51 protein-coding genes and 1 pseudogene (1 of these 52 only partly in view) are annotated in these 57671 nt (G+C 62.7%); 31 read left to right on the forward strand and 21 right to left on the reverse strand.

Features of this window, described 5'->3' with window-relative positions:
• Positions 1-65: 65 nt before the first annotated feature.
• Entirely contained in the window at positions 66-836 is a 771-nt protein-coding gene (locus tag GQ59_RS19735) for an SURF1 family protein (protein WP_051904077.1), read from the forward strand.
• Positions 837-929: 93 nt separating this feature from the next.
• Positions 930-2345, forward strand: a complete 1416-nt coding sequence (gene tldD, locus GQ59_RS19740) for a metalloprotease TldD (protein ID WP_037084268.1) — start codon at positions 930-932, stop codon at positions 2343-2345.
• Positions 2346-2431: 86 nt separating this feature from the next.
• Here tldD and GQ59_RS19745 read toward each other — a convergent pair whose 3' ends face one another.
• Positions 2432-2740, reverse strand: coding sequence for a pyrophosphohydrolase domain-containing protein (locus GQ59_RS19745; RefSeq protein ID WP_037084271.1), 309 nt, complete (start codon positions 2738-2740; stop codon positions 2432-2434).
• A gap of 186 nt (positions 2741-2926) precedes the next feature.
• Here GQ59_RS19745 and GQ59_RS19750 point away from each other — a divergent pair, with 186 nt between their 5' ends.
• From GQ59_RS19750 to GQ59_RS19760, 3 genes are all read left to right on the forward strand, one after another.
• Positions 2927-3535: a hypothetical protein gene (locus GQ59_RS19750; protein ID WP_152564397.1), complete on the forward strand. Its 609-nt coding sequence runs from the start codon at positions 2927-2929 to the stop codon at positions 3533-3535.
• A gap of 100 nt (positions 3536-3635) precedes the next feature.
• A complete protein-coding gene (locus tag GQ59_RS19755) occupies positions 3636-4427 on the forward strand; it encodes a sulfite exporter TauE/SafE family protein (RefSeq protein WP_037084276.1) in 792 nt (263 codons plus the stop codon).
• 164 nt (positions 4428-4591) lie between these two features.
• Positions 4592-5575, forward strand: a complete 984-nt coding sequence (locus GQ59_RS19760; protein WP_051904088.1) for a polysaccharide deacetylase family protein — start codon at positions 4592-4594, stop codon at positions 5573-5575.
• Between the two features lie 9 nt (positions 5576-5584).
• On the opposite strand, the gene pdxH is transcribed toward GQ59_RS19760, so the two are convergent.
• Positions 5585-6205 (reverse strand): pyridoxamine 5'-phosphate oxidase, encoded by a 621-nt coding sequence (gene pdxH, locus GQ59_RS19765; protein WP_037084279.1) that lies wholly within the window; start codon positions 6203-6205, stop codon positions 5585-5587.
• Between the two features lie 64 nt (positions 6206-6269).
• Here pdxH and GQ59_RS19770 point away from each other — a divergent pair, with 64 nt between their 5' ends.
• The 4 genes from GQ59_RS19770 (at position 6270) to GQ59_RS19785 (ending at position 9697) form a co-directional block, all read left to right on the forward strand.
• On the forward strand, positions 6270-6728 hold the full coding sequence (locus GQ59_RS19770; protein WP_037084280.1) for an RT0821/Lpp0805 family surface protein: 459 nt from the start codon (positions 6270-6272) through the stop codon (positions 6726-6728).
• 272 nt (positions 6729-7000) lie between these two features.
• On the forward strand, positions 7001-8119 hold the full coding sequence (locus tag GQ59_RS19775) for a DnaJ C-terminal domain-containing protein (protein WP_037084281.1): 1119 nt from the start codon (positions 7001-7003) through the stop codon (positions 8117-8119).
• Positions 8120-8268: 149 nt separating this feature from the next.
• Entirely contained in the window at positions 8269-9087 is an 819-nt protein-coding gene (fabI, locus tag GQ59_RS19780; RefSeq protein WP_037084282.1) for an enoyl-ACP reductase FabI, read from the forward strand.
• Positions 9088-9109: 22 nt separating this feature from the next.
• Complete coding sequence (locus tag GQ59_RS19785) at positions 9110-9697, forward strand: histidine phosphatase family protein (RefSeq protein WP_037084284.1); 588 nt, start codon at positions 9110-9112, stop codon at positions 9695-9697.
• 57 nt (positions 9698-9754) lie between these two features.
• On the opposite strand, the gene GQ59_RS19790 is transcribed toward GQ59_RS19785, so the two are convergent.
• Complete coding sequence (locus GQ59_RS19790) at positions 9755-10015, reverse strand: DUF1344 domain-containing protein (protein WP_037084286.1); 261 nt, start codon at positions 10013-10015, stop codon at positions 9755-9757.
• Positions 10016-10313: 298 nt separating this feature from the next.
• On the opposite strand from GQ59_RS19790, the gene GQ59_RS19795 reads away from it, so the two are divergent.
• The 5 genes and pseudogenes from GQ59_RS19795 to GQ59_RS19815 all read left to right on the forward strand — a co-directional run bounded on the left by GQ59_RS19795 (position 10314) and on the right by GQ59_RS19815 (position 16469).
• Complete coding sequence (locus tag GQ59_RS19795) at positions 10314-13472, forward strand: bifunctional diguanylate cyclase/phosphodiesterase (protein ID WP_051904078.1); 3159 nt, start codon at positions 10314-10316, stop codon at positions 13470-13472.
• 133 nt (positions 13473-13605) lie between these two features.
• The gene (aroC, locus tag GQ59_RS19800; RefSeq protein WP_037084288.1) at positions 13606-14703 is read left to right on the forward strand and encodes a chorismate synthase; all 1098 of its coding nucleotides are present in this window, start codon (positions 13606-13608) and stop codon (positions 14701-14703) included.
• Positions 14704-14715: 12 nt separating this feature from the next.
• Positions 14716-15816 (forward strand): 3,4-dihydroxy-2-butanone-4-phosphate synthase, encoded by a 1101-nt coding sequence (ribB, locus tag GQ59_RS19805; protein WP_037084290.1) that lies wholly within the window; start codon positions 14716-14718, stop codon positions 15814-15816.
• 89 nt (positions 15817-15905) lie between these two features.
• Positions 15906-16155: pseudogene (locus tag GQ59_RS33110) on the forward strand (BrnT family toxin).
• Positions 16152-16469, forward strand: coding sequence for a BrnA antitoxin family protein (locus GQ59_RS19815; protein ID WP_037084292.1), 318 nt, complete (start codon positions 16152-16154; stop codon positions 16467-16469). Before GQ59_RS33110 ends, GQ59_RS19815 begins: the two are co-directional and overlap by 4 nt.
• Before the next feature lie 6 nt (positions 16470-16475).
• On the opposite strand, the gene GQ59_RS19820 is transcribed toward GQ59_RS19815, so the two are convergent.
• The 11 genes from GQ59_RS19820 to GQ59_RS19870 form a co-directional block, all read right to left on the reverse strand.
• Positions 16476-17477 (reverse strand): Gfo/Idh/MocA family protein, encoded by a 1002-nt coding sequence (locus tag GQ59_RS19820; RefSeq protein WP_037084294.1) that lies wholly within the window; start codon positions 17475-17477, stop codon positions 16476-16478.
• Between the two features lie 25 nt (positions 17478-17502).
• Entirely contained in the window at positions 17503-18678 is a 1176-nt protein-coding gene (uxuA, locus tag GQ59_RS19825) for a mannonate dehydratase (RefSeq protein WP_037084297.1), read from the reverse strand.
• 21 nt (positions 18679-18699) lie between these two features.
• Positions 18700-19767 (reverse strand): ABC transporter ATP-binding protein, encoded by a 1068-nt coding sequence (locus GQ59_RS19830; protein WP_037084299.1) that lies wholly within the window; start codon positions 19765-19767, stop codon positions 18700-18702.
• Positions 19768-19771: 4 nt separating this feature from the next.
• Complete coding sequence (locus GQ59_RS19835; protein WP_244448009.1) at positions 19772-21004, reverse strand: AGE family epimerase/isomerase; 1233 nt, start codon at positions 21002-21004, stop codon at positions 19772-19774.
• Between the two features lie 2 nt (positions 21005-21006).
• Complete coding sequence (locus GQ59_RS19840) at positions 21007-21900, reverse strand: carbohydrate ABC transporter permease (RefSeq protein ID WP_174459623.1); 894 nt, start codon at positions 21898-21900, stop codon at positions 21007-21009.
• Positions 21897-22784, reverse strand: coding sequence for a carbohydrate ABC transporter permease (locus GQ59_RS19845; RefSeq protein ID WP_037084301.1), 888 nt, complete (start codon positions 22782-22784; stop codon positions 21897-21899). Before GQ59_RS19845 ends, GQ59_RS19840 begins: the two co-directional genes overlap by 4 nt.
• 120 nt (positions 22785-22904) lie before the next feature.
• Positions 22905-24212, reverse strand: a complete 1308-nt coding sequence (locus GQ59_RS19850) for an extracellular solute-binding protein (RefSeq protein ID WP_037084304.1) — start codon at positions 24210-24212, stop codon at positions 22905-22907.
• 88 nt (positions 24213-24300) lie between these two features.
• Positions 24301-25572, reverse strand: coding sequence for a neutral/alkaline non-lysosomal ceramidase N-terminal domain-containing protein (locus tag GQ59_RS19855; RefSeq protein ID WP_037084305.1), 1272 nt, complete (start codon positions 25570-25572; stop codon positions 24301-24303).
• Entirely contained in the window at positions 25569-26708 is a 1140-nt protein-coding gene (locus tag GQ59_RS19860; RefSeq protein ID WP_037084306.1) for an N-acetylglucosamine-6-phosphate deacetylase, read from the reverse strand. The genes GQ59_RS19855 and GQ59_RS19860 overlap by 4 nt, the downstream gene beginning before the upstream one ends.
• A gap of 2 nt (positions 26709-26710) precedes the next feature.
• Positions 26711-27490, reverse strand: a complete 780-nt coding sequence (locus tag GQ59_RS19865) for a sugar isomerase domain-containing protein (protein WP_037084307.1) — start codon at positions 27488-27490, stop codon at positions 26711-26713.
• Positions 27483-28271 carry a 6-phosphogluconolactonase gene (locus GQ59_RS19870; RefSeq protein WP_244448010.1) on the reverse strand — a complete coding sequence of 263 codons (789 nt, stop codon included), beginning with the start codon at positions 28269-28271 and terminating at the stop codon, positions 27483-27485. Before GQ59_RS19870 ends, GQ59_RS19865 begins: the two co-directional genes overlap by 8 nt.
• Before the next feature lie 201 nt (positions 28272-28472).
• Here GQ59_RS19870 and GQ59_RS19875 point away from each other — a divergent pair, with 201 nt between their 5' ends.
• The 7 genes from GQ59_RS19875 (at position 28473) to glgB (ending at position 40676) form a co-directional block, all read left to right on the forward strand.
• Positions 28473-29465 (forward strand): LacI family DNA-binding transcriptional regulator, encoded by a 993-nt coding sequence (locus GQ59_RS19875; protein ID WP_037084309.1) that lies wholly within the window; start codon positions 28473-28475, stop codon positions 29463-29465.
• A 63-nt stretch (positions 29466-29528) separates the two neighbouring features.
• The gene (locus tag GQ59_RS19880; protein WP_037084311.1) at positions 29529-29813 is read left to right on the forward strand and encodes a DUF3175 domain-containing protein; all 285 of its coding nucleotides are present in this window, start codon (positions 29529-29531) and stop codon (positions 29811-29813) included.
• A gap of 43 nt (positions 29814-29856) precedes the next feature.
• Complete coding sequence (locus GQ59_RS19885; RefSeq protein ID WP_037084436.1) at positions 29857-30363, forward strand: cupin; 507 nt, start codon at positions 29857-29859, stop codon at positions 30361-30363.
• A gap of 297 nt (positions 30364-30660) precedes the next feature.
• Positions 30661-31638, forward strand: coding sequence for a Bug family tripartite tricarboxylate transporter substrate binding protein (locus GQ59_RS19890; RefSeq protein ID WP_051904079.1), 978 nt, complete (start codon positions 30661-30663; stop codon positions 31636-31638).
• 251 nt (positions 31639-31889) lie between these two features.
• On the forward strand, positions 31890-35144 hold the full coding sequence (locus GQ59_RS19895) for a maltotransferase domain-containing protein (protein WP_051904080.1): 3255 nt from the start codon (positions 31890-31892) through the stop codon (positions 35142-35144).
• Between the two features lie 22 nt (positions 35145-35166).
• Complete coding sequence (gene treS / locus GQ59_RS19900; protein WP_432762600.1) at positions 35167-38472, forward strand: maltose alpha-D-glucosyltransferase; 3306 nt, start codon at positions 35167-35169, stop codon at positions 38470-38472.
• On the forward strand, positions 38469-40676 hold the full coding sequence (glgB, locus tag GQ59_RS19905; RefSeq protein WP_037084314.1) for a 1,4-alpha-glucan branching protein GlgB: 2208 nt from the start codon (positions 38469-38471) through the stop codon (positions 40674-40676). Before treS ends, glgB begins: the two co-directional genes overlap by 4 nt.
• A 294-nt stretch (positions 40677-40970) precedes the next feature.
• Here glgB and GQ59_RS19910 read toward each other — a convergent pair whose 3' ends face one another.
• The gene (locus tag GQ59_RS19910) at positions 40971-42164 is read right to left on the reverse strand and encodes a winged helix-turn-helix domain-containing protein (RefSeq protein ID WP_037084316.1); all 1194 of its coding nucleotides are present in this window, start codon (positions 42162-42164) and stop codon (positions 40971-40973) included.
• Positions 42165-42272: 108 nt separating this feature from the next.
• Between GQ59_RS19910 and GQ59_RS19915 the strand changes: the two genes are divergently transcribed.
• The 3 genes from GQ59_RS19915 to GQ59_RS19925 are packed head-to-tail and all read left to right on the forward strand — an operon-like array spanning position 42273 to position 44146.
• Positions 42273-42950 carry an energy-coupling factor ABC transporter ATP-binding protein gene (locus tag GQ59_RS19915; RefSeq protein ID WP_037084318.1) on the forward strand — a complete coding sequence of 226 codons (678 nt, stop codon included), beginning with the start codon at positions 42273-42275 and terminating at the stop codon, positions 42948-42950.
• On the forward strand, positions 42947-43552 hold the full coding sequence (locus GQ59_RS19920) for an energy-coupling factor transporter transmembrane component T family protein (protein ID WP_037084319.1): 606 nt from the start codon (positions 42947-42949) through the stop codon (positions 43550-43552). Before GQ59_RS19915 ends, GQ59_RS19920 begins: the two co-directional genes overlap by 4 nt.
• Positions 43553-43582: 30 nt before the next feature.
• Positions 43583-44146 carry a biotin transporter BioY gene (locus tag GQ59_RS19925; protein WP_037084320.1) on the forward strand — a complete coding sequence of 188 codons (564 nt, stop codon included), beginning with the start codon at positions 43583-43585 and terminating at the stop codon, positions 44144-44146.
• A gap of 13 nt (positions 44147-44159) precedes the next feature.
• Here GQ59_RS19925 and GQ59_RS32555 read toward each other — a convergent pair whose 3' ends face one another.
• The gene (locus tag GQ59_RS32555; RefSeq protein WP_037084322.1) at positions 44160-44558 is read right to left on the reverse strand and encodes an acyl-CoA thioesterase; all 399 of its coding nucleotides are present in this window, start codon (positions 44556-44558) and stop codon (positions 44160-44162) included.
• Between the two features lie 147 nt (positions 44559-44705).
• Here GQ59_RS32555 and GQ59_RS19935 point away from each other — a divergent pair, with 147 nt between their 5' ends.
• The 7 genes from GQ59_RS19935 to dxs all read left to right on the forward strand — a co-directional run bounded on the left by GQ59_RS19935 (position 44706) and on the right by dxs (position 52774).
• Positions 44706-45638: a histone deacetylase family protein gene (locus tag GQ59_RS19935; RefSeq protein WP_037084323.1), complete on the forward strand. Its 933-nt coding sequence runs from the start codon at positions 44706-44708 to the stop codon at positions 45636-45638.
• Positions 45639-45641: 3 nt separating this feature from the next.
• The gene (locus tag GQ59_RS19940; protein WP_037084325.1) at positions 45642-45896 is read left to right on the forward strand and encodes an exodeoxyribonuclease VII small subunit; all 255 of its coding nucleotides are present in this window, start codon (positions 45642-45644) and stop codon (positions 45894-45896) included.
• A gap of 161 nt (positions 45897-46057) precedes the next feature.
• Complete coding sequence (locus GQ59_RS19945; RefSeq protein ID WP_037084441.1) at positions 46058-46993, forward strand: TAXI family TRAP transporter solute-binding subunit; 936 nt, start codon at positions 46058-46060, stop codon at positions 46991-46993.
• A 151-nt stretch (positions 46994-47144) separates the two neighbouring features.
• Entirely contained in the window at positions 47145-49256 is a 2112-nt protein-coding gene (locus GQ59_RS19950) for a TRAP transporter permease (RefSeq protein ID WP_051904082.1), read from the forward strand.
• A gap of 10 nt (positions 49257-49266) precedes the next feature.
• Positions 49267-49626: a DUF1850 domain-containing protein gene (locus GQ59_RS19955; RefSeq protein ID WP_037084327.1), complete on the forward strand. Its 360-nt coding sequence runs from the start codon at positions 49267-49269 to the stop codon at positions 49624-49626.
• A 203-nt stretch (positions 49627-49829) separates the two neighbouring features.
• Positions 49830-50753, forward strand: coding sequence for a pirin family protein (locus GQ59_RS19960; protein WP_037084329.1), 924 nt, complete (start codon positions 49830-49832; stop codon positions 50751-50753).
• A gap of 101 nt (positions 50754-50854) precedes the next feature.
• The gene (gene dxs / locus GQ59_RS19965; RefSeq protein ID WP_037084330.1) at positions 50855-52774 is read left to right on the forward strand and encodes a 1-deoxy-D-xylulose-5-phosphate synthase; all 1920 of its coding nucleotides are present in this window, start codon (positions 50855-50857) and stop codon (positions 52772-52774) included.
• A 24-nt stretch (positions 52775-52798) separates the two neighbouring features.
• On the opposite strand, the gene GQ59_RS19970 is transcribed toward dxs, so the two are convergent.
• The 5 genes from GQ59_RS19970 to GQ59_RS19990 form a co-directional block, all read right to left on the reverse strand.
• Positions 52799-53572, reverse strand: a complete 774-nt coding sequence (locus GQ59_RS19970; RefSeq protein WP_244448011.1) for a 2OG-Fe(II) oxygenase — start codon at positions 53570-53572, stop codon at positions 52799-52801.
• A 324-nt stretch (positions 53573-53896) separates the two neighbouring features.
• Positions 53897-54484, reverse strand: coding sequence for a YceI family protein (locus GQ59_RS19975; protein WP_037084332.1), 588 nt, complete (start codon positions 54482-54484; stop codon positions 53897-53899).
• Positions 54481-55074, reverse strand: a complete 594-nt coding sequence (locus GQ59_RS19980; protein WP_037084334.1) for a cytochrome b — start codon at positions 55072-55074, stop codon at positions 54481-54483. Before GQ59_RS19980 ends, GQ59_RS19975 begins: the two co-directional genes overlap by 4 nt.
• 121 nt (positions 55075-55195) lie before the next feature.
• A complete protein-coding gene (locus GQ59_RS19985; protein ID WP_037084336.1) occupies positions 55196-56191 on the reverse strand; it encodes a DUF4424 domain-containing protein in 996 nt (331 codons plus the stop codon).
• A gap of 122 nt (positions 56192-56313) precedes the next feature.
• A protein-coding gene (locus tag GQ59_RS19990; protein WP_037084337.1) for a methyl-accepting chemotaxis protein crosses the window boundary here: on the reverse strand, positions 56314-57671 show its 3' portion. The gene runs 583 nt beyond the window's last position; 1358 of the gene's 1941 nt are visible here — the last part of the coding sequence; its start codon lies beyond the right edge, outside the window; the stop codon is at positions 56314-56316.

Here is a 57671-nt window from a genome sequence, read left to right on the forward strand (position 1 = left end):
CAGGGGACATGAATTCCGGGAGGGCGGCGACAAGCCGCCCTTCTGCTTTTTTAGGACTGGAACGAATGGCAACCAAGGCTCCCTCGCGAACCACATCGGATGAGACGCCCGCCCGCGGCCGTGGCCGGGTGATCGCGACCGCCGTCCTGGTGCTGGCGGCGCTCGCCATCCTGCTGTCGCTCGGCACCTGGCAGGTGGAGCGGCTGCATTGGAAGGAAGGGCTGCTTGCCGATATCGCCCAGCGGCGGGCGGCGGCACCCGTCCCGCTTTCCGATATCGAGGCGATCCGGAAATCCGGCGGCGATATCGAATACCGCCGGGTATCGATCACGGGCACGTTCGACCACGCCAGCGAGCGACATTTCTTCGCGACCTTCGCAGGCCAAACCGGTTTTTACGTGTACACCCCGATGACGCTTGCCGACGGCCGCATCCTGTTCGTCAACCGCGGTTTCGTGCCCTATGAAATGAAGGATCAGAAGACGCGCACGGTCGGGGAAGTTGCCGGCCCGCAGACCGTCAGCGGATATGCGCGGGTGCGGCTTGGGGAAAAGCCGTCCTCGATCGTTCCGGACAACGATCTCGCCAAGAACATCTTCTACTGGAAGGATCTCGATGCCATGGCCTCGACCACCGGTATCGAGGCGTCGAAGGTCGTGCAGTTCTTCGTGGATGCGGATGGATCGATCGTCAATCCTGGCGGCTGGCCCAAAGGCGGCGTCACCCAATTCGACCTGCCGAACAGCCATCTGCAATATGCCGTGACCTGGTACGGCCTTGCCGCGGCCCTCGTTGCCGTCGTCATCGGCATGATCTTCCGCCGCAAACGCGCCTGAGCCCGCATGATAGGCTTGCTTCGGTCCCTCCCCGGACCTACATCGGTTGGAACAGAGCGCGCGTCTTCATAGGGCAGCGCCGAAGGAGCACCCATGAACACCGACCTTCTCAACCTTTTCGACTGCGACGAGACCAAGCTGCGCTCACTCCTCGCCGAGGCGCTTACCGGTGCCGATGACGGCGAGCTTTTCGTGGAACATGCCCAGGCGGAATCGCTGACATTCGACAATGGCCGCCTGAAGGGTGGTTCGTTCAATACCGATCAGGGATTCGGACTGCGCTCGGTCGCCGGCGAAGCGGTCGGTTATGCCCATGCAGGCGAGCTTTCGGCGGCAGCGCTGTCCCGCGCCTCGGATGCGGTGCGGGCCGTCACCGCCGGATATTCCGGTTCCTACGCGGCCGCTCCCCAGCGCACCAACAAGAAATATTACGGCGACGAGAACCCGATCGGCAGCCCCAGCTTCGAGGAGAAGGTCAGGCTGCTCACCGAGATCGACGCCTATCTGCGCTCCAAGGACGACAAGGTACGGCAGGTGACGGCCACGGTTTCGGCAAGCTGGCAGGTGGTCGACATCCTGCGCGCCGACGGACACCGGGTGCAGGACATCCGCCCGATGACCCGCATCAACATTTCCGTCGTCGTCGGTGACGGCGACCGGCAGGAGAGCGGTTCGTTCGGCACCGGCGGCCGCATCGGCTTCGGCGATTTCGTAACCGAAGGCAACTGGCAGACCGGCGCCGACGAGGCGCTACGCCAGGCGCTCGTCAATCTCACCGCGATCGACGCGCCGGCCGGCACGATGGATGTGGTGCTCGGCTCCGGCTGGCCGGGCGTGATGCTGCACGAGGCGGTCGGCCACGGGCTGGAAGGGGATTTCAACCGCAAGAAGACCTCGGCCTTTGCCGGGCTTCTCGGCGAGATGGTCGCGGCGCCGGGCGTCACGGTCGTCGACGACGGCACGATCGACAACCGCCGCGGTTCGATCACAATAGACGACGAAGGCACGCCATCGGCCTACAACGTGCTGATCGAGAACGGCAAGCTCGTCGGTTACATGCAGGATCGCCAGAACGCCCGGCTGATGGGCGTCCAACCGACCGGCAACGGGCGCCGCCAAGGCTATGCCTATACGCCGATGCCGCGGATGACCAATACCTACATGCTCGGCGGCGACAAAACGCCGGAAGAAATCATCGCCTCGGTGAAGAAGGGCATCTATGCCGTTTCCTTCGGCGGCGGCCAGGTGGACATCACGTCGGGCAAGTTCGTGTTCGGCTGCACCGAGGCCTATATGATCGAGAACGGCAGGATCGGCCCGGCGATCAAGGGCGCCATGCTGATCGGCAACGGCCCGGATGCGATGCGCCGCGTCTCGATGGTCGGCAACGACATGAAGCTCGATACCGGCATCGGCAATTGCGGCAAGGGCGGCCAATGGGTCCCCGTCGGCGTCGGCCAGCCGCATCTGCGGATGGACCAGGTGACGGTGGGCGGGACAAAGGCTTGATGTTGGAGCAATTTGCTCGGCGATAGAAACGTCCATGGGGAGGTTTCTATCGCCAGAGCTCAGCTTGCTGGCATATAGCCTGAAACTTACCCCTCATCCGGCCTGAACAGCCATTTCCGCTCGATCGCCGATGCGAGATCGATCCGGTTGTTGTGGGCAAACAGCAGGACGTGGCCGAGTAGATCGGCCGTCTCGTCGGCGAGGTCGCGGCTGAGATCCTCGTCGCTCCTGCCCTTCTTCCGTCCACGGCCAGTCTTGCGATTCCAGGCCTGGGTCAGTTCGCCCACCTCCTCCTGCAACTTCAGGAGAAACCAGTCCGGATCACGGATCATTCCGTGGGCTTCGGCATAGGTTGCGGATACGGCCTCGAATTGTGCGACAAGCTTCTCCAGCATGATGTTCTCCTTTTGTATCTAGAGGAGAATCCCGATTCTCGTACCGTGTCCAGAGGATCCTGCCTTGCTCGCCTGTCTCGATGTCCATACGTCAAATTGATATCTAGCGAAGAGAGGTAACCAGTGGTTGACAACCCTATGGTAACTTTGGCCGTCCTTCTTGCTTAGATGGCCTGGGTAGAACAGATGATCGACAGCGCCAGCTCAGAGTATGCAGAGCTCAATTTCTTTCATTCGGTGAGCGTGTTTTATGTTCTCGCCGTCGCCTGCAGCATCACCTTGTCTTATTGTCTGGTTCAGTTGGTGGAGATCGTTTTTGCGGGCCAAGAAGGTCTCGCGCCGCTCACACGGGCCGTCATACTCATCCCACTTGTGGTCGGCAGCAGCAGCTTTGCGATATTCTGCACGTCCCGAATGAACCTCCAAAAGGCGGTCCTTATTATATCTCCTAATGGAATCAGGATGCCTGCCACGATGCCGCAATTATTGCCTTGGACATCGGTCTCGCAAATCACGCTTTTTGGGGAATATGGCTCGCTCAAAAATATCGCCGTGATTTTACGCGACAACCTCGACCCCGAAACAAGTTCCCGGCTCACAAAAGCAAGCCACGGACGCTCCGGCCCTCAGAGCTTGGTAATATCTCCCGCTCTACTGAGGAATATCAAGACCGACGATCTATTGGCGCTGATGAAACGCTACCACAAAAAGTTTGGTAGAACGCCGGATGAGGATTCAGGCGCCCCAAGCAAACCTACTTTTCATTCCTCAGCCTGGACCGGTATCGAGGAATAAGCTGAGCGGCGGGCCGTAGTCGCCGGACCCAGCCTTGACGCCCTCACCCAAATCCCGGCAAGTGCGGACCATCCCAAGCCCCTTGATCACGGCATTCTCCATGGCATCCGTAAACCCGATTTCCGCTTTCCTGGACGCCTGGATCCCGGGCCATGAGCCGGCACAGCTTGTCTTTCTTTTCCTCTCCGCGCTGCTCGCCGGGCTGGCGCGCGGGTTTTCCGGGTTTGGCGGAGCGCTGATCTTCGTTCCGCTCGCCGGTGCTGCCGTTGGGCCGAAGATCGCCCCTGCCCTGCTGCTCGTCATCGACGGGGTGACGACGCTCGGCATGGTGCCGGACGGCTGGAAGCGCGCCAACCGCCGCGAGGTGGGCACGATGCTGATCGGGACGCTGATCGGCGTGCCGGCCGGAACGACGCTGCTGGCGGTGATCGATCCGACGGCGCTGCGCTGGCTGATCTCGGTCGTCGTGCTCTGCCTGCTGATCTTCCTGATTTCCGGCTGGCGCTACCATGGCAAGCCGAAGACGCCGCTGACCATCGGTGTCGGGGCGCTTGCCGGCCTGTTCGGCGGCGCGGCGCAGCTTTCCGGTCCGCCGGTCGTCGCCTATTGGCTCGGCGGCGCCATCCCGCCGCTTACCGTGCGCGCCAACCTGATCCTCTATTTCGCGCTTGCGACGGTGATCTCGGCCACCGCCTATGTCGTCGGCGGTCTTTTGACATTCGACGTCCTTGCACTCGCGCTCATCGCCGGGCCGGGTTATGGCCTCGGCCTGATCGCGGGCTCGCGCCTGTTCGGCTTCGCGTCCGAGGGCACCTTCCGGCGCATCTGCTTCCTGCTGATCGCCATGGCGGCGATCGCCGGCCTGCCGCTTTTCGATGCGCTGCGGCCCTGAACAAGATAAAGCCTCTCCTTATTCAGCAAGGCTTAACCCGTCAGGGGTAGGGTCGCCCTCACCGAAGTAACGTGGGCGTGATCGCGGTGGGGAACACGAGGGACAGGTTTCAGGCGCTTTGGCGCCGGGATGTCAAACGCCGGCTTGTCGCCGGTGGCCTCGACATGGCCGCAGCACTTGCGCGTGCCGGGATGATGCCCAATGCGCGCGGCCACGGCGCCATATTCACGCTCCACCATGTGCGGCCGAAACAAAGCCGGCCACTGCAGCCGAGCGGCCATCTGGAAGTGACGCCGGATTTCCTCGGCGAAGCGATCGAACGGCTTTCGGCGGAAGGTTACGAGTTCATCCCCTTGAGCGACGTGCCGGCACGGCTTGCCGCCCCGAGCAAGCAGCCGTTCGCCGCCTTCACGCTCGATGACGGCTACCGCAACAATGCCGAATATGCCTTGCCGGTGTTTGCCCGCCACGGCGTGCCGTTCACCATCTTCGTCACCCGCGGGTTTGCAGAGCGCAGTCATTCTCTCTGGTGGGAAACGGTTGCCGAGCTGCTCGGCCGCGAACGGGAAGTGACGTTCGATTTCGGCGGCGGGTCTGAAGTCCTCGACCTCACCTCCGAGGCCCGAAAATTCGACGCCTTCGACCGGTTTTCCAGCTATGTCCTCGAAGTCGAGGAATCCACCGCCGTCTCGCGGATCGATGCCCTGGCGAGAAAACATGGCGTCGATCCGCTGAAGATCACCGCCGACCTGACCATGAATGCCGAGGAGCTCCGCTCGGTCGCCGCCCATCCGCTGGCATCGCTCGGCGCCCATACGACGAGCCACCGGGCCGTCGCCCGGCTTCCGGCAGAAGACGCCCGCGCGGAAATGGAGCAGTCGGCCGACTGGATCGAGGGCCTGACCGGCGAACGGCCGGCCACGATCGCTTATCCCTATGGCAACCGCGCCGCGGTTTCCGAGCGCGACTATGCGATCGCCAGGGAACTCGGCTTTTCCGTCGCGGTGACGACGCAGCCCGGCACGCTCTGCGCCAGATACGTGAACAGGCTCACCGGCCTGCCGCGCATCTCGCTCAACGGCTATTACCAGCAGCCGCGTTACGTCTCCGCACTCGCATCGGGCATCCCCTTCACGATCGGGCGGTGAGCCCTCCCCTCACGGATACATCCGCACCTTTTCCCACGGGCCGTCGGCGAGGGTGCGGCGAAATTCGATGCGGTCGTGCAGGCGGAACGGACGGTCGTGCCAGAACTCGATCGACACCGGCTTGATGCGGAAGCCGGACCAGTTGGGCGGGCGCGGAATGTCGCCGATCGCGTATCTCGCGGTATATTCGGCCACCGATTTTTCGAGCGCAAAACGCGTTTCGAGCGGGCGGGACTGTTTCGACGCCCAGGCGCCGATGCGGCTGCCGCGAGGGCGCGACGCGTAATAGGCATCCGCCTCCGCATCGCTCACCACCTCCACCTCGCCGCGCAGGCGAACCTGGCGACGCAGCGATTTCCAGTGGAAGCACATCGCCGCCTTTTTCTGGCCGAGGATCTCGTTGCCCTTCTGGCTTTCGAAATTGGTGTAGAAGACGAAACCGCTCTCGTCATACCCCTTCAAGAGGACCATGCGGACGTTCGGCATGCCATTTTCGTCGACGGTCGCAACCGCAACGGCGTTCGGATCGTTGGGTTCGGAGCTCTCGGCATCCTTCAGCCATGCTCCGAAAAGCGCGAAAGGCTCGTTCTCGGCGGTGAAGTCACCAGTTGTTAACTCGCTTTCAGACATATTGACTAAAATACTCCCAATCTCATGAAACATGCCCGAGTTTTTCAGTCGGACAGGACGAACGGTGGTAGTGATAGCAAAGTCGACGAGCCGCACAAAGAGGTCGTTTATCCTCGCCAGACGGGCAGCCGCCCTCTGCCTTGCAGGGCTTTCGCTTGCCGGCTGTACCAGCAGCCTCGATCTCTTCGGAAGCTCCCCGAAAGTCGACCGCTCGATCGCGACCGGCACGGTGCCCGGCGCGCCTCAGCATACCGGTGCGACGCTTTCCGACGAGGCGACGGTGCGTAACGCCGTCTCCTCGGCCGATCTTGCGAAGGTCGGCACAGCTTCGGTTCCGTGGGCGAATACCACGACCGGCAGCGCCGGCGTCGTCTCGCAGATTCGCGAGGCCCGCAACGGCGAGCAGATCTGCCGCGCCTTCACCACCACGCGCCATTCTTACGAGGGTATCGCCATGTTCTCCGGCCAGACCTGCCTGACCGGCAGCGGCGACTGGATGCTGACGGCCTTCGACCGCCAGTAGTCGCGGCCCATCCTTCCCCAAAACCGACGCGCTGCAAAATCCGTTTCTGGCGTTTGCGTGAAAACCGCCTGAAACCATTCGTTTACCTTACCGACCACGACTGGCGGCCGCGTAACCACTGATTCACAAGTCCTAACATAGGCTCTTCGGATGTAAGCAGTAATCTGCCCGGAACATGAGGAACCGGCGGATGGCTGTCGGAGTTGTGACGAGTATCGGGGGTCCAAGGATCAAGCGGGGGCCTGCCGTTTCAAGTAACCGGTGGTCCCACAATGCGTGATCCCTATTCTCTTCTTGGCGTGAAGCGCAACGCCGAGCCCGAAGAAATCAAGGCAGCCTGGCGCGCCAAGGCCAAGACCGTTCACCCCGACCAGAATCAGGACGATCCGTCTGCGACGAGCCGTTTCGCCGAGATCGGCCAGGCCTACGAGGTCCTCAAGGATCCCGAGCGCCGCAAGCGATACGACAGGGCCGCAGAGATGCACCAGACCATCATGCAGCAGCGAAATGCCGCCCGCGAAGCCGCCGAACGCGCCAAGGCCGCCAAGGCTAACGCCGAAAAGGTGATGGAAGAACTCGCCAAGGCCAATGCGCAGGCAGCCAAATCCCAGGCGCAAGCACAGACCCAATCTCAGGCTCATCCTCAGAACCAGTCCGGCCCGGCAGGCGAAACGCCCGAGGACATGATCGAGCGCATTTTCGGCGCTACAGCAACCGACCAGGCAAAATCTCACACCAGCGGCCCGGCGCCGGCGAACGGCGATTCGGCGGAAACGGCCAAGGCAGATGCATCCGGCGGCGAAAGACCGCCCCTGCCGGCCCTTGCCATCGACCTGATCGCCTCCATCGTGCGCCGCTTCCGCGGCACGACGCCGGCTCCCGAAAAGGCTCCGGATATTTCCGTCGAGGCAACGGTGACCGTGGAGGACCTCCTCAAGCTCAACGCTGTCACGCTGAAGATGGCCGACGACCGTGAAGTCCGCCTCGTGCTGGAAAGAGGCATGACGGAAGGCCATGTAGCGCGGCTCAAGGGCCAGGGCCTCAAGCTCGCCGGCATGAAATCCGGCGACCTTCTCGCCTCGATCAAAGTTTCCCGCGACAGTCGTTTCCGCGTCGAAGGTTTCGATCTTCACACGACCTTGTCGATTTCGCTCGAAGACGCGGTGCTTGGCGGCGACGCGTCGGTCGAGACGCCGGAAGGCAACCGCAACATCAGCATTCCGGCATGGTCCGGTTCCGACCAGACGGTCCGGCTGAACGGCCTTGGCCTTCACGACGATGCCGGAGGCCGCGGCGATCTCGTCGTCGAACTGCGCGTCGTCCTGTGGGAAAAACCGAACGAAAAGGTCACCGACCTGATGCGGCACATGCGTCACGGGCTGTATGTCTGAGGTACCGCCTAATATGACAGTTATGCGTCGGTATTCACCGCTAAGCACCCTTTGTTACGCCCACTAACACGAGATGATCCAAGTCTGCTTGAACCCTTGAGCCGCCTATGTCATAGGCAGCGTTCATCTAAGGTATCAGGGGACTATGTATGGTTCAGGCTTCCGGCCTCATGGCAGGCAAACGCGGTCTCATCATGGGCGTTGCCAATAACCGTTCGATCGCGTGGGGCATTGCCAAGGCTATCCACCAGCATGGGGGGGAAGTCGCGTTCACCTACCAGGGCGATGCACTCAAGAAGCGCGTTGAGCCGCTCGCCGCCGAACTGGGCGCCTACATGGCCGGCCATTGCGACGTCAGCGACGAATCGACCATAGACGAAGTCTTCGCCAATCTCGAAAAGCACTGGGGCAAGATCGACTTTCTGGTGCATGCGATCGGTTTTTCCGACAAGGACGAACTGACCGGCCGCTACGTCGACACCTCGGCGGACAATTTCGCCAAGACGATGCAGATCTCGGTCTATTCCTTTACGTCCGTCGCACGGCGGGCGGAAAAGCTGATGACCGACGGCGGCTCGATGCTGACCCTCACCTATTATGGCGCCGAAAAGGTCATGCCGAACTACAACGTCATGGGCGTCGCCAAGGCAGCACTCGAAGCCAGCGTCAAGTATCTCGCCGTCGATCTGGGTCCGAAGAACATCCGCGTCAACGCGATCTCGGCCGGGCCGATCAAGACGCTTGCCGCTTCCGGCATCGGCGACTTCCGCTACATCCTCAAGTGGAACGAGTACAATGCGCCGCTGCGCCGTACCGTCACAATCGAGGAAGTGGGCGATGTCGGCCTCTATATGCTCTCCGACTTGTCTCGCTCCGTCACCGGCGAAACCCATCATGCCGATAGCGGTTACCATGTCGTCGGCATGAAGGCCGTCGATGCGCCGGACATTTCGGTCATCAAGGACTGATGCTGTTCCAGGGACGTCTGCCGTGCTCATCTACATGATCCGCCACGGGCAGACGGACTGGAATGCCGAAGGCCGGCTCCAGGGCCAGCAGGATATTCCGCTCAATGCGCTCGGCCGTTCTCAGGCAACGCGGAACGGCGAGCGGCTGCGCGAGATGATCGGCGCGGCGGACGGTTTCCGCTTCATCGCCAGCCCTCTGTCGCGTACCCGCGAAACCATGGAACGGCTGCGCAGCGCCATGGGCCTCGATCCCCTCGCTTACGAAACCGACGAACGGCTGGTCGAAGTCTCCTTCGGCGACTGGGAAGGCCATACGCTCGAGGAGATCGGCCAGATTTCTCCAGATCGGCTCGCCGCCCGCGCCGAGCAGAAGTGGAGCTTCATCCCGCCGGGTATCTCTGCCGAGAGCTATGAGATTCTCTGCTGGCGCATCGGCGCCTGGTTGCAGTCCGTTGAAGGTCCGACCGTTTGCGTCAGCCATGGCGGGGTGATCCGTTCGCTCTTCCGGCTGATCGGCAACCTCGACGAGAACGAGGCCGCCACCGTTCCGACCCCGCAAGATCGCATCCTTGAGGTCGATACCCGCTACAACCGGATGCAATGGCTCTGATCTGCGCCGACACGACACAGCGGATATTCTAAATTATACTTCGCTAACTCTGGAATATTACTGAACGATCTGGAGATCATCGACGACGCGGTTGCCATCGACGACCGTGTAGAAGACCAGCACCTTGACGCCGGCCTTCAGGCCTTCGAAATTGAATTCCTCAGGCACCTTGTAGGTTTTTCCGTCGTCGAGCGTGAAGTTGAGCGCCTTCGCGTCCACGGCCTTGATCGTGGCTTCGACGTCGGCACTTTGCGCCCAGCTGTTGAGGGGCGAAAAGACGCTGGCCGTGGCAAGCAGAGCAGCAATCAGAATGCGCATGGTCGGAAGCCTTGCTGAGGTCGGTGATGTCTCGTTTCGATGCACAGATAGCCTGCTGATTGTGGCGAAAATCGCCCGGCACCATGACATTTTCCGTATAAGTAATGGGCTGATAGTTAACGCTTTTCGAGAACCGGACGCCGTCTTGCGGCCGAGCCGTTCCTGGCCGCGAAATTGTTCGAAGTATTCGTACAATAAATCGCGCCAAAGTTTGTAGGGTGGGGTGAAAGCGTAAATTAACCCCCGCCCCATAGGCTGTTCCGTCATGCCACAGGGGTTAATAAGAAGGTTTGCGCGCGTGAAATTCTGGCCGTCGTTCGGTTCCAAGTCACTACGCCTGGCGCGCAGCACCAAGACCCCGACCGCCGTCGCATTCGTTATCGCCCTTACGGTGATTTCCACCGGTGTGATCGTCGACCAGCGTTATACCGAGGGTTTTCGCAGCGAGCTTCGGGCGACGACGGAAAACGTTGCCGGCCTGTTGGCACGGCGCCTCATCGCACGCGTGGAAACGGACACCTCCGCCGCCGGCCATCTGGCTCACGCCCTGCGGGAAGACGCCGAAGGCTCGGCCGATGAGTTCAAGCGCTACGTCGACAAGGAACTTGGTGAGGTGGCGCATTTCTCCGGCGTCGCGATCGCGCCCGATTTCGAGCTTGCCCAGGTGATTACCCGCGACGGCATTGCCGGCGGCATGCAACGCAAGATCGGCAGGATCGATGTGCCCCGCCTTGCAGGCGACCTGAAATCCGTCAGCGGCCGGAACCGTGTATCACTGCTGAGCGGCAGCCAGGAGGAACACCTGACCCTGGTCGTGCCGGTACCAAAGGAAGAGGACGGCACCGACCTGTGGGGCGCCATCGCCGTCCTGATCGACAAGCAAGGCCTGATGGAGGCTTCCGGCGTCACCTTCTCTCCCGCCACGGCGAAGAAACCGAACCTGATCAATCTCGAGTGGCTGAACGTCGTTCTGCGGGACGCGGACAGGCCGGAATATTTCGCTTTCTTCGGCAATGATTCGATCGAGGACCAATCTCCGATGAAATGGGCGGTGCCTATCAGCGGTGCCAACTGGACGCTTCTCGCCGCCCCTCGTTCCGGCTGGGACATCGTGCCGCCCAACCAGCTCGGGATCCGCCTCGCTCTCGTGATTGCCGCACTCGCGGTGATCGTGCCGATCTTCATCGCCACCTCGCTGATCTCGGAGCGCAACCGTAACATCGACGCGCTGAAGGCGCGTGAACTCAATCTGATCGAGCTGTCGCAACGCTTCAACCTTGCCATGGAAGCCTCCAATATCGGCATCTGGGAAGTGACCGGCAACAGCAACAGTCTCTTCTGGGACAACCGAGCCGCCGGGTTGCACGACAAGCCCGCGGCCAGCGAGGGCAATCGTCTCTACGACTGGCTCGGATCGATCTATCCGCCCGATCGGACGGCGGCGGAGGCGCATTTCGTCGACTGCGCCTCCAGCAACACGCCTTGCAGCGAGACCTATCGGGTGCAGTTGCCGGACGGCACACTGCGATACCTGAGGTCGGCGGGTGCGAACTATCGCAATGCCGACGGTACGCTACGCACCACCGGGATTGTCTGGGACGTCACCGGCGACGTTGTGATGACGCAGACCCTGCGCAACGCCAAGGAAAATACCGACATCAAGAACGCCGAACTGGAGTTGGCGCTCGATGAACTGTCGAACCGCGAGCAGGACCTGGAAGAGCTGTCGACCAAGCTCGACCTTGCGCTCGACTCCTACAATTGCGGCATCTGGGAATCGAACCCGGAAACGCGGGTCGATACCTGGGATGCCCGCATGTGCCAGCTGCACGGCATCCCCTTTACCGACGGCTTCGTCCGGGTCGATGACTGGATCGAGCTTATCCATCCCGACGACCGGGAACTCGCCAAGCTCAGTTCCTATCATTTCACCGAAAACTTCCGGCCGGATCCGCTGGTCGTGCGCGTGCCCCAGCCGGATGGCTCGATCCGCTACATCCGCTCCATCGGCAAGATGCACAAGACGCGCGACGGATCCAAGAAAGTGGTGGGCATCGCCTTCGACGTCACCCAGGACGCCATCCTGACCAGAGAACTCAAGGCTGCCAAGGACGAGGCCGACGCGAAGAATGCGGAACTCGAACTCGCCAAAAGCCGGATCGAGCACAATTCCCTGCATGACCCCCTGACACTGCTGGCCAACCGCCGCAAGCTCGACATGGAACTCGACCGGCTGTCGCGCTCCAGCCATAACGAGCGCCAGAAATTCTCGATCCTGCATCTCGATCTCGACCGCTTCAAGCAGATCAACGACACGCTCGGCCATGCGGCCGGCGACGCGATGCTCGTGCACGCCTCGCGCATCCTGTCGCGCAACGTCCGCGGCAGCGATATCGTCGCACGTATCGGCGGCGACGAATTCGTGATCCTCGCCACCGGCAATTCCAGCGCCGAACAGATAGGCCAGCTCGCCCAGCGTATCATCGCGGAATTTCACCAGCCGATCGATTTCGAAGGTTTCGCCTGCCGCTGCGGCGTATCCATCGGCATCGCCCAGGCAAGCGGCATGAATGTCGATGCGCGCCGTACTCTCGTCAATGCCGATATCGCGCTCTACCGCGCCAAGGGCATGGGCCGCAACCGATACGAATTCTTTACGCAGAACCTGCAGGCCGAGATCGTCAGCCACAAGCGCACCGCCGACGAGGTGCTGGCCGGCATCGACAACGACGAATTCATCGCCTTCTACCAGCCGCAGTTCGATGCCCGCACCAACCAGCTCACCGGGGTCGAGGCGCTGATCCGCTGGAACCATCCGCATCACGGAATTCTTGCGCCCGACCGGTTCCTGAAGATTGCCGAGGACCTCAATGTGTCCGCCGCGCTCGACCACATCGTGCTCCAGACGGTTTTGAAAGACAAGATGCGCTGGGCAGCACTGGGCATCCGGATACCGAAGGTTTCCGTCAACGTCTCCTCAAAACGTCTCCATGACGAAGCGCTGATCGACACGCTGCAGACACTGGCGATCACGCCCGGCGAGATTTCCTTCGAACTGGTGGAATCGATCTTCCTCGACGAGAGCGAAGCGCAGGCGGCCGGCAATCTCCAGCGGATCAAGGAGCTTGGCATCGATATCGAGATCGACGATTTCGGCACCGGCCATACCTCGATCGTCAGCCTTCTGAAGCTGAAGCCGAAGCGGCTGAAGATCGACCGGCAGCTCGTCATGCCGATCCTGACCTCGCCGCAGGAACGGGCGCTGGTCCGCTCGATCATCGACATCGCCCGTTCGCTCGGCGTCGAAACGGTGGCGGAGGGGGTCGAGACCATGCAGCATGCGAGCCTGCTGCGCGAACTGGGCTGCGACCTGCTGCAGGGTTATGCCTTCGCCCGGCCGCTTTCGTTTGACGATTTCACCGCTGCCGCGCATGCAGGCTGGCGCAGGGCCGCCTAGAGCCGGCATCGTTCACCATTCCGGCGCGACCGTTCCGCCAAGAAAGACTTGTCGCCCGGCAACCTTTTCCATATGACAACCGCGTCAGAAGTTGGCGGAAGGCCAGCTCCGCCACAGCTGGTCCTGTAACGCCATGTCGCACAACACTTTCGGTCACCTTTTCCGCGTCACTACCTGGGGTGAAAGCCATGGCCCGGCACTCGGCTGCGTGGTCGATGGCTGCCCGCCCGGCATCCGTTTCACGCTTGCGGAAATTCAGGCCTGGATGGACAAGCGCAAGCCCGGCCAGTCGCGCTTCGTGACGCAGCGGCGCGAGGACGACATCGTCAAGGTGCTCTCCGGTGTGATGCTGGACGCCGACGGCGAGACGATGATCTCGACCGGCACGCCGATCTCCATGCTGATCGAAAATACCGACCAGCGCTCCAAGGATTACGGCGAGATCGCCCGCCGCTACCGCCCCGGCCATGCGGACTATACCTATGACGTGAAATACGGCATCCGCGACTATCGCGGCGGCGGCCGTTCCTCGGCCCGCGAGACGGCAGCCCGCGTCGCCGCCGGTGCGCTTGCCCGCAAGGTCGTGCCGAGCTTGAACGTCCGCGCCGCGCTGATCCAGATCGGCAAGCACAGAATAGACCGCGCCAACTGGGACTGGGATCAGGTCGGCCAGAACCCGTTCTTTTGCCCGGATGCGGCGATGGTGCCCGTCTGGGAAGACTATCTCGATGGCATCCGCAAGGCCGGTTCCTCGATCGGCGCCGTGGTCGAAGTTATCGCCGAAGGCGTGCCCGCCGGCCTCGGCGCGCCGGTCTATGGAAAGCTCGATCAGGATATCGCCGGTCTGCTGATGTCGATCAACGCCGTCAAGGGCGTCGAGATCGGCGACGGTTTCGGTGTCGCGGAACTTTCCGGCGAGGAAGACGCCGACGAGATGCGTATGGGCAATGACGGCAAGCCCATATTCCTTTCCAACCATGCAGGCGGCATTCTTGGCGGCATCTCGACCGGCGAGGCGGTGGTCGCCCGCTTTGCGATCAAGCCGACCTCCTCCATTCTCACCGAGCAGCGCTCGATCGACTCCGACGGCAACAATGTCGAGGTGCGCACCAAGGGCCGCCACGACCCCTGCGTCGGCATCCGCGCCGTGCCGATCGGCGAGGCGATGGTTGCATGCACAATTGCCGACCACTATCTCCGCGACCGGGCCCAGACGGGGCGAAATCTCTAGGAAACGACATCCATGGCCTATGATCAGAAGCGCGTCGCCGACGCCCTCCGCGCCTTCGAAGCCGGCGAAATCGTCGTCGTCACCGATGACGACGACCGCGAGAACGAAGGCGACCTGATCGTCGCCGCAGTCCACTGTACGCCTGACAAGATGGCCTTCATCGTCCGCCACACCTCCGGTATCGTCTGCGCGCCGATGCCGCGCGAGGAGGCGAAGCGCCTCAACCTCAATGCCATGGTGGCGGAAAACGACAGCGCACACACGACCGCCTTCACTGTCACCGTCGATTTCAAGCACGGCACCACGACCGGCATTTCCGCCGAGGACCGGACGCTTACCGTCCGGAATCTCGCCAATCCGAATGTAGGCCCGAGCGATTTCGTGCGGCCCGGCCATATCTTCCCGCTGATCGCCCGCGAAGGCGGCGTGCTGATGCGCTCCGGCCATACGGAAGCGGCCGTCGACCTCTGCAGGCTCGCCGGCCTTCCGCCGATCGGCGTCATCTGCGAACTGGTCAACGACGACGGCACGGTGACCCGCGGCCAGCAGGTTACCGATTTTGCCGCCAAACATGGCCTGAAGCAGGTTTCCGTCGCCGACCTGATCGCCTATCGCCAACGCAAGGAAACGCTGATCGAGCTGCAGACGGCGTTCGACGTCGAGACGCCGCACGGCAAGGCGAAGGCGCATGCCTATTCGCTCCCCTGGGACCCGATGCAGCATGTGGCCGTGATCTTCGGCGACATCCGTGATGGCGTCGATATTCCGGTCCGCCTGCACCTCGAAGACGTCACTCGCGACGTGTTCGGCACGCAGCGCTCGGTCGATCGCTACATGGCGAAGATCGAGGAAGAAGGCCGCGGCGTGATCATCTACCTGCGCGAGGGTTCGGTCGGCGTCGGCCAGAAGGATCATGGCCGCAAGCTGCGCCAGGACCAAGAGGGCCATGCCGAGGCCCAGGCCCGCGAGAGCGAATGGCTGGAAATCGGCCTTGGCGCGCAGATCCTCAAGGACCTCGGCGTCACCTCGATCAAGCTGCTCACCCGCAGCGAGCGCCACTATGTCGGCCTCGAAGGTTTCGGCATCAAGATCTCCGAGACGGTGATCTGCTGATCGCCCTCAATCCTTAGGGTTGCAAAAGGTTTCTGACCGTTTCATCGTCGCTCGTTGTCGGGCGGCGATTTTTCGTGTACGGATAATAATTGAAGATTATTTGGGACGAGACGAAACGGCTGGCGAATATCGAGAAGCATAATCTCGATTTCGCTGATATTTATTTCGAGGTTCTTTCTGACCTCAGCCATTGTGCCTGCAAGAAATGGCCGGATGAAAGCCATCGGACGCCTGAAAGACGGCGCGGTCGCGGCGATCTTCGTGAAACTCGGCTCGGAAGCGCTTTCTGTCATTTCGATGCGCCCCGCCCGAAAGGATGAGAGGAGGCTTCTCCAATGAACATCAAGGCCCAGAAACAGAAAGAATTCCGCCCTGACCGTGGTTACACCAAGGAGGACTGGGACGAAGTCTCGGACAATCCTCCCTGGACCGAGGAGGAGCTGAGAAGTGCGCGACCGTTCCGGGAAGTCTTCCCCGAGATCGCGGCGAAAATGGAACAGGCGATCGCTGCCCGTGGGCGCCCGAAGCTTGAGGCGCCCAAGGTGGCCGTAACCCTCCGGCTCGATCCGGACGTGCTCGAAAAATTCAAGGCGTCCGGCAAGGACTGGCGGGCCAGGATGGCCGAGGAACTGCGCAAGGCAGCGGGGCTCTGAGGCGGCCTACCGGCTGGCGGCGAGGATTTCCGCGATGAAGCGGTGAGCCTTGAGCGCATCCTCGCCAGTGACGCGCAGCGGCGCGTCGTTGCGGATCGCATCCACGAAGTTCTCCATCAAAGCGCGATGCATTTCGTGGCCGAAAGCCATCGGATTGGCCCCGGCCCCGCTGCCGGATTTTTCGCCGCCCTCGATAACGCTCGTTCCGTCCATGAAGGCTGCGTTGAGCGTGTCGCCGGTAAAGACCGCAGTGCCTTTGGTACCCAGCAGCTCGATGCGCTCCGGGAGGCCGGGATAGGCGCAGGTGGTGGCGTTCAGCGTGCCAATCGCGCCGTTTTCGTAGGCGAAGGTCGCGGTTACCAAGTCCTCGGTTTCCATCGAATGGATCGGGCTGGTGCGGACGAAGGCCGAAACGTCTTTCGGTGTGCCGGCGACGCTCAGCAGCAGGTCGATCGTATGGATGCCCTGGGTCAGCAGCACGCCGCCGCCGTCGCGTGCCATCGTGCCTCGGCCCTCGACGTCGTAATAGCTCTGCGGGCGCCAGTTGCGGATCGCGGCGGATGCCTCGATCAATTGCCCCAGCCGGCCGGATCTGACGATCTCGTCGAGTTTCAGGGCTGCCAAACGGAAGCGGTTCTGCAGCACCATGGCCAGCAGCACGCCCGCTTGCTTCGCGGCGCGGACGATGGCCTCGGAGCGCTCGAAGGAAATGTCGAGCGGCTTTTCCAATAGTATATGCTTTTTCGCCGTAGCACATCGCTGGACGAGTTCCAGATGGCTGCTCGGCGGGGTGAGGATCAGCACCGCCTCGATCGCCTTGTCCGCAAAGATCGCATCGAGATCGCCGGTCACGGGGATCGGGTATTCGGCCGCGAATGCCTCGCGCCGGGCGGCGGTCTGGCTGAAGGCCGCGACGCATTCGATCCGGTCGGAAAGGTCGAGAAGGGCGCGGGCATGGTGCCCTGCCGCCATGCCAAGCCCGATCATCGCCACTTTCAGTTTCGTCATCGTCCCCTCCCCTCAGGATCCGTTTTCAGCCGAGAACTTCGAGCGTACGCATGATACCGCGCAGTTCCGCCAGACCCTTCAGCCGTCCGATGCAGGAATAGCCGGGATTGACCCTCTTGCCTATGTCGTCGACGATCGCATGGCCGTGGTCGGGTCGCATCGGAATCTGCCAGTCCGCGCGGCCTTCCGCCTTGCGACGCTTTTCCTCGGCCATCAGCGCCATGGTGACCCGTACCATATCCGTGTCACCGCCCAGATGCTCGGCCTCGTGGAAGGAACCGTCACCTTCCTTGGTGACATTGCGCAGGTGGGCGAAATGGATATCGGAGGCGAATTCCTTCGCCATGGCGACGAGATCGTTCTCGGGATTGGCGCCGTAGGAACCGGTGCAGAGCGTGATGCCGTTCGAGGGCGACTTCACCGCCGCGAGCAGCGCGCGCGCATCGGAAGCCTTGCAGACGACGCGCGGCAGACCGAACAGCGGGAATGGCGGATCGTCCGGATGGATCGCCATCCTGACACCCGCCTCTTCGGCGACCGGGATGATCTCGTTCAGGAATGTGAAGAGGTTTTCGCGGAAGCCGCTCTCCGACAGTTCCTTGTAGATGTCCAGCATGCGGTTGAGGCTTTGCCGGTCGTACACGAATTCGCGGGCCGGCACCCATTCGATCAGGTTGCGTTCCAGCCGGGCGAGATCGCGCTCGCTCGCCGTCTTCAGCCACGCTTCGGCCCTGGCGATACGGTCGGCAGGATGATCGGCCTCGGCGCCGGGGCGCTTCAGGATGAAGACGTCATATGCGCAGAATTCGACGATATCGAAACGCAGCGCCGTGCCGCCATGCGGCATCTCGTATTCGAGATCGGTGCGCGTCCAATCGGTGATCGCCATGAAATTGTAGCAGACCGTTCTGATGCCGGCCTTGGCGACCGTGCGGATCGAGGCCTTGTAGTTGTCGATCAGTTCGCGGTAACGACCGGTGCGGGTCTTGATGTCCTCGTGGACGATGATGCTTTCCACCACCGACCAGGTGAGCCCGGCCTCCTCGATGATCGCCTTGCGCCTGGCGATCTCGTCATCGGGCCAGATGCGGCCGTCGTTCAGGTGATGCAGCGCGCTGACGATGCCCGTCGCGCCGGCCTGTTTCACATGCGAAAGCTTGACCGTGTCGTCCGGTCCGAACCAGCGCCAAGTCTGTTCCATCGTCTTGGTACCTTATGCTTGTCAGCCGAGCCGCATGCCGGTTGCGGCATCGAAGATATGGCTGTTGGTGGGCGCAAGCGCCAGATTGAGCACTTCGCCGGTTTTGATGAAAAGCCGCTCACGCAGCTGCGCCGAGAACTTCTGGCCGTCGACCGTGCCCTGCACGAAGGTTTCCGAGCCGGTCGGCTCGATATTGGTCACCGTTATCGGGATGCCCTCGTTGCCGGCGGCAATCGCCAGATGTTCGGGACGGATGCCGTAAGTGACAGCGGTGCCGGGGGAAGCGGAAGCCTCCGGGCCGAGCGGTAGGCGGACGCCATTTTCGGTCAGCACGGACTTACGATCCTCGGCCACCTTGCCGGAGAGGAAATTCATCGAAGGTGAACCTATGAAGCTGGCCACGAAGGTGTTGACCGGCTTGTCGTAAAGCTCCAGCGGAGCGCCGACCTGCTCGACGATGCCATCCCGCATCACCACGATCCGGTCGGCCATGGTCATCGCCTCGATCTGGTCGTGGGTGACGTAGACAGTGGTCGTCTTGATGCGGGCGTGGATGTCCTTCAGCTCGGCGCGCATCTGCACACGCAGCTTGGCGTCGAGGTTCGACAGCGGTTCGTCGAACAGGAAAACCTTCGGATTGCGGACGATGGCGCGGCCCATGGCGACGCGCTGGCGCTGGCCGCCGGAGAGCTGTTTCGGGTAGCGCTTGAGATAGTCGGTAAGCCCCAGGATACGCGCTGCGTCATTGACCCGCTCGGCAATCTCCTCCTTGGATTTCTTGGCGAGCCGCAAGGAAAAACCCATGTTCTCGGCGATCGTCATATGCGGGTAGAGCGCATAGTTCTGGAAGACCATGGCGATATCGCGGTTCTTCGGCTCGACCTCGTTGATGACGCGGCCATCGATGCGGATCGTGCCGCCGGAGATATCTTCGAGCCCCGCAATCATCCGCAGCAGCGTGGACTTGCCGCAGCCGGAGGGGCCGACTAGGACGACGAAAGCGCCATCCGGCACATCGACCGACACGCCCTTGATGGTCTCGACGTCGCCATAGGCCTTGCGGACGTTCTGGATTTCAACGGAAGCCATGTATTTATCCTGAAACTGTTCGGGTTTGGGGCTTCAGCCGGTCTGCGGCGTGAACGGCTGCGAGCAGGCTGAGGCCGGTGTGGTAGCCGGGATCGAGATCCGGCGTGGCGGGCACGAAATCGACGGGGCCGTCCTTCGTCATGGTCTGGTAGGCGATCGGCGGTGTGCCGCGCCAGTAGCGCTCGAAGAAGGCGGCGTGGGCGGTCTTCCAGACACGCAAACTCTCGGCGCTACCGGTGCGCTCGTGGGCAAGAGCCGCCGAGCGGATGGTTTCCGGCAGCGACCACCAAGGGCAATAGGGGCTCTGTGCCTTGCTGGTCTTGATGGACACGGTGAGCGTGATGCCCGGACCGACGAAGCCCTTGTCGAAGGATGAAACGAGGATGCGTTCCAGTTTGTCGATCAATGCCGGATCGGCGGTGTCGTCGAGATAGTCGAGCGCGAAGCCGACGAACTCGATGCCGTGGCCGACATTGCAGCTGTCCTCGCCGGGCACGTTGCGGAGCAGGCCAGTCGTAGCGTCGTAGTGCCGGTCGATGACATGGGCGATGAAGCGGTCGGCAAAGGCGAGATGCGTCGTGTGGCCGGCGCGTTTGAGCATGCCTGCGGCGCCGAGCAGGATCATCCGCGGGCCGAAATCATCGACTTGCTCGGCGAGGCTGTCGAGCGAGAGCGGGCGACGTTCGTCCATCTGGAAACGGCCGGTTTCGATCGCGGCGACCACCCGGTCGAAATAACCGAGATGGCCGGCGATATCCGGCAGGCCGTAGCGGCTCGCAGCGGCCACCAGCCCTTTGGCCACGAAGGCGTCGGAATAGGTGTAGATCAGTGCCGGCTTTTCCTGGATCCGGACCACGTTCGCCTGATCGGCATAAACGGCTCGCATGTCTCGGTCGTAGCAGAAATAGGCGTGGCCATCCGGCTTCTGGAGCGCCGCCAGAAGGGTATAGAGGCGGCGGCCGGCGGTATCGAGCTTTTCGGCCAAGGGCGGCAGTTCCGCGCCGAAGAACTCGGCATGGGTGACGATCGCTTCCAGTCCCCGCCCCTGAATCCAGCCATAGGTGTAATCCGGGCCGCGAACGCCGTCTTCGGCGCCATAGTCCTTGAGCGTCAGGCTGCTCTGCTTGGTATTCAAAAACCCGCCGCCGAGCATCGGCCGCTGCAGCATCCAGTAGAGCGTACCGGCATTGGCTGCGGCATAGGTGGTTCGGGCTTCTTCAAGGAAATCCATCGCCATCGTCACTCCTTGAGGCCGGTGCTGGCGACGCCCTGCACGAAGTTGCGGCGCAGGATCACGAAGAGCAGGATGGACGGAATGAGGACCGTGGCGGAGGCGGCGCTGAGGCGGCCGAGATCGACCGTGAAGCCGGTCTGGAACAGCGCTAGCCCGACCTCGATCGTATAGCTGGTACGGGTCGTCGCGACGATCATCGGCCAGGCGAAGGCGGTCCAGGCCTGGAAGAAGGCGAGCACGGCGAGCGCGCCGAGCGCACCGCGCAAGAGCGGCAGGACGATGTGCAGGAAGATCCAGAACTCGCCGGCGCCGTCGATGCGGGCGGCTTCCAGCAGTTCGTCGGGGATCGAGTGGATGACGTTCTGGCGGATCAGGAAGATGCCGAAACTCATCACCAGATAACCGAGCAGCAGGCCCCAGACGGAATTGAGGATGCCGAGGCTCTTTGCCTGGAAATAGAGCGGGATCATGTAGACCTCGAACGGCACGATGGCGGTTGCGAGGAAGAGCGCGAAGAGGATGTTCATCGTCCGGAAGCGGAATTTTCCGAAGATGTAACCGGCGACCGCCGAGGTGGCGACGATCGCGATCGTCGACATGACGGCAAAGGCGATGCTGTTGCCGATCCAGCGCAGCAGCGGCGTTTCGCCGAGCACGGCGGAGAAATTGGCGATCGTCGGGTCGCGCGGGATGATGGTCGGCGGCCAGCTCAGCATTTCCGCCGGCGTCTTGAAGGCGTTGGCGACCAGGAAGACCAGCGGCAGGAGCATCAGGATCGAAACGACGATCAGGAATACGTCGATCGCGAAGTTGATCGCGCGCTTCTTGCGGCGCAGGCGCACGCCCTCGGAAAGCTCTTCGGTGGTTGGCTCGATATAGTTCACGGAATTGGTCGTCATGCCTTGCCCCTTTCCCGCAGCATCGAGAACTGGATGAGCGTCAGCGCCAGAACGATGACCAAAAGGACGACGGCCTCGGAGGCCGCATAACCGACGCGATAATTGCGAAAGCTGTTTTCCAGCATGTCGAGAACCAGCACCCGCACCTGCCGTCCGGGCGCTCCTTGCGCATCGGATGCCAGGACGAAGGCCTGAGCGTAGACGTTGAAGCCGGAGACCAGAGTCACGACCGAGACGTAGAGGGTGATCGGCTTCAGCATCGGGATCGACAGGTACCAGAAGCTCTGCGGGCCGGAGGCGCCGTCGAGCTTGGCCGCTTCATACAGCGAGACCGGCAGGTTCTTGAAACCGACGATATAGATCAGCACCGCATAACCCAGCGCCTGCCAGGAGCAGAGTACGATGATGCAGATGACCGACAGAACCGGATCGAACAGCCAGGATTGCGCCGGGATGCCGAAAAAGGTCAGGAGCGCATTCAGCGGCCCGAGGCGGGCATCAAAGATCCATTTCCAGGCCATGGCGGCGGGAACCAGCGACACGACATGCGGAATAAAGATCGCGGTCTCGTAGAAACCGGCCATCCTCGAGCGGGTGCGATGGAAGATCAGCGCGGCGATGATCAGCGCCATCGGAATGGTGAGGACCAGCACGCCGAAGGCGATGATCGTGGTATTGACCAGCGCATCGAGGAACAGGTGGTCGCCCATCAGCTCGCGGAAATTGGCGAGGCCGACGAAGGGCTTGTTCTTCGACAGGATGTCCCACTTGAAAAGGCTGAGCCTCAGCGTGTCGGCGATCGGATAAAGCCGGACATAGGCAAAGATTGCCAGGGTCGGCAAAATCGCAAGGATCGCAAAAATCCATCTTTTGCGCTTCAGCATAAAGTTTGGCCTGTAGACAGCAGGGTTCGGCCGCGGCGCGGGTCGGACCCAGGATCCCCGTTTTAAGTGCCCGGAGCAATGATGCTCCGGGCCCATGCGAATGGCGAGTCGTGGCGGCGATTATTTCGCAGCCAGGCCTTCGCGGGCGAGGATGGTGTTCACTTCGTCGCTGGCCTTCTTGAGGAAAGCATCGATCTTGGCATCGTCGCCGGCAAGCGAGGCGTCACCGAAGGCGGCGACGAGCTGGGCGGCAACGCGGGTCAGGATCTCTTCGATCGGGCCGATCGACGGCAGCGTGAAGAACTCGTAGCCCTTCGGATAGTCGACGAAGGCGGCAAACGCCGGCTGCTTGGACGTGACGGCCGAATAATCGACACCCGAACGGTTCGGCAGCCAGCCGACGTTCTGGAGCAGCCAGACGAGATTTTCCGGCGAATTGGCAGCCTTGGCGAATTCCCAACCGACCTTGGTATCGGCCCCCTTGCCGGCGACATACAGGTTGGTGGGCAGGGCGATCGAACCCTTCGGCAGCGGCGCGGTTGCGTATTTCAGGTCCGGCGCCTTCTTGGCGATGTCGCCGATCACCCAGGATTCGCGGATGAACATGGCTGTCTGGCCGCGCTCGAAGGCATCGGCATCGGCCGGCATTTCCGGGGTGACCGTCTTGGTGATGAAGATGTTGGTAAGATATTGTTTCAGCGCCTTGCGGCCGGCTTCATTGGCGAAATTGGGCTTCCACTTGCCTTCACCTGCGGGAACGAGGATCGCGCCGCCATATTGATGCATGTTGATCCAGAATTTCTCCGCAATGCCCTGGCCGCCGCCCGAGAGACGCATGCTCCAGCCCGACACCGTCGCCTTGCCGGAGGCATCGCGCTTGGTCAGCTTCTCGGCATAGGTCGAATATTCCTCCATGGTCTTCGGCGCGGCCGTCAGCCCCGCAGCCTTGAACATGTCGGTGTTATAATAGAGAGCGCCCTGGCCGCGGAAGAGCGGCACGCCGTAGATCTTGCCGCCCTGGCCTGCGGTATCGCTGAAGAACTTGTCAAAGTTCTTCGGGTCCTTGACGAAGGTCGAGACATCGGCCGGGGCTTCCGGCAGAAGATCGTTTTCAAGGTAGCGGGTGGCGGTCGAACCGGAGAGCTCGATAACCGTCGTGCCGTCCTGGCCGCCGGTGAGGCCAAGCGCGACGCGCTTTTCGTGCTCGCGAAGGGCGATCGCCTCGACCTTCACTTCGAGCTTCGGATAGGCGGCCTTCATGCCCTGCGCGACATGTTCGTAGAACGGCGCCATTTCCGGATAACCGCTCCAGACCGTCAGCGTTTCAGCCGAAACGGCGGACGCGCCGGAGAGAAGGGCTGCGCCGAATGCCGCGCTCATAAGCAGCGCTCGGGTGGAAATCCTGGTCTTTGCTGATCTGTTTTTCATGTCCCTGTTCCCTTGTTGTTGTTAACAAAAAGCTCTCATGCAACCGGTTGCGTGTCAAGCATCGGATCGTTTGTGGTAGGCGGTCGGTTCATGCGGCCCCGCTTTCCCGGTAGGTGGCTTTCGCGAGTTCGATGGCGCAGGCCGCGAGCGCTTCGGCAGAGCCCGGCGCGAAGGTCGCTGCCAGGCCGTAATAGCGATGCGCTTCGTCGACTTCGTAACCGCCGAACTGGAATTCGCTGGCCGGCGGGATGTAGCCGGGGTTGTCGTCGGCAAAACCGATGACGAAGACCGGCTTGTCCGCGCCGAGGCTCGTACGGATCGTCAGCGCCGTCTCCGCAAAGATCTCGCCCGGCAGCGCGACGATCGGCACGCCGCCCCAATCGAGCACGGTGACGCGGGCTGCGAGCGGCTCCGGTTCAAGCGGTGCGATGTCACGCGCCCAATCGGCCCAATAGCCGAGCAGGTTTTTGCGGGCAGGTTCGGCGCCCAGGGCTTCTTCCCGCCAGCGCTTTTCGAGAATTTCGGGAGCTTCCGTCTCTCTGCGTTCGAACGAGAGGGTGACGGCGCCATTGCGGGCATTCACGGTGTCCGAAACGGGCTCTTCCGCAGCGCCAAGCGCAGCCTCGGCGATCTTGCGGCCGATCCGTTCGGCGGCAGCAAAACTGCGGTCCGGGTTTTCGGCAAGCGAGATCGACGCATGCGCCGAGTGGCCGGTATTGGCGTCGCCGACGCAGCCGGTCATGAACAGGGAGACCGCGCCGGGATGGGCTTCTTCCAGCGCCTGTCGCACGAAATGCGGATAGTCGGCCGTCCATAAAAGGTTGTCGGCCGCCAGCACCACCGGGTGGCAGGCATAGGCGGTGACGAGAGCGATCATGCTGCCATCCGCGGCGCGGATGCGAAGGAGCGGCAGGGAAGTGTCCACGGGTCCGCCCGGATGGCGCCGATTGCGCGCAATCCCCGGATCACTTCCCTGCCCCACAGTGATGGTTGCCGGCCGGCGCGCAGCGGCGGCCTTGTCGATGGCGGCGACGCAGGCATCTTCCAGCCGCTCCAGATAGGTCGGATCGGCGGCGATGCTGAGCCGTCCGGTCATTGAGACCGGGCCGCCGTGATTGTGGAGTGCTGCGACCACGACATTATCCGCCGTCAGGACGCAGCGCTTATGGATCCGCGCGATCGTCGCGGCATCGATGCCGATGACATCCGCGACGACGGCTGCCGTATCCCCGACTACCACGGCACGGACCGTCAGAGCATCATGCGCGCCCCTGGCCGGCAGCGTGCGAGCCGCAAAGCCGGACATTGCAAGGCCGGGCGGCGGGGTGATATCGACGATGGCGGCTCCGGCCCGGATCATGCGCAGGACGCCTTTTCACCGTGGACCCAGGTTTCGCGGATAGACAACTCCCGCTCGCCTTCCGACCATTCGAAACGGATGAGATCGGCCCGCGCGCCGACTTCCAGCAGGCCGCGACCGCCGACGAAGCGGCCGGGGTTTCGGGTTGCGAGCAGCAGCGCATCGGCAAGCGGAAGGCCTGCCATCTGCGACGCGATGGCGATATTGGCCGAAAGCGGCAAGCTGGCGCCGGCGAGATAGGGCGTGCCGGCGACGCTGATGCGGCCTTCGGCAGACACCTCAACGCGACCGCCGACCGGCTGGTCGTAGACGCCGGCGGGCATGCCGGCGAGCGCCACCATGTCGGACACGAGGATCGCCCGCTCCAAACCCTTGGCGCGCAGCATGGCCTTGAACGTATCGGCCGGCAGGTGCCAGCCGTCGGCGATAAAGCTCGCCGCCAGCCGGTCGTCGGCAAGCTGCGCCCAGATGAAATTCGGGTGACGCGGCAGCATGGCCGCCGCCCCATTGCCGAGATGGGTAGAGAGGACCGCACCGGCTTCCGCCGCCGCATGGATCTGCTCCGGCGTCGCGGCGGTGTGGCCAAGCGCCACGTGGACGCCTCTGGCCGTGAGCACGCGGATATACTCAATACTGCCCCCATGTTCCGGCGCAAGCGTCACCATCGAGACCAGATTGCCCGACGCCTGCTGCCAGCGATCGAATTCCTCGATCGACGGCGGGCGGACATGCGCCAGCGGATGGGCGCCGCGCGGACCGTCCTTGTCGGAGATCGACGGGCCTTCGACATGAATGCCCGGGACCATTTCGGCGATCAGCCGGTGGCCGGCGCGGATTCTTGCGATATCGGCAAGCGCCTGAAGGATGGAAGTCTCGGAGGCCGTGATGATGGTCGGCAGCCAGGTGGTGACACCGACGCTCAGCATCTCCTCACAGAGCGAAAGGAGGATGTTGGCGGTGACCCCGCCATTGTTCAGGTCGAAGCCGCGATAACCGTTGACCTGCAGGTCGATCAACCCGGCGGAGAGGTATAGTGGACTGGTATTTTCCGCCGGGCGGATGGCGGCAATCTTCCCCTTGGCGATGTCGATCGCAAAACCTTTGCCGGTGCGGGGATCGATACCGTCGACGACCATGGTCAGAGCGCCCTCACCCGGCCTTGGAAACTGGCGATGAAGCGGCCGTTCGCCTCGTCGCCGCCCGGCGCATTGCCGCTGCGCCAGACCGGCGGCTCGATGCCGCGCTCGACGAGTTTCGCGACCGTGCGGATGACCAGGCAATTCAGCGTGAACGCGTTGGCGAAAGTGGAGATCGCCGCGATGTTTTCGCCCATGCCCGGCACGGTCACGACTGCATCGCCGATCGGCACCTTGCAGTCGATGGCGATATCGACGATGTCGTGCAGGTTCTGTTTGGTCGGGTGGCGGGCCGGATGCTCCGGCGCGGTTTTCGAGGCATGTTCGCGGGAACTGACGCCGATCAGGAAGGCGCCGCGGCGTTTCGCCTCCAGCGCCGCATCGATCAGCGCGGCATTGATGCCGTAGGCGTTGACGAGGATCAGCAGGTCGGTGTCGCCGAGCCGCTGGTTCGCGATGACCACCTTGCCGTAACCCGGCGTACGCTCGATCGCCATGGAGCGGAGGGCGCCGTTCGACAGAAGCGTGCCTTCATCGAGAATGGCGCTGATATGCATCAGCCCGCCGGCGCGGAAGAAGACTTCCTGCGAGGCGAGATTGGAATGGCCGCCGGGACCATAGATATGCACCAGTCGGTCGGCGGCGATCTGGTCGGCGAGTTTTGCCGCGGCCTGGTCGAGCGGGGCCTTTTCCTCCTCCAGAACCCGGCGCATCAAGCCTTGGGTCGAGGAGAAATAACCTTCGCAGAGCGCATCCGCATCGATGACGGGTTGATCAGGCATCGGGGTCCGAATCCTTGTCGATATAAAGGGTGCAGGCGGCGTGGAAGCGCAGGACGCTTGCCGGGCATTCGGTGGTCAGCGGGCCGTAAAGCGTCTTCGAAACGGCATCGCGCTTGACGGCGCCCGGCACGACGCAGAACATCCGATCGGCCCTGAGCAGGCGCGGCACCGTCAGCGTGATCGCTTCATGTGGCACCGACGCAAGATCGGAAAAACAGTCGTCATCAACCTGCTGCTGGCGGCAGATATCGTCCAACTCGACGATCTTGACGTCCAGCGGATCATTGAAGTCGGCGACCGGCGGGTCGTTGAAGGCGATATGGCCGTTGACGCCGATGCCGAGGCAGACGAAATCGATCGGCGCCTCGTTGAGAAGGTCGGAATAACGGCGTATCTCGGCGCCCGCATCCGGCTCCGGGGTGATGCGGTGCACGGCGGCGAACGGCAGCCTGCCGAAGACATGTTCGTCCAGCCAGTTGGCGAAACGTGCCGGGGAGGATGGCGACAGGCCGATATATTCGTCCATGTGGAAGGCGGTGACCCTGCCCCAGTCAATGCCCGGCGCGGCGCAGAGCGCCTTCAGCATATCGGCCTGGCTGGGGGCGGCGGCAAAGACCATGCGAACTTCCGCCTGGGTGGCGAGGCGCTCGGCCAAGGCGGCGGCAATGTCGGCAGCCGCGGCAGCGCCCATCTCGGCCCGTGTTGCAAAGCTCTCGACCGAGAGGCGGTCGAAAGTCCGCCGCGTTTCCGGCGAAGGACGATGGGCGGTGGCGATGGTCAACGCGGTCTCCATGTCTGCAGGGTCGCACCGGCAGGCGGGCTTCGCCTCGCCGCATCCGTTGCAGGTCCCTTATCTGTCGTAAAAGACTTCCATGCAACCGGTTGCATGTCAAGTGGATGAATGTCAGTCTTGCGGGCAGAATTGATAGCGCTGCGGACTTCATGCTAAGTGCCAGGCCAAACGGGCGAGTTCTCAATTTCCATGATCAAGCGGACCAAGGGCGTCACCATCAGCCAGGTCGCCGATGCGGCAGGCGTTGCGCGTTCCAGCGTGTCGCGCGCCTTCACGCGGCCGGACATGCTCTCCCCGGAGACCGTGACGCGGATCATGAAGGCGGCCGAAGCGCTCGGCTACGTGCCGAACCATACGGCGCGGGCGCTCAGCACCGGGCGGCACGGCAATGTCGGGCTGATCGTGCCCGATATCGCCAACCCGTTCTTTCCGCCGCTGATCCAGGCCGCCCAGCTCGAAGCGGACCGCTCCGATTTCTGCATCTTCCTCGGCAATACGGAGGAGAACCCCAAACAGGAGGACAAGCTGGTCGGCCGGTTCGCCGGCCAGGTGGAAGGCCTCGTGCTCGCCTCTTCGCGCCTTTCGGACGAGCGCATCCGCGCCCATGCGGGCCAATTGCCGCTGGTGCTGATCAACCGCGATATAGACGGCATTCCGCGGGTGCTGATCGACAGCGGCTCGGGCGTCCGCGAAGCGGTCGAACATCTCGCCAAGCTCGGACATCGCCGGATCGTCTATGTCAGCGGTCCGTCGAATTCCTGGTCGAACAAGCAACGCCGCACCGCCATCAAGGCCGCCGCATCGAGGCTGGATATCGTGGTCGAAACCGTACCGGCGGTGCTGGCGAGCTACAATTCCGGCCGCAACGCGGTGAGCGCGATCCTCGCCACCGGCGCCACCGCGGCCGTCGCCTTCGACGACCTGACGGCGCAAGGCGTGCTGGCAGGGCTTTCCGAAAAGCGCGTCTCGGTACCGTCAGATTTCAGCCTGATCGGCTGCGACGACGTGCTCGGCGCCGTCACCTATCCGGCGCTGACCTCGGTCTCCAACCGCTCGACCGAGGCCGGTCGGGTGGCGGTCTCATTGCTCCTCGACATGCTGCAATCGCGCGCCATCCGCGACGTGCGCTACGTGCTGGAAACCCATCTCGTGGTGCGCAATACGACGGCCGCGGCACGATAAACGGGAACCTTGCCGTCGGGGGCGGGTTGGATAGAGACCCAACCCTTTCCCCGGGAGGTCTGCATGCCCAAGAAAAAATGGTCGCAGGACGTGACGGAGCATAGCGACGCGATGGACCTGAAGGACGGCGTGTTCCAATCGCGCAGTCCGAAAAAGATCGCCGCGTCCCTCAAACATTCTGCCGAAGCCAGTCATCGTCGCAAGTCGAGCCCGTTCAAGTCGGCCATGTCGATGCTGAATTTCTACATCAACCGAGCCGGCGAGCAGCTTTCGAAGTCGCGCCGCGCCACGCTGGAGAAAGCCAAGGATGAGCTTCGCAAGGATTTCGGCCGTGAACCGAAGCATTAAGGTCACGCCGCCGACACTCGACGCCGCCATGTCCGCCACTCCCATGACTGTCGAAACGATCCTCTTCGAATTCAGCGACTGGGTGCCGAACAATCCAGACCTGCCGGTGCTGATCTATCGCAACGCAATCCCGGCGGAAGGGGAGATGGCGCCGAAGTTCGAAGACCGGTTCCAGGCCAATGGCTGGCAGGGCATCTGGCGCGACGGCATCTTCGACTATCAACACTATCACACCGGCGCCCACGAGGTGCTGGGGATCGCTGGCGGCCGGGCACGTCTGCTGATCGGCGGACCGTCGGGCGCCGAGCTCAGCGTCCATGCCGGCGATTGCCTGATCCTGCCGGCCGGTACCGGTCACAGGCGGATCGATGCGAGCCGGGACTTCCTGGTGGTCGGCGCCTATCCGCCCGGACAGGACGCGGATATCCAGACCCGGCCGGCGAACCAGGCGCAGCTCGACACCATCGCGAACCTGCCGCTTCCAGAGACCGATCCCCTGGAAGGCGCCGACGGCACTCTTCTACGGGCATGGTCGCGGCACCGTTCCTAGAGGCTCCCCGCACGGCTGCCACTGCCTTCTGAATGGCAAGCTGCCCTCTGTTTTTCGAGTAGCGGAATGGGTGCTTCCGGCCTGCAAATCGCTCATAAATCAGGCATCGAAACGCCGCGGCATAAGCGCGGCCATCGAGGCCATTAGATTTGAGCCGTACGCCGGCGAGGCATTTGACGACCCCCAAATTGTATGGCTACCTTATATTTTAGCGTGAATGGGAGGAGACTGTTCGCGTCACATCACACTCCGGCCTCGCCCGCGAGGTGCCGGACTGAACTCTAGGAGGAGAGTGCAGTGAAGCGATTTCTAGCAGGCGCCCTGGCGCTGGTGTTTTCCGCATACATTCCGGGCGGCGCCGCGACTGCCGCCGACGAATACCCGACCCGGCAGATCACGCTGATCGCCGGTTTCCCCGCCGGCAGCGGTGCGGACGTCTATGCCCGCTTCTTCGCCAAGAAGCTCGAAGAACAGCTCAAACAGACCGTCATCGTCGACAACAAGCCGGGCGGTCTCGGAAGCCTTTCGGTCGTCGCGCTCAAGAACGCCAAGCCGGACGGCTATACGATGCTGATCGGCTCGGCCGACCAGTTCACGGCGGCGCCCTACGTCTTCAACGCCCCGCCCTATGATCCGCTGAAGGACTTCGACTATGTCGCGCCGGTGTTCAGCCAGGCATTCATGATGCTGGTCAACGCCAAGTCGCCCTACCAGAAGATTTCCGACCTGACCAAGGCGATGAAGGAAAAGGGCGCCAAGGGCTCCTACGCCACGTCGAACTTCCCGTCCGTCATCCTCGCCGAAATGTACAAGGCCAATACCGGCGTGCCGGACACGCTTCAGGTGCGCTACAAGACGAGCGCGGACTCGCTCAACGACTTTGCAAGCGGCGCGATCGACTACATGGTCGGCGATCCGGTCTTCGGCCTTGCCCGCACGCGGGACGGAACGCTGCGCATTCTCGCGGTCAGCACGGCGAAACGCATTTCCTCGGTCCCGGACATCCCGACTTTCGCGGAAGAAGGTGTGCCGAATGTCGACGTGCGCATCTGGTGGGTTCTCGCCGCGCCCAAAGGCACGCCGAAGGACATCGTCGACAAGATGCACAAGGTGATGACCCAGGTCACCACCAGCGACGAAGCCCGCAAGTTCGTCGGCACCAATGGCGGCGAGCCTATGACGCTCGACAGCCCGAAGGCAACCCTCGACTATGCGACGATGGACACCAAACGCTGGGAAGAGTGGGCCAAGATCGGCAAGATCGAAAAGCAGTAGGCGTCCAGACACATGACCGTATCAGGAAGGCCGGATCTCCGGCCTTTTCCGTTTCAGCTTGTCGGAAAAGAGAGCGAAGGCGCCTCTCAGGAACAACTGCGGATTGATCATCTGCATCAACAGCTTCGCCGAAGATGCAGGCCCGAAGCGTGAGAAACCGCGTGAGTCAGGCAATTTTATCGGAACCAGCACCGCCGCTCGACAGTTAGACCGCCAATTCGACGGCTCTAATCGACGGCGAGGCAAATCCCATGAACACGCGTCCCCAATTCATCGCCGGGACATCCCTCGCGCAACTCCCACCACAGATTTACTACGTTCATCCCCTGATGCTGAGGGGGCTCGACGCGTGGCGAGAGGTTTTTGCGCATGCGAGGGATCTCGGCTTCGACACGGTGCTGACGGCGCCGCTTTTTGAGCGGGGCCTCCATGCGAGCGTCTTCGTGACGAAAGACTTCGACCGGCTCGACCCCGAACTTCAGCTCGGCTCCTCCGTCCAGGACGGGATCAAGGCCCTGATCCAGGCGGCGCGCGAAAGCAAGGTCAAGCTGATGCTCGACCTCGTGGTCGATCGGGTCGCCCTGGATGCCGAACATGCCGGGCGGATCCTTGCCGATCCGCGTATCACGCCGAGGAACAGCGGCAGCCGCGGCATCGACTTCATGAGCGAAGCCCGCCATATCGAGGATTGGCGCAAGCGGATGGCCCAGCTGACCGACCTCGGGATTGCCGGTTTCCGGTGCCTCGGCATCGGCCGTCTGGCGCCGGAAGCGTGGTACGACCTGATCGTATCGACCCGCAAGACCGCGCCGGAGACCACCTTTCTGGCATGGACGCCTGGCACCTCCTTCGAGGATCGCCGGGCGCTCGAGGGTGCCGGTTTCGACGGCAGCTTCTCATCGCTTGCCTGGTGGAACCTGGAGGAGCGCTGGATCCTCGACGAATACCAGATCCAGCGGCAGCTCGGGTACCAGGTCACGTTTCCGGAAGCGCCCTTCGGCAAACGCATCGCCCATGGCACGGACAGTTGCGAAGTGCTGCAGAGGAAGGCGATCCGCTCGCTGAAGCTCGCTGCAACCTTCGCCAGCGGGCTGATGATCCCGATGGGCTTCGAATTCGGTGCTTCCACGCCGCTCGACCCGCTGTTTGGCGACGGGATGGGCCTGCGAGGCCTGCGCGAGCAGGGTTCGTTCGATCTGTCGGCCGATATCCGGAGCGTAAATGCCGGCACCAACAAGACCGCGGCCGGCTTTGCCCGCCAGCCGCTCCGTCTCATTTCCACCAGCCAGACGCCGGCCGTGGCGCTGATGCAGACCGACCGAGAGGACCTGCGTTCGGCGCAGAAGGTGCGCGTCGTGGTTCTCAACCGGGATCTGCGTCGCTCCGTGGCCGCTCCCTTCAATGTGCTGCGCGAGGCGGCGGCGCCCTTCCTGCCGCTCGAAGCGCCGGAGGCGGATGGCGAAGCCTTTGCCGCACAGCTCAAGCTGAAACCTGGCGAGATCAGGATTTTCGAAGGCCGGTCATCGGTCCCGATCGTCGATGCCGTCCCGGTGCCCTCGGTGGACAAGGCGACCGCTTCGCCCCGGCTGGCGATCGAGAAGATCACGCCGTCCGTCGACGACGGCCGTTTCGTGGTCAAGCGGGTGGTCGGCGAGACGGTGAAGGTCGAGGCGGATATCTTTGGCGACGGCCACGATCCGTTGGCGGCGGCGCTGCTCTGGCGCGCGGCCGACGAGACGGAATGGACCGAAGAGCGCATGCAGCTCGTCCTGAACGATCGCTGGAATGCGGAATTCACGCTGAAACGCATGGGGCGCCACGAATTCATGATCGAGGCCTGGCGCAATCCCTTCGCGATCTTCCGCTATGAATTCGTCAAAAAGCATGAAGCGCGGCTCGATCTGAGGCTGGAAATCCAGGAAGGCATCAACCTCGTTCTCGATGCGCTGGACAATTCGTCCGGCAGGATCAAGACACGGCTGAAAACCCTGTTCGACAAGCTGACCGAAGTGCAGGACCCGCAGCGCACGGAAATCCTGCTGGCGCCGGAGACCGCCGATCTGATGGCGGAGGCCGACCGTCGGCCCTTCAAGGTCCGCTCACAGGCGATCCAGGTCGATGCGGAGCGTATCGCTGCCGGTTTCGCCAACTGGTACCAGATCTTTCCCCGCTCGCAGAGTGGCGATCCGAACCGTCACGGCACGTTCGACGACGTCATCAAGCGGCTTCCCGCCATCCGCGACATGGGTTTCGACGTTCTCTATTTCCCGCCCGTCCATCCGATCGGCAAGACCAACCGCAAGGGCAAGAACAACTCGCTGAGCCCCGCGCCGGGCGATCCGGGCAGCCCCTATGCGATCGGCTCGGAGGACGGCGGTCATGACGCGATCCATCCGGAGCTCGGCACGTTCGAGGACTTCCGCCGCCTGGTGGACGCCGCCCAGGACGAGGGCCTTGAAATCGCGCTCGACCTGGCGATCCAGGCCTCGCCCGATCATCCCTGGCTGAAATCACATCCCGGCTGGTTCGACTGGCGGCCGGACGGGACGATCCGGTATGCGGAAAATCCGCCGAAGAAATACGAGGACATCGTCAATGTCGATTTCTACGCCCATGACGCGATCCCCTCGCTCTGGGTGGAACTCCGCAACATCGTGCAAAAATGGGTCGACAACGGCGTAAAACTGTTCCGCGTCGACAATCCGCACACGAAACCCTTCCCGTTCTGGGAGTGGCTGATCGCCGACATCCGCGCGCGGCATCCGGACGTCGTCTTCCTGTCGGAGGCCTTCACCAAGCCGAAAGTGATGTACCGGCTCGCCAAGGTCGGCTTCTCGCAGTCCTATACCTATTTCACCTGGCGCAATGCCAAGTGGGAACTCGAGCAGTATATGCGCGAGATCACCACCGAGGAGCCGAAGGAGTTCTTCCGCCCGCATTTCTTCGTCAACACCCACGACATCAATCCGGACTTTCTGCAAAACGCGCCGCGGCCGGCCTATCTGATCCGCGCCGCCCTTGCCGCGACGCTGTCCGGTCTCTGGGGTGTCTATAACGGTTTCGAGCTTTGCGAGGGCCGGCCGGATGCCAAGCGCAAGGAATATGCGGATTCGGAGAAATACGAGATCCGCGCCTGGGACTACGACCGTCCCGGCAACATCAAGGGCGAGATCACCCTGCTCAACCGGATCCGCCGCGAGAATCCGGCGCTGCATTCGCATCTCGGCCTGCAGCTCCTCACCGCCTGGAACGACAACATCATGTTCTTCGAGAAAGCGAGTGCCGGTCGCGAGAACGTCCTGCTGATCGCGATCAACCTCGATCCGCACAATGCGCAGGAGGCGGATGTCGAAATACCGCTCTGGTCATGGAACCTCCCGGACCATGGCGCACTTGACGTCGACGACCTGATCACCGGCCAAAAGTTCACCTGGACCGGCAAGATGCAAAGGCTGCGGCTCGATCCCCATTGGGGCCTGCCCTTTGCGATCTGGCGCGTGAGATAGGGGAGAAAGCAAAAAAATGGATATGACGAGTGCAAACCGGGGCCAGGGGCAAAACCCGGCACAGATGAATGAGGGCGATCCGCTATGGTACAAGGACGCCGTCATCTACCAGCTCCACATCAAATCGTTCTTCGATGCGAATGGTGACGGGATCGGCGACTTTCAGGGCCTGCATGAGAAACTAGACCATATTGCCTCGCTCGGGGCGAACGCGATCTGGCTGCTGCCCTTCTTTCCCTCGCCGCGCCGCGACGATGGTTACGACATCGCCGACTACGGCAATGTCAGCTCCGACTGCGGCACGATCGAGGAGTTCCAGGCCTTCGTCGAGGCGGCGCACCAGCGCGGCATCCGGGTCATCATCGAGCTCGTCATCAACCACACGTCCGACCAGCATCCGTGGTTCCAGCGGGCGCGGCATGCGCCGCCCGGCTCTCCGGAGCGCGACTTCTACGTCTGGTCGGATACAGACCAGAAATTCCCCGAAACCCGGATCATTTTCCTCGACACGGAAAAATCGAACTGGACCTGGGACCCGGTCGCCGGCGCCTATTACTGGCACCGCTTCTACTCCCACCAGCCGGACCTCAACTTCGACAATCCGCAGGTGCTGGAGGAATTGCTCGGCGTCATGCGCTTCTGGGCGGATACCGGCATCGACGGCTTCCGGCTGGACGCGATCCCCTATCTCGTCGAGCGCGAGGGGACGAACAACGAGAACCTGCCCGAGACCCACGAGATCCTGAAGAAGATCCGCGCCTCCCTCGATTCCACCCATCCCGGCAAGATGCTGCTCGCCGAGGCCAATCAATGGCCGGAGGACACGAACGAGTATTTCGGCAATGGCGACGAATGCAACATGGCGTTCCACTTCCCGCTGATGCCGCGCATGTACATGGCGATCGCCAAGGAAGACCGTTTCCCGATCACCGACATCATGCGCCAGACGCCGGAAATCCCGGAAAACTGCCAGTGGGCGATCTTCCTGCGAAACCATGACGAGCTGACGCTCGAAATGGTGACCGACGAGGAACGCGACTACCTCTGGAACATCTATGCCGCCGATCGCCGCGCCCGCATCAATCTGGGCATTCGCCGCCGGTTGGCACCGCTGATGGAGCGCGACCGCCGTCGCATCGAGCTGATGAACGCACTGCTGCTTTCGATGCCCGGAACGCCGGTTCTCTATTACGGCGACGAGATCGGCATGGGCGACAACATCTATCTCGGCGACCGCGACGGGGTGCGCACCCCGATGCAATGGTCGCCGGACCGCAATGGCGGCTTCTCCAAGGCCGATCCGGCCCGGCTCGTCCTGCCGCCGGTGATGGACCCGCTCTACGGCTACGAGGCGGTGAATGTCGAGGCGCAAGGTTCCGATGCCCATTCGCTGCTGAACTGGACCCGGCGCATGCTGGCATTGCGCAACAAGCACTCTGCCTTCGGCCGCGGCTCGCTGAAATTCCTGACGCCGGGCAACCGCAAGATCCTCGCCTATCTGCGCGAATACAATGGCGAGACGATCCTATGCGTCGCCAATCTCTCGCGCCTGCCGCAGGCGGTGGAACTCGACCTGGCGCATTTCGCCGGCCGCGTGCCGATCGAGCTTTCGGGCATGTCGCCCTTCCCGCCGATCGGCCAGCTCACCTATCTGCTCACCCTACAGCCGTTCGGCTTCTTCTGGTTCCAGCTCGTGGCCGAAGCCGACGGCCCCGTCTGGCGCAAGGAGCCCCCGGAGCAGATGCAGGACATGGTGACCATGGTCACCCGCCGCGACCTGCAGGAACTGGTCGACGAGCCCCGGCTTGCCGCAACGCTGTCCAACGAGGTTCTTCCAGCCTATCTCGGCAAGCGGCGCTGGTTCGGCTCCAAGGGGCAGGTCCTAAATGGTGCCACGCTGGTCGCGGCAACGCCGATCGCCTTTGCCAACAACATCCTGCTCGGTGAGCTCGAGGCGGAGGTGGATGGCCGCAAGGACACCTATCTGTTGCCGCTTGCCGTGTCCTGGGACGATGCGCAGCCCACCGCGCTCGCCCAGCAGCTGGCGCTCGCCCGTATCCGCCAGGGTCGCCGAGTCGGCTTCCTGACCGACGGGTTCGCCATGGAGGGCCTGGCGCGCGGCGTGATGCGTGGCCTTCGCGAGCGTTCGGTGATTTCCGGTCGCGCCGGCACATTGGAATTCATCGGTACGGAAAGTCTCGACAGCCTGACGGTTACCGACGACATGGCCATCCGTTGGCTCTCGGCGGAGCAATCCAACAGTTCGCTTATTTTGGGCGACCTGGCCATGGTGAAGCTCATCCGGCATGTCTTCCCCGGCGTACATCCGGAAGTCGAAATGACCCGATATCTGACCAATGTCGGTTATCAGAACACCGCGCAACTGCTCGGCGAGGTCGCCCGCACGGCCCCGGAGGGCGATCGCTACACCCTGATCATCGTTCAGAGTGCGATCCGCAATCAGGGCGACGCCTGGAACTGGATGCTCAGCAATCTGCGCCGCGCCATCGACGAGATCGTGGTGACCGGCCTTGAGGGCGAGGTGGTGGACGAGCATTTCAAGCCGCTCGTAAACTTGGTCGCGACCATCGGCAAACGGCTCGGCGAGTTGCATGCGGCGCTCGCCCAGCCAACCGACGACCCGGACTTTCAGCCGGTCCGGGCAACGGCGGCCGATGCCGAAAAATGGCGCGAGGCCGTCACGGGCCAGATTTCCCACAGCCTGGCGATCCTCGAAAAAACGGTCGAAGGTCTGGATTCGGATATCGCCCTCGAGGCAAAAGCGATCCTCGACCGCCGCGACCAGCTTCTCGGCCTCGCCACGCATCTTGCCAGCGCCGTCGAAGGCACGCTGATGACCCGCAACCATGGCGATTTCCATCTCGGCCAGATCCTGGTTGCGGAAGGCGACGCCTATATCATCGACTTCGAAGGCGAACCGACCCGCGACCTCGCCGAGCGCCGCGCCAAGACCAATCCGCTGCGTGACGTCGCGGGACTTTTGCGGTCGCTGAGCTACCTTGCCGCCTCCGCCGATCTCGACCGGGAAATCGTCAGCGAAGTGGACGACGCCCGCCACAAGGAGCTCGTCGCCCGTTTCATCGAGATGGCGGAACCGGCCTTCCTCGACGCCTATTTCGAGGCGATCGAGAATTCCGAGGCGCTGCGCATTCCGCAGGAGGTCCGCGCGCGGATCCTCGATCTCTTCCTGCTTGAAAAGGCTGCCTACGAGATCGCCTACGAAGTGCGCAGCCGTCCGCACTGGCTTCCCCTTCCGCTTGCCGGCTTCTCGGCGATCGCATCCCGACTTCTGGAGAACGTCTCATGAGATACGAGCGCACAGACCTGATGATCGGCACCGTCCGCGAGGGCTTGGCAGCCTTGGTCGAAGGACATCACGGAGACCCATTCTCGATCCTCGGACGCCATCAATACGGCAGCCTGACCGTGGTTCGGGCGCTGATGCCCGGAGCACTGTCGGTCGACGTGGTGGAGACCGAGACCGGCAAGGTGCTGGCCGAGCTGGAAACCATCCATGAAGGCGGGCTGTTTGCCGGCGTGACCGGCAGCACGACGCCCTATTTCTTCCGGATCCACTGGCCGGACGCCATCCAGGAGATGGAAGATCCCTACTCCTTCCCGCTGCTGCTCGGCGATCTCGACCTGCACCTGATCGGCCAGGGCACCCATTACGATCTCGGCCGTACGCTCGGCGCCATACCGATGGAGGTCGAGGGCATAGAGGGCGTGCGCTTCGCGGTCTGGGCGCCGAACGCGCGGCGTGTCTCGGTGGTCGGCGATTTCAACGCCTGGGACGGACGGCGCTACCCGATGCGGCTTCGCACACAGGCCGGCATATGGGAACTCTTCCTTCCGCGCCTCACCCACGGCGAGCGCTACAAGTTCGAAATCCTCGACGGCAACGGCAATCTGCTGGCGCAAAAGGCCGATCCGGTCGCCCGCTCCAGCGAGGCAGCGCCGTCGACGGCGTCGATCGTCGCCTCCTCGAAACCGTTCCGCTGGACCGACGAGGACTGGATGCGCAGGCAACGCGCGGACCGCGCCCGCGAAGGGGCGATGTCGATCTACGAGGTGCATCTCGGCTCGTGGCTGCGGATCGCCGAAGAAGGAAACCGCCATCTCGACTGGGTGGAACTCAGCCAGCGACTGATCCCCTACGTTCAGAACCTCGGTTTCACCCATATCGAAATGCTGCCGATCATGGAGCATCCGTTCGGCGGATCCTGGGGTTATCAGCCTCTCGGACTGTTCGCCCCGACCGGACGTCACGGCACGCCGGAGGACTTCGCCTATTTCATAGACCGCTGCCATGCGGCGGGCATCGGCGTCATCCTCGACTGGGTGCCGGCGCATTTCCCGACCGACGTCTGGGGTCTGGCCAAGTTCGACGGCACGCCGCTCTACGAGCATGCCGATCCTCGTGAAGGTTTCCACAGGGATTGGAACACGCTGATCTACAATCTCGGCCGCAACGAGGTGAAAGGCTTCCTGATCGCCTCGGCGCTCGAATGGCTGGAGCATTACCATGTCGATGCGCTGCGGGTCGATGCGGTCGCCTCGATGCTCTACCGCGACTATAGCCGCAACGAGGGCGAATGGATCCCCAACCAGTATGGCGGGCGCGAGAACCTCGAAGCGGTTGAATTCTTCAAGCACCTGAACAGCATCATCCATGACCGCTGCCCGCACGCATTCACGGCGGCGGAGGAATCGACCGCCTGGCCGGGCGTCACCAAGACGACCGAAGAGGGTGGGCTCGGCTTCGACTTCAAATGGAACATGGGCTGGATGCACGACACTCTGCATTACATGCAGGAAGACCCAGTCTACCGGAAATACCAGCACGGGGCGATGAGCTTTGGAATGATCTATGCCTATTCCGAACGCTTCATCCTGCCGCTTTCCCATGACGAAGTGGTGCACGGCAAAGGTTCGCTGGTGGCCAAGATGCCGGGCGACCGCTGGCAGAAGCTTGCCAACCTTCGCGCCTATTACGGCTTCATGTGGGGCCATCCCGGCAAAAAGCTGATGTTCATGGGCGGCGAACTGGCGCAGGAGACCGAGTGGAACCATGACGGCTCGGTCGTCTGGGACCTGCTGGACAGTCCCGACCACGCAGGGGTCCAACGGCTGATCCGCGACCTGAACATGCTCTATGCCCAGGAACCCGCATTGCAATTCGGCGACCTACATCATGAAGGCTTCGAATGGGCGGTGGCCGACGACGCCGAGAATTCCGTCTATGGCATGTTGAGGAGCAGCGAAGACCGATCCTCGCATGTGCTGGTCGCCTCGAACCTTACGCCCATGCCGCGGCACGGCTACCGCATCGGCGTGCCGGCGGAGGGACGCTGGGAGGTGGTGCTGAACACCGATGCGGCGCTCTATGGCGGGTCCAATCTGGGGCAGGCGGAAGCCTGGACCGAGCGTGCGCCGGCGCATGGCAGGGAGTTTTCCATATCGGTCGTATTGCCGCCGCTGGCGACGGTGTTCCTGCGGTGGAAGGGGTAGGTTTCGGGTCGACTTGGAGCGCGAGTTCCTAAGGACATCTCCAAATTGAGGGAGTTCCGTGAGGCCCCCCTCTGACCTGCCGGGCATCTCCCCCTCAAAGGGGGGAGATCAGCCAGAGGCGAGCTCATCGCCTCTCATTGAAGCGCGAAGTTTCAGCGGCAATGGAAGTGTTTAGTTTCATCCCTACGATCATGATGGGGCAACTCCATCCGATCTCCCCCCTTGAGGGGGAGATGTCCGGCAGGGCAGAGGGGGTGCGACCGCAGAACGGCACGCGGTTTTCGCCGGTTTCGCCTATTCGCCCCGCCAGCCATCCTGATAGGTCACCTTGTCCACCCCCGCGAACCGCCCGACACGCAACAGTTCCGCATCCAGCTTCTCCAATCTCCCAGCCGAAGCGCGCACACCCTTTTCCAGCCACAGCCTCTTCACGCCCAGCGTGCCGGACTTGCGGTCCGCCTTCATGTCGATGCGGCCGATCATGCGGTCGCCTTCGAGCAGCGGAAAGACGTAGTAGCCGTATTGGCGCTTCGGCTCCGGCACGAAAACCTCGATCCGGTAGAAGAAGTTGAACAACCGCTCGGCCCGGTCGCGATTGCGCAGCAGCGGATCGAAGGGGCTGAGGACACGGACGCGGGCGGGCGGTTCGGGGATCTCACCCAGGTTTTCGGGGAAGCCGAGGAAGGCGAAGGAGGGGCGCGGGCGGCTGCCGTCCGCCGCCTCGATCAGCACTTCCACCAGTTCATCGCGATGGGACTTCACCCAGTCCTTCGCCTCGTCCGGGGTGACGAGATCGAAGAAGGCGGCAAGCTCTCCGGAGGTCGCAAAACCGAGGCGGGTCATGGCGCTGCGGCAGGCCCAGTCGACGAATGCCTCGTGGCTGACTTCCGGCTCGTGATGCTGCGGCGGGATCACCCGTTCCATCAGATCGTAGATCTTCTGGAAATTGACGCGGCCGGCGATCGCCAGCTTGCCGGTATGCCAGTAATATTCGAGCGCCGTCTTGTTCGGGTGCCAGTTCCACCAGCCGCCGGACTTGTGGTCATCGGCCTTCATGTCGCGCGACATGATCGCGCCGTTTTCGGCAATATGCTGGAAGGTTTCCTCGAAGGCGGCGTCGAACCCCTCGCCGTGCCATTTCCTCCAGCGTTCGGCAAGAACAGGCTCCCGGCGGCGAAAACGGTGTTTCCAATAGCGGAAGAAGCTCGCCGGGATGATCGAGGCGTCGTGCGTCCAGTGTTCGAACAGCTCGCCGTCCTTCTCCAGAAGCGCGGTCAGATGTTCGCGCCGATAGGTCTGGTTGCGCGAGAACAGGATCATGTGATGGGCGCGCTCGACGGTGGCGATACTGTCCACCTGCACGAAGCCGAGATCGTCGATGAGCTGCAGCAGGCCGGATTTGGTCAGCGCCCGGCCGGGCGGTTCGCAAAGCCGCTGCCGTTCGAGGAAGATCTTGCGGGCCTGATCGTTCGGAATGAGAATCGCCATGGCACGTAGACTAGAATGTCGCCGAGCCGGATTCAATGTTCACGTTCGGTTCCGCATTCCCCTTCCCCATCTTCCGGTCTATAGACCGCTGAACATAGAGGGACAGGCTTGGATATCCGTTTCGAACAGGCAGAAGCGCGTTTCGAGGGACGCACCGTCGTTCATCCGCTGACGCTGTCGCTCGGCGAACGGCGGATCGGGGTGATCGGTCTCAACGGTTCCGGCAAGACGACGTTCGCGCGGATGATCAACGGGCTGGTGCTGCCTGCCGCAGGCCAGGTGACCGTCAACGGCTTCGATACGGTCAAGGACGGCGACAAGGTTCGCGGCCAGGCAGGCTTCATCTTCCAAAACCCGCAGAACCAGATCATCCTGCCGATCCTTAAAGAAGACATCGCGCTGGGGCTGAAGTCGCGAACACTGTCGAAGACGGACACGGAGGCGGCGGTCGAGGCCGTGCTTGCTCGTTTCGGCATCTCCCATCTCGCCGACCGGCGCGCGCACGAACTTTCGGGCGGAGAACTGCAGCTCGCGGCGCTTGCCTCGGTTCTGGTGACCCGGCCGGACATCCTGATCATGGACGAACCGACCAACCAGCTCGATCTCAAAAACCGCGGCCTGGTGGAGCGGACCATCCACGGGCTCGACGAAAACGTTATCGTCATCAGCCATGACCTCGGTCTGATCACCGAGTTCGACCGGGTTCTGCTCTTCCACGAAGGCCGTCTCGCCGATGACGGCGCGCCGGCGGAAGTCATTGCGCGCTACCGCGAGCTTGCGGCATGAAGACGCTCTATGTGGAGGGCGACACATTCCTGCACGGGCTTACGCCGCGGACGAAACTTCTCGGCCTTGCCGCACTCAGCCTTGTCCTTTTCCTTGTCCATTCGCCGGCCGTTCTGTCGGTAACGGCCTTGCTCGGCGTCATCGTCTACTCATCGCTGCGGCTGGGATGGCGCCAATCCTGGCTGCGGCTGCGACCGATCCTGCTGACCATCGCCATCGTCGGGCTCTTCACGCTCGTCCTCAACGGCCGTCACGACGCGCTGGTCGTCGCCACGCGGCTGACGGCGCTTGCCCTCTTCGCCGCGGCCGTGACGGCGACCACCAGCACCGGCGACTTCATCGACGAGATCACCCGCCTTGCCATGCCGCTGGAGCGCCTGGGGCTCGTCAAGGCCGCGGATATCGGGCTTTCAATCGGTCTGGTCATCCGTTTCGTGCCGGAGATCCTCAGCCGATACCAGGCCATCCGCGACGCGCACCGCGCCCGCGGACTGAAGGTCCGGCCGCTGACGCTGGCGGTGCCACTGATCATCCTGACGCTCAAAAACGCCGACGAGATCGCCGCCGCCATTGACGCACGTGGCATCCGGGCGCAGAAATAATCTCATATGACAACCAGGGAATCGCATAGCATGACCACCCGTGATCTCGTTCTGGCCGCCCTTTTCGCCGCCATTATCGTGGCGCTCGGCCTCGTGCCGCCGATCATGCTCGGCTTCATTCCGGTGCCGATCACCGCCCAATCGCTGGGCGTCATGCTGGCGGGCGTCATTCTCGGCGCCAAGCGCGGTGGGTTCGCGGTGCTTCTGGTCCTGCTCCTTGTCGCGATCGGCCTGCCGGTTCTATCGGGTGGACGCGGTGGCCTTGCCACCTTCGCCTCGCCGACCGCCGGTTATCTGGTCGGCTGGTTCTTCGCGGCCGTCGTCACCGGTTATTGCTCCGAGCGCTTCGTCGATCGTTCGCAGAGCGGCCTTGTGCAGATCACTGGCTTTTTCCTCGCGGCCCTGCTCGGCGGCGTGGTTGTCGATCACGCGCTCGGCATCCTCTACCTCGCCTTTGTCACGGGCACCGGGCTTGCGACCGCCTTCATCGGCGACCTCTCCTTCGTTCCGGGCGATGTGTTGAAGGCGATGATCGCGGCGCTTGCAGGACGTGCCGTCATGGTCGGCTACCCGCTGCTGCCGCAACGGGCCTGATCAACAGCGATCGTCAATCCAGGAACTGATAGAGCCAGTCGCGCAGGTCTTCGGGAAGCGGCACCGGCTCCATGCTGTCGGGGTCGCAGGTCATCCAGACGATCTCGGCCTCCGCGACGGCCTCGTTGTCCCGCAGCATATGGACGAGGAAACCTGCCGACTTTCCACCGATCTTGCTGACGCCGATATGCGTGTGGACAATATCCCCGAGCTTCAGGGCCGCATGGAACGTGCAGGTGATCTTGCCGATCCTGAAGAACGGATCGTCCTTCTGCGGCTTGCGGCGGCGCCAGAATTCCGTGACGGCTTCTTCCGCCCGCACGACATAGGAAGACCGGAACATCTCTCCGTTCATGTCGACATCGCGGAAAGGAACCCGGAATTCTTGAGACTTGACTGACTCTTTGGCCACGATACCCTCTGGGCTGCACCCATTCATGTAAGACCATTCTTTCAAGCTAAACAAGCACAAGAGCAAGGGGTTGCGGCTTGAAAAAGTCAGCTTTCTGCGCCATGTCGGAAAGGTCCATACCGGACTGACCCCTGACGAGGCCGCCGCATGACCACGCGCCTTTACGAACACAAGATCTTCCTCGAACACAGCACGCCCGAAGGACATCCCGAACGGGCGGACCGGCTGCGCTCGCTGGCGATTGCGCTGGAACATCCGAATTTCGCCCGGCTCGACCGCAAGGACGCTCCCCAGGCGAACGAGGACGCGGTCCTGCTCGCCCATCCCGAGGAGCACCTGCGCGCCGTCATGCGCGAAATCCCCGAGGAGGATACGATCCGCCAGATCGAGGCCGACACCTATGTGGGGCCGAAAAGCTTTCAGGCGGCACTGACGGGCATCGGCGGCGCGATGGCGGCCGTCGACGACGTGGCGACCGGCAAAGTCGACAACGCCTTCGTCGCGGCAAGGCCCCCCGGCCACCATGCCGAAAAAGACAAGGCGATGGGCTTCTGCCTGTTCAACAATGCCGCGATCGCCGCCCGCCATGCGCAACGGAAATACGGAATGGAGCGCGTTGCGATCGTCGATTGGGACGTGCATCACGGCAACGGCACGCAGGACATCTTCTGGGACGATCCGTCGGTGCTGTTCTGTTCGACACACCAGATGCCGCTTTATCCCGGCACCGGCGCCAAGAACGAGACCGGCACCAAGAACAACGTGGTCAACGCCCCGCTTTCGCCCGATACCGGCAGCGAATATTTTCGCGAGGCCTTCAAATCGCGCGTGCTGCCGGCGCTCGACAATTTCCGCCCGGATTTCATCATCATCTCGGCCGGCTTCGACGCGCACCATCGCGATCCGTTGGCACAGATCAATCTCGTCGGCGACGATTTCGACTGGGCCACCGGCCGGCTGATGGAGATCGCCGGGAAATATGCCGGCAACCGTATCGTCAGCCTGCTCGAGGGCGGATATGATCTGGAAGGGCTCGCCGAATCGGCGGGCATGCACATCTGCAGGCTGATGAAGGGATAGACGATGACCGAGAACACCGAGACCCTCGATGTGAGCGGCTATTCCTTCGAAAAGGCCGTCGCCGAACTCGAAAGCATCGTCGCGCGGCTGGAACGGGGCGACGTGGCACTCGACGAGTCGATCGCCATCTACGAGCGCGGCGAAGCGCTGAAGAAACATTGCGAAAAGCTGCTGACTGCCGCCGAAAACCGCATCGAAAAGATCCGCCTCGACCGGGCCGGCAAGCCGCAGGGCGTCGAACCGCTCGACGGCGAGTGACCGCCGCAGCCTAAAACCAAAGTCTTACAACCTTCGCAAGGATTGCGTCATAAACCGATTGACGCACCGGGACCACCTCCCCATGATAGCCACCATCTAAGTGGTTACTTTGGGAGGAGACCATTATGAACTTCGGCGTGAAGTCCAGTAAAATCAATCTCATGTTCGTGGCGACACTTGCCGTTTCGACGGCATTTTCCGCCGCCGGCGCGAAGGCTGCGGAATTCATCAACGTACTGACCGGCGGCACGTCGGGCGTGTATTATCCGCTCGGCGTGGCGCTTGCGGAAATCTACGGACAGGGGATCAAGGACGCGCGCACCCAGGTGCAGGCGACCAAGGCTTCCGTCGAGAACCTCAACCTGCTGCAGGCAGGGCGCGGCGAAATCGCCTTTTCGCTCGGTGATTCCGTCCAGGAGGCCTGGAAGGGCAACAAGGAAGCGGGCTTTCCCGCCAAGCTCGACAAGCTGCGCGGTATCGCCGCCATCTACCCGAACTATATCCAGGTGGTCGCCAGCGCCGATTCCGGCGTGAAGACGCTTGCCGATCTCAAGGGCAAGAGCCTTTCGGTCGGGGCGCCGGCTTCCGGCACGGAACTCAACGCCCGCGCCATCTTCACGGCCGCCGGCATGTCCTACAAGGACCTCGGCAAGACCGAATACCTGCCGTTCGCCGAATCCGTCGAGCTGATCAAGAACCGCCAGCTCGATGCGACGCTTCAGTCGGCAGGTCTCGGCGTCGCTTCGATCCGCGACCTTGCGACCTCGCTGAAGATCAACGTGGTGGCGATCCCTGCCGCGGAGGTCGCCAAGATCGGCGCGCCTTATGTCTCGGTGAAAATCCCGGCCGGCACCTACGAGGGCCAGACCGCGGATGTGGAGACCGCCGCCGTCGGCAACTTCCTGATCACCCATTCGGGCGTCTCCGACGAAACCGTCTACCAGATGACCAAGCTGCTGTTCTCCAACCTGCCGAAGCTTTCCGCCGCGCACGCAGCCGCCAAGGCGATCGACGTGAAGAAGGCGCTGGAGGGCATGCCGGTGCCGCTGCATCCGGGCGCCGAACGGTATTACAAGGAAGCCGGGTTGGTAAAGTAATCCCGCTTCGTCCTCTCTCGAGCGGGAGACATGCCGCGCATAGCGAGGCGGCGAGGGATGAGGAGCGGCCTGCCCCTCGTCCGCGCCGTGCGTCTATTTCTCCCCGCTTCACGAGAAGAGGCCCGAAATTTCGAGATTTTCCGGAGAGACGATGTCCGACGCGTCAATGCTGCAGAACCAGAACGGTCCGCACTCGGCCGAAGAGCCGATCGAGGGCCTGCCGGCCGGCTTCGGCGAAGGGATCACCGGGCGGATTGCCTTCTGGATCGCCTTTGCCTTTACCCTTTTCCAACTCTGGACGGCCGCCTACGGCACGCTTGCGAGCCAGATCGTCCGCGCTATGCATGTGGGCTTCCTGTTGCTGCTCGGTTTCGTGCTGATCGGCAATCTCGTCGCTAAGACGAAAGCCGGCAAGATCTGGTTCTGGGCGCTCGGCATCGTCGGTTTTCTCACCGGCATCTACAATTGGGTGTTTTATACCGACCTCATCCAGCGCAGCGGGTTCCTGACGATACCGGACCTCATCCTCGGAGCCGTCCTCATCGTGCTGGTCTTCGAAGCGGCGCGGCGACTGATGGGCCTGCCGCTGACGATCATCGCCGCCATATTCCTCGCCTACTGCTTTTTCGGGCAATACGCTCCCGGACCGTTCATCCATCGCGGCTACGATTTCGAGCAGATCATCGAGAATTTCGCCTACGGGACCGAGGGCATCTACGGCACGCCCATCTACGTCTCGGCGGCCTATATCTTCATCTTCGTGGTCTTTGCGGCGTTTCTGGAACGCGCCGGCATGCTGGCGCTGTTCAACGATTTCGCGCTTGGCCTCGTCGGCACCTGGCGCGGCGGGCCGGCGCAGGTCTGCGTCATGTCGTCGGCGCTGATGGGCACGATTTCCGGCTCCGGCGTCGCCAATGTCGTCGCCTCCGGCCAGTTCACCATTCCGCTGATGAAGCGCTTCGGTTTCCGCTCCGCCTTTGCGGGTGGCGTCGAGGCGACGTCGTCGATGGGCGGGCAGATCATGCCGCCGGTCATGGGCGCCGTCGCCTTCATCATGGCCGAGACGCTTAACGTCTCCTATGCGGAGATCGTCAAGGCGGCGATCATCCCGGCCGTGCTCTATTTCGGCGTCTGCTTCTGGATGGTGTTCCTGGAGGCGGGCAAGGCCGGCCTCAAGGGCATGAACAAGGCCGAACTGCCGAACCCCTGGGCGGCTGTCAGGGAGCACTGGCCGCTGATCCTGCCCCTCGCCGCCCTCGTCTACCTGCTGTTTGCCGGCTATACGCCGATTTTCGCCGGTACGATGGGCCTGGCGCTGGTCATCGTGCTGATCCTCGGCATGCCGCTTGCCGCAAGTATCGGCCCGCTCGCCTTCCGCCTCGTCTTCTGGGTCGTGCTCGGCATCGCCGCCGCCTCATTCCTGCGGTACGGGGTAAACTTCCTGGCGATCGTCATCCTCGCCCTGATCGTTGGCTGCATCTTCGTCAAGGGCGGGCGCGAGACATTGGCGATCTGCCGTGACGCGATGGCGGAGGGCGCCAAGAACGCATTGCCCGTCGGCATCGCCTGCGCCATCGTCGGCATCGTCATCGGCACGCTGACGCTGACCGGGATCGCTTCGACCTTTGTCGGCGCCATCATCCGGGTCGGCGAGCACAATCTGTTCCTGTCGCTGGTCTTGACGATGATCACCTGCCTGATCCTCGGCATGGGGATTCCGACGATCCCGAACTACATCATCACCTCGTCGCTTGCGGGACCTGCCCTTCTGGAACTCGGCGTGCCGCTGATCGTCAGCCACATGTTCGTCTTCTACTTCGGCATCATGGCGGACCTTACGCCACCCGTCGCCCTCGCCGCCTTCGCGGCGGCACCTATGGCGAAGACCTCCGGGCTGAAGATCGGCGTGGAGGCGACCAAGCTCGCGACCGCCGGTTTCGTAGTGCCGTTCATGGCCGTCTACACGCCGGCTCTGATGCTGCAGGATCCGGGTGCGATCGCCGCGGCTTGGGGTTATCCGGTCGAGGTCGCCTATGTCTTCCTCAAGGCGTGCTTCGGCATCGCTCTCTGGGGCACGGCGGTCGTCGGCTTCCTGTTCGCCCGCATGGCCTCGTGGGAGCGCCTGCTTGCGTTCGTCGCGGGCGCCAGCCTTGTAATGGCGCTTCCCTGGACCGACGAGGTCGGCTGGACGCTCGGCATCGTCGTCGTCGCCCAACACTGGTGGCGCAACCGCAACGCGCCGACCGCACCGGCACTGACATGAGCTGCGGGCAATGAGCCTCTGCATCCTGGCAGGCGGCAAGGTGACGGCGCTCGCCCTCTCGATGTTCACGCTCTCCTGGACGCATTCGGTGCAGAAGTCCGAATGGCGAGAGACATGGGCCGTGACGCCGGCCGGTCTGGAGCTTCGCCAAGCGGAGGTGAAGGGTTCCGGCGCGGGCATGGAGCCTGGGCCGGACGCGGTGCTGAAGGACGGCTGGTGGGTTTGGCACCCGACGCTGCCGCCGCAGGAGCGCGTTTCACTTGCGGCGTCCGGCATGACGCCGAGTGGGTGGAGGCTGTGCCATACGGGTGGATGTATGGAGCTTGGGGCGACGATAGGAGATGAGGTCGCCTTGAGCGGGTGTCGCTAGTGCTCTCGGGGCATGATTTTCAGGCATATGCGGGACATCGACTGGTCCGCGACGCTGTCGAGCGATGTTTTGCACGCCTTTCCGAAGCGGCGGTCAAACTTAGCTCATTGTCCGAGGAGATGGCTGCCGCCGCTTCTCGTTGAACTCGAAACATTCCTGGCGCAGTATCCGGCCGACCAGGAAACAGTGTAGCGAGTCCCTTCATGTCCTTCTTCCCCGGAAACGACCCGGTCGCGGGCGATGCCTTTGCCTGCGATGCGATCGAGAACCTGATCATTCCGCGCACCAGCGATATCGGCGGGTTTTCCGTGCGGCGCGCTTTGCCGAGCCGGCAGAAAAGGCTGGTGGGACCTTTCATCTTCTTCGACCGGATGGGACCGGCGCTGCTGCGCGCCGACGAGGCGCTGGACGTCAAGCCGCATCCGCATATCGGGCTTTCCACCGTCACCTACCTGTTCGATGGCGAGATCAAGCATCGCGACAGCCTCGGCACCGAACTGGTCATCCGGCCGGGCGACATCAACCTGATGACCGCCGGCCGTGGCATCGTGCATTCGGAACGCACGCCGGAAAACCTGCGCGGCCATCCGATGTCGGTCTCCGGGCTGCAGACGTGGCTGGCACTGCCGGACGACAAGGAGGAGATCGATCCGACCTTCTCGCACACGGGCAAGGAAAAAATGCCGGTCATCGATGCGGACGGCGCGAGCGGCCGGGTGGTGATCGGCGCTTTCGAGGGTCTCGGTTCGCCCGTCTCGACCTTCACCGATACGCTCTATGTCGATCTCCGCCTCGAGGCTGGCAGGCGCTTCCCGTTTGCAGCGGCGCATGAGGAACGGGCGGTCTACATTCTTTCCGGCGAACTGGTCGTTTCCGGCGACCGGTTTGCGGCAGACCAGCTTCTCGTCTTCCGTCCGGGCGACAATATCACGCTCGAAGCCGGCACTCCGGGCTGCCATCTGATGCTGTTCGGCGGCGCTGCGCTGAATTCGAAGCGCTATATCTGGTGGAACTTCGTTTCCTCCTCCAAGGAGCGCATCGAAAAGGCGAAAGATGAGTGGCGCACAGGCCGTTTCGACATCGTCCCCGGGGACGAGGAGGAGTTTGTCCCCTTGCCCGTAGCCTGAAATCGGGTAGAACCGCGGGTCATGCAACTTGAAAAAGCCTGCTTTCTTCTCATCTTGGGGAGGAACACGCTTCCGGAAAAGAGCAGAAAAGGCCGCTATTCGTGACATCAACTCCCGCCACGCCATTGCTCGACAAGGTCATGCTTCCCGCCGATCTTCGCGAGATCGAAGATCGCGACCTGACGCAGCTTGCCCGCGAATTGCGCGACGAGATGATCGATGCGGTGTCGCGGACCGGTGGCCATCTCGGCGCCGGCCTTGGCGTCGTGGAACTGACGATCGCCATCCACAAGGTATTCAACACGCCGGACGACAGGCTGATCTTCGACGTCGGCCACCAGTGTTATCCGCACAAGATCCTGACCGGCCGGCGTGACCGCATTCGCACGCTGCGCCAGGAGGACGGGCTTTCCGGCTTCACCCGCCGGGCCGAAAGCGAATACGATCCGTTCGGTGCCGCACACTCCTCCACCTCGATCTCCGCCGGCCTCGGCATGGCGGTCGCGGCCGACCTTTCCGGCTCGAAGCGCAATGTGATCGCGGTCATCGGCGACGGCGCGATGTCGGCCGGCATGGCCTATGAGGCGCTCAACAATGCCGGCGCGCTGGATGCGCGGCTGATCGTCATCTTGAACGACAACGACATGTCGATCGCCCCTCCGACCGGCGCAATGAGCGCCTATCTGGCGCGTCTCGCCTCTGGCCGCACCTATATGGGCTTTCGCGATCTCGGCAAGAAGCTGACCGCCTATCTCGGCAAGAATGTCGACCGGGCGATCACCCGCGCCGTTGAGCATGCGCGCGGATACGTCACCGGCGGCACCATGTTCGAGGAAATGGGTTTCTACCATATCGGCCCGATCGACGGTCATTCCTTCGACCATCTCCTGCCGGTGCTGCGCAATGTGCGCGACAATGCCCGCGGCCCGGTGCTGATCCATGTGGTGACGCAGAAGGGCAAGGGTTACGCGCCGGCGGAAGCCGCTGCCGACAAATACCACGGCGTCAACAAGTTCGACGTCATCACCGGGGCGCAGGCGAAATCGAAACCGAACGCACCGAGTTATACGAGCGTCTTCGGCGAGGCGCTGGTTCAGGAAGCCGCGCTCGACGAGAAGATCGTCGGCGTCACAGCCGCGATGCCGAACGGCACGGGCATAGACAAGCTGGCGGATGTCTTTCCTACCCGCACCTTCGATGTCGGCATTGCCGAACAGCATGCGGTAACGTTTGCGGCAGGCCTTGCGGCGGAGGGCTACAAGCCTTTCTGCGCTCTCTATTCGACCTTCCTGCAGCGGGGTTACGACCAGGTCGTCCACGACGTGGCGATCCAGGGACTGCCGGTCCGCTTCCCGATCGACCGCGCCGGCCTCGTCGGCGCCGACGGGCCGACCCATGCGGGATCGTTCGATACGACGTTCCTCGCCACCCTGCCGGGCATGGTGGTGATGGCTGCCGCCGACGAGGCGGAGCTGAAGCACATGGTGCGCACCGCCGCAGCCTATGACGAAGGCCCAATCTCCTTCCGTTATCCGCGCGGTGAAGGCGTTGGGGTCGAGCTGCCGGAACGCGGCCGGATCCTCGAAATCGGCAAGGGCCGGGTGGTCAAGCAGGGCTCCAAGGTGGCGCTGCTCTCCTTCGGCACGCGCCTCAAGGAATGTGTGCTTGCAGCCGAGGATCTCGACGCCGCCGGTCTTTCCACGACGGTTGCGGATGCGCGTTTCGCCAAGCCGCTGGACCAGGATCTGATCCGCCAGCTCGCCCGCCATCACGAAGTGCTGATCACCATCGAGGAAGGGGCGGTCGGCGGATTCGGCAGCCATGTGCTGCAGTTCCTCGCGACCGAGGGCCTGCTCGACAACGGCCTGAAAATCCGCTCGCTGGTGCTGCCCGACATCTGGATGCAGCAGGCAAGCCCGGATGCGATGTATGCCAAGGCCGGCCTCGACCGCGCCGGCATCGTTTCGACCGTCTTCAAGACGCTCGGCCAGCCGCAGATCGGCGTCGGCTTTGCCGGCTGAGCCCGGCCGCCAGGCTCTCCCGGGCTAGAAACCGAGCCGGCTCAAGGGCCCGATGATCTTGCGATAGAGCAGCGGCGGCGTGAACTCCCGCAGCACGTCACGGCGGATTTCGGCATAGTCCTTCTTGTCCGCCGAATTCGGCCGCGGTTTGAAGAGCGTGGAATGCGACTTGCGGGATTCGTCCCAGGTCGCCGTGTAATAATAGAGGGCGATCGAGTCCCTCGACTTGTCTTCCGGATGGTTCACGACGCTGGGATTGCCATGGAAGGAGTCCGACGTGGTCGAGAAGGTGACCATGCGGTTGAACAGCGGGGTGAAACTGTGCACCTTGCCCTTCATCTCCTTGTCCCATATTTCGAACGAACCGCCCCACTCCTCCCGCCAGCCCTTGTTGAGATAGATCAGCGTGTTGAGACGGCGTTCGACCTTCATCTTGGAATGAAGGTTGAAATCCGCGTGGATATCGAGATGCCCGCCGTTGGCCGTTTCATGGACGCCGGCACCGAAAAAGAACGGGTCTGGGATCAATCCCTCGATGCCGGTCATCTCCTCCAGGAACAGGATGAAGGGGCGCGAATTCAGCGCGTAGAACAGGTTCCTGGTGTAGGTCGGAAGCCGCTCCGGAGCATAGGAGACCTTCTTGTTCTCCTGCGCTCTCGCAAACGTCGTCTCCTTTTCGGGGCGGTTCCTGAGGTCGGTCAGGACGTTTTCCAGAACCTGCTCGGGCAGGAAATTGTCGATGCAGATATGCGGGTAAGGCAATGCCGACCGGTAAGCCTCGGCATAATTCCTGGCCATCGATCGAGCAGCATCTACATCTGCCAGAAGAGTATCTGGATCAATGGGATATACTAACTGCGCCATTACACTCCCCCAAACTATACTTTGGTCAGAGTGTCATGTTTTTTGGAAGGCGCAAGCATACCAAAAGCCCATACTTCGAAAGCATTAGTTGCCAGAGGGATTCCCAATCAAACCGTTCGTTTTAAAAATTCTGATTTTAAATCAATAGCTTCAGTTGACGGCGCCTTGCACCCCGGCACCCCTTTTCCAGGGCAAGGCTCCGAGGCAGTAATCCTTCTACGTCGAATGAACTAATGGGGCCAATCGAGGGCGCTGTCTCTAGCTCCGCTCGCCCTCGATCGCCATGTCGAACTGCACGACGTTGGAATAGATCGGCGTGCCGACGTCCATGGCGTAGCGCGAGCGGTAGATCTTGCCGCTGACGTTGAAGCCTATCTTTCGGCCGCTCCAGGAGGTCAGCTTCACATCGAAGATTTCGGCTGAGCTATGCCCCTTGGCGGTCAGGGTGCCGGTGATGCGGGCGCTGTCCGGCCCGGTCTGCTCGACCCGTTCCGATCGGAACGAGATCGTCTCGAACCGAGAGGAATCGAAGACGGCGCCGGAGCGCAGGAAAGCATCGATGCGATCCTGGCCGGTGCTGACGCTTTCCGGCTTCAGGTCGAAATTCACCATGGAATGCGCGAGATCGCCGGCCTTCAGGTTGAACGTGCCCGAAAACTTGCCGAATTTTCCCTTGATGCCGCCGCCGCCGACCTGATCCACCGCAAAGGCGATGCGGGAGCCGGGCGTGATGGCATAACGCCCGGCCGCCTCCGCGAGGCTCGGGACGTCGACCGCGGAGAAGCTGGCCTGGGGAAGCGACATGGTGAGCAGCATTGCTGTGATGACGGCTGTCTTGCGGGTCATGGTCCCGGCTCCTCGATTGACGTTTTGACGGTGCGGTACCGGCTGCCGAGCATGCGGGTGAGCACGTCGTCGTGCCTGACATAGTGGTGGTAGAGTGCGGCGGCGGAATGCAGGAAGACGAGCGCCAGCGTGGAATAGGCGAGAACCGCATGGACGGTCGTCCACCACGCCTCGGCGGCTTCCGACTTCGGCACCGGAAGATGCGGAATGACGACGAGGTTGAACGCGAAGGTCGGAATTTCGAGCGGCGACACGGAAGCGATCATCCAGCCTGCCACGGGCACAGCCACCGCCAAGGCCAGCAGCAGGTAGTGCATCCCATGTGCCGAGCGACGTTCCAGGGCACCCAGACCTTCCACGGGCCTCACCCTCGCGACAGTCAGCGAACGGACGAGCCTCACGGCGGCCAGAAGAAGCGCCAGCATGCCGAAGGACTTGTGCCACTGGAAGAGCGCGAACTGCAGGGCGGGGTCGATGGATTGCCGGGTCATGACAAAGCCGAGGACCAGCAGGCCGAAGATCAGCACCGCGATCAGCCAGTGCAGAGCAATCGCGACAAGATCATAGCCATCGGCGGAGCGACGCGGCATCGGACGTTTCCGGAATTCTTCGGCAATTCACAAAAGGAAACATCTTACTTTCCAAGCCGAGCGGCAAGCGCCGTCCCGATCACGCTCATTCAATATTATTGAATAGAGATTTGTGCCGCCGTTACTGATCGGCGGCCGTCAGGAACAGGATATTCAAATCCTTTTCCGGGTAGAAATCGTCAGCGGTCATCTCGAAGGTCGTCGGTCCGATCTTCTTCACGCCGTTGCCGCAGAAGCTGACGTAGTCCTGCGCCCTGCCCTTGTCGATCGTCAGCTTGAACTTGCCGATCGAGCCGCCCCAGTTGGCGCCGGTGGTGAGGATGTACGACACCCATTGCTCAGTATAGTTGGGACCGCTTTTCCCGGCTGCTGCTTCGAGCTTTGCGGCCGTCTTCATGAAGGCGGCGTCGATGCAGTAGCGCTCAGCATAGTCCCTATAGTTCGTCGCCGGCTTGCCCTGGTCGATGAAGGTCATGGCGACAGTACCGCCGACGCTCGGCTTGTAGCGGTGGCTGACGCGGACGGGCTTTCCTGCCGGGAATTTCGTCTTCCACCAATAAACCGATCGCAGCGTCCAGGCCGGCGTCAGATCTTCCTGCCAGCCCTTGCCCGCATCGTAGCGGTTGACGAACACCAGCCCCTCGGCGATCCAGGCGGTCTTCACGTCTTCGGGCAGGGCCTTGAGTGCGGCGAGCGTCCTGTCGCTATAGGGCAGAAGCGGAATGTTGCGCGCAACGAGTTCGTCGGTACGGTCGATGCCGGCCGCCAGCACCCGCTGCTGCAGTTCCGGCTTGATCTGGCGGCTGTCGTGCACGACGGAGAAGCCGAGGAAATTGTCGTCGTCGGTATCGTCGAGCGCGATATTGCTGTCCATGCTGCCGGTGATATCCGGCATCGGGAAGGCGATGACGCTTTCGACATCCTTGTCGCTCGTATTCTTGAAGACGTAGTCGACCAGCACTTCCTCGCGGGAAATGTAGAGCTGCTCCTCGGCCATGGTGACGTCGGAGGTCTGGACGTAGATCAGCCCGCCCGTCTTCAGTTCCGCCATGGAATCGTTGGCGAGTGCCGGGTTCGAGACAAGCAAAAGCCCGCCGATCAGCAAGGTCCACCGCATTTCCGTCCCTCCGGTTCGCTGCCGGCTTTCCGGCCGCCGGAAGATAGACGCAAATGCTGAAACAGAGAAGGCAGGCCGGATGGTCTTCCGGCCTGCCTTTGAGATCGAGCCCTATGGGCGGATCAGAATTCCGACCACTCTTCCTTCACGGCCGCAGCACTCGCCGCCTTGCCGGAAAAGGCGCGGGCGACGGTGGAACGGAGGGCATTTGCCGGCGATGCCACCGGACGGGCGGCCGACGGCGCCGCAACCGGACGCGAAATTCGGGCCGCCGGGGTGCCCCCGAAGTTGAACTGCCTCAGCAGGGCATCGAGCGCCTGGGCTTCCTGGGCAAGCTTGTGGCTTGCCGCGTTCTGCTCCTCGACCATGGCGGCGTTCTGCTGCGTGCCCTGGTCCATTGCGTTGACAGAGGTGTTGATCTCCTGGAGACCGGTCGACTGCTCGCGGGTGGAGATGACGATGGCGGAAAGGTGCTGGTTGATCTGCTGCACTTCACCGACGATCGCCTCCAGCGCCTGGCCGGTCTCGCCGACCAGCGCGACGCCAGCATCCACCTGCTGGCTGGAGGTGGTGATCAACGCCTTGATCTCCTTTGCCGCATTGGCGGAACGCTGAGCAAGCTCGCGGACTTCCTGTGCGACGACCGCGAAACCCTTGCCCGCCTCACCGGCGCGAGCGGCCTCGACGCCTGCATTAAGCGCGAGCAGGTTGGTCTGGAAGGCGATATCGTCGATGACGGAGATGATATTGCTGATCTCGCCGGACGACTTCGAGATCTGCTCCATGGCGGAGACCGCCCGGCGGACCACCTCGCCCGACTTCTCGGCACCGATGCGGGTACGCTCGACGCGCTGTCCGACATCTTCTGCGCGGCGGGCGGATTCCTTCACCGTCGTCGTCACCTGTTCGAGTGCGGCGGCTGTCTCCTCGACGGCTGCGGCCTGCTGTTCGGTGCGACGGCCGAGATCGTCGGCCGCGGAGCGGATTTCACCCGCGCCGGAGCTGATCGCCGAGGCGTTCTCGCCGACCGCCTGGAGGGCCGACTGCAGCCGGCCGAGCGCCTGGTTGAAGTCGGTGCGCAGCCGGTCGAGATTGCCGGAGAACGGCTTTTCGATGCGGTAGGCCACATCGCCATCGGCAAGGCTTGCAAGCCCCGTGGCGAGCGCGTCGATCGCAAATTCGAGATTGGCGGCTTCGCGGGCCTTATGGGCGTCGTTGTCGAGGCGTTCGCGCTCGCTGGTGTCGCGCAGGATATCGGCATCGCGGGCCAGACGCTGCTTTTCGATGGCCGCGTCCTTGAAGACCGTGACGGCCTTGGCCATCCGGCCGACTTCGTCGCCGCGTTCGAGAGCCGGGACCTGGATGTCATGATTGCCACCTGCAAGGCTGGTCATGGCGTCCGTCATGCCCACGATCGGCTTGACGATGACGCGCGACAGGGCCAGCACGAGGGCAACCGCGATCAGGCCGGCAATGCCGC

The organism is Neorhizobium vignae, assembly GCF_000732195.1.
Classification (GTDB): Bacteria; Pseudomonadota; Alphaproteobacteria; order Rhizobiales; family Rhizobiaceae; genus Neorhizobium; species Neorhizobium vignae.

Bases quoted from the DNA above. Each gene is read 5' to 3' on its own strand.
- GQ59_RS19735 (WP_051904077.1), top strand. From the start codon at position 66: ATGGCAACCAAGGCTCCCTCGCGAACCACATCGGATGAGACGCCCGCC.
- tldD (WP_037084268.1), top strand. From the start codon at position 930: ATGAACACCGACCTTCTCAACCTTTTCGACTGCGACGAGACCAAGCTG.
- GQ59_RS19745 (WP_037084271.1), bottom strand. From the start codon at position 2,740: ATGCTGGAGAAGCTTGTCGCACAATTCGAGGCCGTATCCGCAACCTAT.
- GQ59_RS19750 (WP_152564397.1), top strand. From the start codon at position 2,927: ATGATCGACAGCGCCAGCTCAGAGTATGCAGAGCTCAATTTCTTTCAT.
- GQ59_RS19755 (WP_037084276.1), top strand. From the start codon at position 3,636: ATGGCATCCGTAAACCCGATTTCCGCTTTCCTGGACGCCTGGATCCCG.
- GQ59_RS19760 (WP_051904088.1), top strand. From the start codon at position 4,592: ATGGCCGCAGCACTTGCGCGTGCCGGGATGATGCCCAATGCGCGCGGC.
- pdxH (WP_037084279.1), bottom strand. From the start codon at position 6,205: ATGTCTGAAAGCGAGTTAACAACTGGTGACTTCACCGCCGAGAACGAG.
- GQ59_RS19775 (WP_037084281.1), top strand. From the start codon at position 7,001: ATGCGTGATCCCTATTCTCTTCTTGGCGTGAAGCGCAACGCCGAGCCC.
- fabI (WP_037084282.1), top strand. From the start codon at position 8,269: ATGGTTCAGGCTTCCGGCCTCATGGCAGGCAAACGCGGTCTCATCATG.
- GQ59_RS19790 (WP_037084286.1), bottom strand. From the start codon at position 10,015: ATGCGCATTCTGATTGCTGCTCTGCTTGCCACGGCCAGCGTCTTTTCG.
- aroC (WP_037084288.1), top strand. From the start codon at position 13,606: ATGTCGCACAACACTTTCGGTCACCTTTTCCGCGTCACTACCTGGGGT.
- ribB (WP_037084290.1), top strand. From the start codon at position 14,716: ATGGCCTATGATCAGAAGCGCGTCGCCGACGCCCTCCGCGCCTTCGAA.
- GQ59_RS19815 (WP_037084292.1), top strand. From the start codon at position 16,152: ATGAACATCAAGGCCCAGAAACAGAAAGAATTCCGCCCTGACCGTGGT.
- GQ59_RS19820 (WP_037084294.1), bottom strand. From the start codon at position 17,477: ATGACGAAACTGAAAGTGGCGATGATCGGGCTTGGCATGGCGGCAGGG.
- uxuA (WP_037084297.1), bottom strand. From the start codon at position 18,678: ATGGAACAGACTTGGCGCTGGTTCGGACCGGACGACACGGTCAAGCTT.
- GQ59_RS19830 (WP_037084299.1), bottom strand. From the start codon at position 19,767: ATGGCTTCCGTTGAAATCCAGAACGTCCGCAAGGCCTATGGCGACGTC.
- GQ59_RS19835 (WP_244448009.1), bottom strand. From the start codon at position 21,004: ATGGCGATGGATTTCCTTGAAGAAGCCCGAACCACCTATGCCGCAGCC.
- GQ59_RS19840 (WP_174459623.1), bottom strand. From the start codon at position 21,900: ATGACGACCAATTCCGTGAACTATATCGAGCCAACCACCGAAGAGCTT.
- GQ59_RS19845 (WP_037084301.1), bottom strand. From the start codon at position 22,784: ATGCTGAAGCGCAAAAGATGGATTTTTGCGATCCTTGCGATTTTGCCG.
- GQ59_RS19850 (WP_037084304.1), bottom strand. From the start codon at position 24,212: ATGAAAAACAGATCAGCAAAGACCAGGATTTCCACCCGAGCGCTGCTT.
- GQ59_RS19855 (WP_037084305.1), bottom strand. From the start codon at position 25,572: ATGATCCGGGCCGGAGCCGCCATCGTCGATATCACCCCGCCGCCCGGC.
- GQ59_RS19860 (WP_037084306.1), bottom strand. From the start codon at position 26,708: ATGGTCGTCGACGGTATCGATCCCCGCACCGGCAAAGGTTTTGCGATC.
- GQ59_RS19865 (WP_037084307.1), bottom strand. From the start codon at position 27,490: ATGCCTGATCAACCCGTCATCGATGCGGATGCGCTCTGCGAAGGTTAT.
- GQ59_RS19875 (WP_037084309.1), top strand. From the start codon at position 28,473: ATGATCAAGCGGACCAAGGGCGTCACCATCAGCCAGGTCGCCGATGCG.
- GQ59_RS19880 (WP_037084311.1), top strand. From the start codon at position 29,529: ATGCCCAAGAAAAAATGGTCGCAGGACGTGACGGAGCATAGCGACGCG.
- GQ59_RS19885 (WP_037084436.1), top strand. From the start codon at position 29,857: ATGACTGTCGAAACGATCCTCTTCGAATTCAGCGACTGGGTGCCGAAC.
- GQ59_RS19895 (WP_051904080.1), top strand. From the start codon at position 31,890: ATGAACACGCGTCCCCAATTCATCGCCGGGACATCCCTCGCGCAACTC.
- treS (WP_432762600.1), top strand. From the start codon at position 35,167: ATGACGAGTGCAAACCGGGGCCAGGGGCAAAACCCGGCACAGATGAAT.
- glgB (WP_037084314.1), top strand. From the start codon at position 38,469: ATGAGATACGAGCGCACAGACCTGATGATCGGCACCGTCCGCGAGGGC.
- GQ59_RS19910 (WP_037084316.1), bottom strand. From the start codon at position 42,164: ATGGCGATTCTCATTCCGAACGATCAGGCCCGCAAGATCTTCCTCGAA.
- GQ59_RS19920 (WP_037084319.1), top strand. From the start codon at position 42,947: ATGAAGACGCTCTATGTGGAGGGCGACACATTCCTGCACGGGCTTACG.
- GQ59_RS19925 (WP_037084320.1), top strand. From the start codon at position 43,583: ATGACCACCCGTGATCTCGTTCTGGCCGCCCTTTTCGCCGCCATTATC.
- GQ59_RS19935 (WP_037084323.1), top strand. From the start codon at position 44,706: ATGACCACGCGCCTTTACGAACACAAGATCTTCCTCGAACACAGCACG.
- GQ59_RS19940 (WP_037084325.1), top strand. From the start codon at position 45,642: ATGACCGAGAACACCGAGACCCTCGATGTGAGCGGCTATTCCTTCGAA.
- GQ59_RS19945 (WP_037084441.1), top strand. From the start codon at position 46,058: ATGTTCGTGGCGACACTTGCCGTTTCGACGGCATTTTCCGCCGCCGGC.
- GQ59_RS19950 (WP_051904082.1), top strand. From the start codon at position 47,145: ATGTCCGACGCGTCAATGCTGCAGAACCAGAACGGTCCGCACTCGGCC.
- GQ59_RS19955 (WP_037084327.1), top strand. From the start codon at position 49,267: ATGAGCCTCTGCATCCTGGCAGGCGGCAAGGTGACGGCGCTCGCCCTC.
- GQ59_RS19960 (WP_037084329.1), top strand. From the start codon at position 49,830: ATGTCCTTCTTCCCCGGAAACGACCCGGTCGCGGGCGATGCCTTTGCC.
- GQ59_RS19970 (WP_244448011.1), bottom strand. From the start codon at position 53,572: ATGGCCAGGAATTATGCCGAGGCTTACCGGTCGGCATTGCCTTACCCG.
- GQ59_RS19975 (WP_037084332.1), bottom strand. From the start codon at position 54,484: ATGACCCGCAAGACAGCCGTCATCACAGCAATGCTGCTCACCATGTCG.
- GQ59_RS19980 (WP_037084334.1), bottom strand. From the start codon at position 55,074: ATGCCGCGTCGCTCCGCCGATGGCTATGATCTTGTCGCGATTGCTCTG.
- GQ59_RS19985 (WP_037084336.1), bottom strand. From the start codon at position 56,191: ATGCGGTGGACCTTGCTGATCGGCGGGCTTTTGCTTGTCTCGAACCCG.